A 52,475-nucleotide genomic window follows, 5' to 3' on the forward strand; every position below is an offset into this window, starting at 1 on the left:
ACCACCGTCGAATGGAGCCGGCCCCTGCACGAGTAGTACACACGGGTACGGACGCGGCTGTCGCAGCATGTGGACGGGCCGATCGGCCGCCCGGCCACGTCACGGCGCGACTGACCCCGCGGCCGCGGCGTCGACCCATGGTCACGCGCGCCCGGCACGAAGGTCCGCCCGCTTCGGGTCCGAGGGCACTGTACGCGAGACCCGGCGGCTAGGAGGGTTGATGGTAGGGAACCGGACGGATGGAGTCGCTCATGACGGAGCAGGACACAGCGACGGCACTGGTGACGGGAGGCGCGCGCGGCATCGGCGCGGCGGTGGCGCGGACTTTTGCGAGGTGGGTATGTCCGTGGTCGTCGCCGATGTCCTCGACACGGAGGGCGAGCAGCTCGCGAAGGAGCTGGCCCAGCAGGCGAGATTCGTCCACCTGGACGTGCGGAGCGCCGAAGATTGGGCGAACGCGGTGGCCGCGGCCGGACCGCTGACGGCACTGGTGAACAACGCGGGCGTCCTCACCGTCGGATCGATCGAGACGCAGTCCGCGCAGGACTTCCACCGGGTTCTCGATGCGAACCTGTTCGGCACCTGGCTGGGCATGCGCGCCGCGCTCCCTGCGCTGCGCCGCTCAGGGGCGGGCAGCGCCGTCAAGATGTCCTCGACCGCGGGCATGCAGGGCTATGCCGACATCGGCGCCTATGTCGCCAGAAAGTGGGCCGTCCGGGGGCTGACCAAGACGGCGGCGCTCGAGTTCGCCGCGGACGGTATCCGCGTGTGCTCGGTCCGCCCCGGGCCGATCCGCACGCCCATGACCGCCGAGATGGACGACTCCGCCACGGCCGGACAGCCCTTGCCGCGGTCCGGTACTCCCGAGGAGGTCGCCCGCATGGTCTACTTCCTCGTCACCCAGGCGACCTATTCGACGGGGTGCGAGTTCGTGATCGACGGCGGCGCCATCACGGGCAGCGTCGTCGACCTCCCCTCACAATGACCCGACGTCATACCGAAGCCATGACCGATCGCAAGGGGGAGCGCGATGCGCCAGATCGACAAATGGTACGGGCAGCCGGAGATCGCCGAGCTGGAGGACCGGGTGCGCCGCCTGGAGGCACAAGTGGTCACACTCTCCCGGAAGATCGAGGAGCTCAGAGCGAGGCTGGCGGAGGCCGGCATGCCGCCGACACTCGGCGAGCAGCCGCCGGACACCGCCACCACCGAGCCGGGAAGCGCACCATAGCGCCGCAGCCGTGCTCGCCGCACGGAGGCGACCCCGCTGCCGCCGCGGACACGGGGCCCGGCTCGGTGCCGTTCCGGGGCGGAATACATACAGGGGGAGGTATGCTGGAGGACACTGAGAGGCGGTGAGGTATGGAGATGACTCCGGCGCTCGTGGGCGATGCGCTCACCCGGCTGCGCCGCGCCCAGGGCCAACTGGCCGGCGTGGTGTCGATGATCGAGGAGGGCGAGGACTGCGCCGCGGTGCTCACCCAGCTCGCGGCGGTCTCGCGCGCGCTCGACCGTGCCGGTTTCAAGATCGTCGCCAGCGGGATGCGGCATTGCCAGGCCGCCCGTGAGCGCGGGGAGGAGCCCCCGATGACCGAGCAGGAACTGGAGAAGCTTTTCCTCTCCCTGAGCTGAAGGTCGCGCAGCACCGGACGCCTCTGTGCCGCGCATATTTTTTGTCTGCTATATACCCCCAGGGTCTCACACTGAAAGGAAGCGAAGAACGACCTTGAGTGACTCCCCGGTAGGGGACCAGCGGCCGGGCCGAGGCCCGCCGGTCAACGGAACGACCGAGAACACGGACACGACGGACCGAGGAGAACGATCGCGGTGACTTCCCACATCGGCGTGCACGTAATCGAGACCTCCTCGCTGGGCGACCGCAGCTATTTGGCCGCCGACGGCGAGGTCGCGGCGGTGGTCGACCCGCAGCGCGACGTCGACCGCGTCCTGGCCCTGGCGGGGCGGCTGGGCGTGCGCATCACCCACGTGCTGGAGACCCACGTCCACAACGACTACGTCTCCGGCGGGCTGGAACTGTCCCGGCTGACCGGGGCCGCCTACGGGGTGGCGGCCGCCGACGAGGTGCCCTTCAAGCGGGTGCCGCTGACTGACGGCGACCTCGTCGAGGTCTCGCCGCGGATGCGGCTGCGCGCCGTCGCCACCCCGGGCCACACCTTCCACCACCTCTGCTACGTCGTGGAAGGTCCCGAAGGCCCCGAAGGGGTGTTCACCGGGGGGTCGCTGCTGTTCGGCACCACCGGGCGCACCGACCTGCTCGGCCAGGAGCACGCCGAGGAGCTGGCCCGCGACCAGCATGCCTCCGCGCACAAGCTGGCCGACCTGCTGCCCGACGGTGTCCGGATATGGCCCACCCACGGCTTCGGCAGCTTCTGCTCGGCCTCCCCGGCCTCCGGCGACGCCTCCACTCTGGGCCGGGAGAAGGAGATCAACCCGGCGCTGCGGCTGGCCGCCGACGAGTTCGTCACCCAGACGCTGTCGGGCCTGGACACCTACCCCGCCTACTACGCCCACATGGGGGTGCGAAACCTCGCCGGACCCGAGCCGGTGGACCTGCGCCTCCCCGCCATAGCCAACCCCGATCAACTGCGCCGCCGGCTGGACGACGGCGAATGGGTCGTGGACCTGCGCACCCGCAAGGCCTACGTCGAGACGCACCTGGCGGGCACCGTGAGCCTGGGCCTGGACGGACCCATGGCGACCTGGCTGGGGTGGATGATCGATTGGGGCGCCCCCATCACGCTCCTCGGCGAGACCCGCGAACAGGTCGCCCAGGCCCAGCGGGAGCTGGTGCGCATCGGCATCGACCGCGTCGCCGCGGCGGCGGTCGGCGCCCCCGAGGAGCTCGCGGCCGCGGAGGGGCAGGTGCGCACCATGGCGACCGCCGACTTCGCCGATGTGGCCGCGGCCCTGGACGGGACCGCCCGCGGCGGTCTTCCCGCCCCCGATGTGCTGCTGGACGTGCGGTTGAACAACGAGTGGAACGACTCCCACATCGTTGGAGCGGTGCACATCCCGCTACCGGACCTGCCCCGCCGCCTCGGTGAGGTTCCCGAGGGGACCGTGTGGGTGCACTGCGGGAGCGGCTACCGCGCCGCCGCGGCGGCCTCGTTGCTGGCCGGTGCCGGCCGCAGCGTCGTACTCATCGACGACATCTTCGGCACCGCGGCCGACAAGGGCGTCACCATGGCGGCCACCGCATGACCGTTCCACGCCCCAAAGGCAGGAAGGACCGTTCCAACGCAATGAGGAAGCACGCAATGGACCATGCCGAAGCGGTCGGTATGGACGCCGCCCGCGTCCGCGCCCTCCAGGAGGCCGACCCCCGCGTCCGGTTGATCGACGTGCGCACCCCCCGCGAGTTCGCCGCCGCGCACATCCCCGGCTCCTCCAACGTACCTATCGAGCTGCTGCGCGAGCACCGGCGGGAGCTGAGCGCCGAACACGCCGATCCGGTAGTGCTGGTGTGCCGGTCGGGCACGCGCGCCGAACAGGCCCGGCAACTGCTCGCCGCCTCCGGACTGGGGCGGATCCATGTGCTGCAGGGCGGGATCTCGGACTGGGAGAGCGCGGGCGCACCGCTCAAGCGCGGTCGAGGCACTTGGGCGATGGAGCGCCAGGTCCGGTTGGCGGCCGGTGCGATCGTACTGCTCACCGTGGTGGCCAGCCTCGCCTTTGCGCCACTCAAGTGGATCGCCGCTTTTGTGGGCGCCGGCCTGATCTTCGCGGCCGTCACCGACACCTGCGCCATGGCCCGCGTGCTGTCGCTGCTGCCGTGGAACCGCGTCCGCCAGTGCGACGCACCGGCCACGCTCTCCGCGCTGACCGAACCCGCGCCCACGGCACGTACCTGAGCGGAACCGCCGGCCACGATGAGGGGAGTAGCTAGAGCATGGCGACGGCGATACTGTTCGGCCTGTTGATCGGTCTCCTGCTCGGTCTGCTCGGGGCGGGCGGAGCCATCCTCGCCGTCCCGGCCCTGGTCTTCGGCGTCGGGCTGCCGCTGCACGCCGCCATCCCCGCCTCCCTCGTCGTGGTGGGCGCGTCCGCCCTGGCGGGCCTGCTCCCCCGGCTGCGCCGGCACGTCGTCCGCTGGCCTGTCGCCCTGGTCTTCGGCGCCGCCGGCGTCCCCGCGGCCTTCGCCGGCACCGCGCTCGGTCGGCTGCTTCCCGAACGCTGGCTCATGCTCGGTTTCGCCGCGCTCATGGTCGCCGTCGCCCTCCGCATGCTGGGCGACCGGACCGATCACAGCGGCGCGTGCCGCACTCGAGCCGGCACGGTGAACTGGCGCAGATGCCTTCCCAAAGCGCTCGCCACCGGCGCGGCCGTCGGATTCCTCACCGGCATGTTCGGCGTCGGCGGCGGATTCGTCATCGTCCCCGCTCTCATCCTGCTGCTCGGTCTGACCACCACCGAGGCTGTCGCCACCTCCCTGGCCGTGGTGGTCATCAACGCCGCTTCCGGCCTGGCCGCCCACGCAGGCGCGGCCGCCGATCTCGACTACACCGTCATCGTGTTCTTCACCGCGGCGGCCATGGCCGCCTCACTGGTGGCCGGGCGCCTCGCCGAGAAGGTCCCCGCGAAACCGCTCCGCACCGGGTTCGCCGGCGTGGTGCTGGCCGCCGCCGCGGGCACCGCCGCGGCGGCGATCGCCGCCCCGCACCTGCTCGCCGCCGCATGAACCCCGGCGACCGCCAGCCGCGGGAAAGAGTGCGGCCGCATTGTGCGAGCCCACGGCCGTGTCCGGTCGCCCCCGGGAGCGCGCCCCGGCCGGCGTGAGGCCCGGTCGATCAGTGCGCGGACTCCCGTTGCGGAAGCGGGACTCAGCCGGCTGTTTCCCGGGCGTCCTCCGCGGCCCCGTAGCGGGTGCGCAGCAGCCCCCGGCACCAGCCGGCGTTGCCCTCGATGCTGATACGGGTCGTGCGGGCGAAACGCAGCCGCGCCGGCAGCTCCTCCAGGGTGAGGGGAGCGCCCTCGTCGTCGACCAGCAGCGGGGCCTCCTCCCTCGCGGGCAGGGCGAGGTCGCGGCGCCTGCGCCGCAGCCGCTCCAGCTCACCGCCGTCCACCCGGCCGGCCGCGTCTCCCAGCCGCAGCCGCAGCAGCTCCGCGTGGTCGGCGCCGGAGGCCAGCAGCGCGGTGGCGACCCGCTCCTGGCAGGCCGCGTGCGCCTTGCGCCGGAAGGCCAGGCGCAGCTCCGCCAGCTCGCCCTCCGCCAGATCGGGAAACGCCGCCCCGAATCCGCGGCCGGCCGCGACGCCCCCGTTGATCTCCTCGGACGCGAAGTGGTCGAGCAGCCGCACCCGGACATCCGAGACGCCGGGCAGGGCGCGCAGCGCGTCGTCGGCGTCGGCCACCATGAGGAAGGCGAAGTTCGGCGCGCAGAAGTAGGTCGGCAGCCGCAGGTCGGCGGTGGCCGTTCCGTCGTCGGCCACCCCGGCGTCGGCCACGAACCCGAGGTCGGTGATGGGCTCGTCGAGCTCGGGGTCGCGCACCGTGCCCAGTGCCCGCCACACAGCGGAGACCGGAACGGCCGGCCGCGGTCGTGTCCGCGTCATCCCAGCACCGCCTCGTTGCGGTCGGCGGCCACGACCGGTGAGGTGTCGCGCTGCTCCGGGACAGCGAGGCCGAGACCGGGCGGGACGTCGATGTCGTAGAGCCGGGCGAGGTTCAACCCGAGGATCTTGCGCTTGATGTCGGGGGTCAGCGCCCCGTACTCGCCCTGCATGTCCTCGGGGATCTGGAAGTCCGCGAACGCCTCCACCAGCCACTTCGGTGTCCAGATGGCGTAGTCGCTGGCGAAGGTGATCCGGTTCTCGTCCAGCCAGTACAGCAGTTCCCCGATGATCTGGGCGAAGTAGCGGGGCCGCGTGTGGATGAACGGCATCGCGACCGCCAGTCCCCCGTACACGTTGGGCTCCTGCGTGGCGATCCAGCAGAAGTCCTCCAGCCTCGGCAGGCCGACGTGCTCGACGATGAAGGTGAGCTCGGGGAAAGCCGATGCCGCGTCGTCGACGTCGGCCACGTCGAAGGCGTCGCGGTTGAGCGGGTAGATCGTCGGCCCCTTGTGCACGTGGATGTTGCGGATGCCCAGCTCCTGGCACTTCTCCAGGTAGCGGTAGGACCACGGGTCGGACAGCTTCCACCCCTTGGAGGTACCCTTCCACTCGGCCGTGTAGAGCTTGACTCCTTTGAGGCTCCACCGCTCGGCCAGCCGCTCCAGCTCGGCGAGCCCGCCCTCGCCGTCGCGGGGATCGAACGAACCGTTGACGATGAACCTGTCCGGATGCTTCTCGGCCAGCGCCCCGTCCTGCTCGGTCGTGTTGAAGCCGTTGATGAAGAAGTCGGTGAGGTAGGTGGGCTGGAAGATCGCCTTGTCCACGTAGCCGACCTCGAACAGGTCGTGGAGGAGGTCCTCCTCGCTCTGCCGCTGGAAGTGCTCCAGGTCCCACACGGCGTGGTCGGGGCTGAGGTTTCGGTGGTAGTCGTAGAAGCAGTTGAGGAAGCCCTCTCCGTAGCGGTTGGCCTGGTTGGCGGGCGTTCCGTCCCAGAAGTGGATGTGTCCGTCGACGACGAAGTAGCGTTCCCCGTCCTTCTCGTACATGTCGGCCTCCGTTGAAGCGTCATTGGTGTGCGGGTGGGGCGATGGGCCTCCCGGTTCAGCGCTTGACGGGTTCGAGGATGGCCCGTCCGCCCGGTATCCGCCCCTGGTCCAGGTCGTCCAGGGCGTCGAGCGCGGCGTCCAGGGGGTAGGTCGTCGTCCTCAGCCGCACTTTCCCCTGTGCGGCCAGCGCCATCAGCTCCTCCAGATCGGTGTAGGAACCGACGAGATTGCCGATGATGTTGATCTCGCGGGAGATGATGTCGATGGTGGGGATGTCGAGCGCGCCGCCGTAGCCGATGACGAAGTAGCTCCCCGCGTCGCGGGTCATCTCCACCCCGTCCTTCTCGGTACCGCCCTCACCGACGAAGTCGAGCACGACGTGCGCCCCCTTGCCGCCGGTGATGTCCTTGACCGCCTCCACCTGCGTACCGTCGGCGGCGATGGTGTTGTGGGCGCCCAGTTCGGTGGCGACCCGCAGCGCCTCCTCCGACCGGTCCACAACGGTGATCTCGGCGGGGGTCAGGGCGATGAGCGACTGCAGGCCGATGTGGCCAAGGCCTCCGGCGCCGATGAGAACCACGTGCGTGCCCGGATACAGCAGCGGGACGGCCTTGCGAACGGCGTGATAGGCGGTGAGCCCGGCGTCGGCCAGCGCCGCGACCTGTGCGGGCGCGAGTCCGGGGGCGAGTTTGACGCAGGCGCGGGCGTTGGTGCGCAGCAGCTCGGCCATTCCGCCGTCGGTGTCGATGCCGGGAAAGAGGGAGTTCACGCAGTGGACGTCGTCGCCGGCCCGGCAGGCCCGGCACAGGCCGCAGGTGACGAGCGGGTGCAGGATCACGGTGTCGCCCGCGTGGACGTGGCTCACCGCCGACCCGGTTTCGAGGACGGTCCCCGCGTTCTCGTGGCCGATGATGTACGGCAGCCGTACCCCGCTCTTGGCGGCCCACTGGCCTTCGATGATGTGGAGGTCGGTACGGCACACCCCGGCGGCGTTCATCTCGACCAGGACGTCCAGCGGCTCGGTGATCTCCGGATCGGGGACCTCGTCGATGGACGGCCGCCGATTGTACTCGTGGACCCGTACAGCGTGCATGTGTCCCCCCGAAGCACTTGCGTGAGCTGCGTCACCTCTATCTGAACACACGCCGCCCACCAGGCAAAGCACCGTTCCTCCGGGCGAACGAATCGAATCGGCCGGATACCGGCGGAAACGGCTCCATTCCGCCCGAACCGGCGGAGCCGGTCGTCGCACCCCCGCGGCGGCGAGCGACCGAAGCGCCGCGACAGAATGTCGGTTTCGTCACCTTTATCGCCGCGCACCGCCGCCCCGACCGGCTTGAGAAGCCCGCGATCGCTCCTGATCAGAAGGGAGAAACCGATCGACGCGCCCCCGCCGCCCCGGAGACGAGAGGCGGCCCGGAGCGTGTCGGCCGGAGGCTCCGCTTGGATACAGTCAGCCGGTCACATGCCGAGTAAGCGTTTTCCCTGGGGGTGGTCCATGAGCGGGGTCATCACCGGCTTCGGTGTGATCGCCAGCATCGTCGCGGTCGGGTACGTCCTGGGCTGGCGCGACTCCCTCGGGCACAACGGCCGAGAGGTCCTCACCAAGCTGGCCTTCTACGTCGCCACCCCCGCCCTGCTCTTCGAGATCCTCTCCGGCGCCGACCTCTCCGCCCTGCTGTCGATCCCACTCCTGGTCACCGGGATCGGCATGACCACGACAGCCCTGCTCTTCGTCGCCATCGGGGCCGCGCGCCGATGGGGGGTGGGGCCCACCACCATGGGCGCGCTGTGTTCCAGCTACGTCAACTCCGGCAACCTGGGCATCCCCATCGCCGTCTACGTGCTCGGCGACGCGTCCCTGATCGCACCCGTGCTGCTGCTCCAGCACCTGGTGTTCACGCCGATCGCCCTGGCGGTCCTCGACCTGGCCGGCCGCGGCCCGGATGATCGTTCCGGGGTACTGCGCATCGTGACCATGCCCTTCCGCAACCCCGTCGTCGTCGCGTCACTGGCCGGGATCGCGATCGCCGCGACCGGCTGGACACCGCCCGCCCCGCTCATGCAGCCCTTCGAGCTCGTCGGTCGATGTCCGTCCCGGCGGTGCTGCTGGCGTTCGGCATCTCTCTGAACGGCAGCGTGTTCCCCGGGCGCGGCCCCGAGCGGACCCTGGTCCTGCTGTCGGTGGCGCTGAAGTCGCTGGGCCAGCCGCTGGTCGCGTGGGCGGTCGGTGCCGGAGTCTTCGGCCTGCAGGGCGCGGCGCTCTTCTCGGTCGTGGTCATCGCCGCCCTGCCCGCCGCCCAGAACCTCTTCACGTACGCGTCGCGTTACCGGACGGCGATGCGGATGGTACGGGAGTCGATTCTCGTCTCCACCTTCCTCACCGTGCCGGTGCTCGTGTTCATCGCGATCCTCCTGGACTGAGGAGCGGACCGACCGGTCTGCGGCGACCGGGAAGCCCGTGGAAACCCCGCGGTTGTCCGATAGCGGTCGCGGAAAACCCGGCCGGCTCCACCGGCGGGGAACACGGCATTCTGAGAATATTGAACATAACCCGTGCCGCGCGGGCGGCGCACTCGGGCGGGCCGCCGGTTGCGCGCCAATCGCGGTGCTCGCGCGGGGAACGTTCGACCTGAGGAAGCGAGGAGACACGCAAAACATCTCAACGGAATCTCAATATGACAACAACGCAAGATTGTTGACAATCAGGGTCAACACCACTAACTTCCCGACTCATCTTGAGTTCCATGCTCGTTCCCGCAGATCCCGGCCGGACCGCCACCGCCGGCCCATCCCCTACAGAACCGTGGAGGCACCGGGGCTCCCAGGACACGTGGACGGATCGAGCGAAACACCGGCCCCGCCGGTCCTGATATCCGCTCAATGGGCAGGAGGGCCCACTTCGATCAGGGTGAGTTAAACGAATCGATCGCCACCGAAAAACGGGAGCCGCGATGCTAGACGACCTCGCCCGCAGGTTCGGCCTGCGCACCAATTCACAGATTTTTTTCAGTTCCGCTCTGCTAGCGATCGTATTCGTCGTTGGAACGATCCTCTTCACCGACCAGGTGAATGGGATCTTCAGCAGGATGACGGAGGTCATCCTCTCGACCCTCAGCTGGTTCTACATCCTCGGGGTCACCGTCTTCCTGGGCTTCCTCCTCTGGATCGCGATGAGCCGCTTCGGCAGTGTGCGTCTCGGCGGGCGCGACTCGCGTCCGGAGTACAGCAACTGGGCCTGGTTCGCGATGCTCTTCGCCGCGGGCATCGGCACCATCCTGATGTTCTGGGGCGTAGCGGAACCGATCAACCACTACGCCAACCCGCCGCGGACCCCGCTCGGAATGGGAGAGGAGGACTTCGCCCAGACCTCGGCGGCGGCCAAGCAGGCGATCACCTTCACCAACTACCACTTCGCCCTGCACACCTGGGCGATCTTCACCCTGCCCGCGCTCGCCTTCGCCTACTTCATCTTCAAGCGCGGGCTGCCGATGCGGGTCAGTTCGATCTTCCACCCCTTCCTCGGTGAGCGGATCCACGGCCCCATAGGCCGGATCATCGACGTCACCACGATCCTGGGCACCCTGTTCGGCCTGTCGGTGTCCATCGGTCTGGGCTCGGCGCAGATCAACAGCGGGCTGGCGAACCTGTTCGCCCTGCCGACCGATCCCGACAACCCACTCACCCTGGTCAACCAGCTCGCCATCATCGTCGTCATCACCGCGATCGCGATCATCTCTGTGGCACTCGGCCTGGACAAGGGCATCAAGCGGCTGTCCAACATCAACATCCTGATGGCGATCGCGCTGCTGGTCTTCGTGTTCGTCGCCGGGTCGACGCTGTTCCTCGCCAAGGGCGTGGTCGAGCAGACCGGGGACTACCTCGCCAACATCGTCGCGCTCGGGTTCTGGAACGACACCTACGCCGACACCGGGTGGCAGGACGGCTGGACGGTGTTCTACTGGGCCTGGACCATCACGTGGGCGCCGTTCATCGGGATCTTCATCGCCCGCATCTCCAAGGGGCGCACGATCCGGGAGTTCGTGGCCGGGGTGCTGGGCCTGCCCACTTTGTTCAGCGTGATCTGGTTCAGCATCTTCGGGCTGGCCGCCTTCGACATCGAGCGGGCCGATCCGGGAGTGCTGGTCACCCCGGTCGTTGAGGAGGGGGACATCCCCGGTGCGCTGTTCGTCTTCCTGCAGCACTTCCCGATCCCCGAGACCCTCGGGACCGTGATCGCGGCCGTCGCGGTGGTGATCGTCGCGATCTTCTTCATCACCTCCTCGGACTCGGCCTCCCTGGTCATCGACATGATGTGCACCGGAGACCAGCATGTGCTGCCGCCCACGCGCCAGCGCGTTTTCTGGGCGATCCTGGAGGGCCTGGTGGCGCTCGCCTTGGTCGGCGGTGCCGGGGCGGCCGCGCTGGACGCCCTGGCCGAGGTCATCACCGTGATGGGACTGCCGTTCTTCATCATGTCGTTCCTCATGATGGCCGCGCTGGTCAGCTCCCTGCGGAAGGACCCCGACGTTCCGGGCAACGAGGCGCTGCGGCCGGAGCGCGAGGCGGAGCCGGAGGCGGCACGTTCCGACCCCGACTGACACCGCTGGAACCCGCCGCCCCGTCTCCCGACTGGCTGGGAGGCGGGGCGGCGGCATGTCAGGGCGCCATTTAATCGCGGTCCGCGCGAATCAACACGGGGACGGTGGGTAGCCGGACGGCCATAGTGAGCAAAGCGCGTGAGGAGGTCCCGGTCGAGGGCTCGTGCCGTCACACACCAAGAGACCGCGGAACAGCCGGACACAGGCCTGGCGACCGCTGGGGTGCCGCGGGAGCGCCCGGATCGGAGATCCCGTCGCAGTGCTGCGAGGTGAAACAGGTGTCCACTCCACATCCCAGACCTCCGGAGAATGAGCGTCCGCCCCGTACCGAAGAACAGGACGATTCGCTCGGCGATCTCGTCACCGATGTGATCGAGGACGTGCAGAGACTGCTCCGCCAGGAAATGGCCCTGGCCAAGGCGGAGATCCGCGAGGAGGCCGCCAAGGCGGGCAAGGCGGCCGGCCTGCTGAGCGGTGCCGGGTTCGCCGGCTACATGGTCCTGGTGCTGCTGAGCCTGGCGGCTGTGTTCGGCCTGGCCGAGGTGATCGCCCTGGGCTGGTCGGCGCTGGTGGTCGCCGCCGTGTGGGCCGTAATCGGCGCGGTGCTGTTCCTCGTGGGACGCGGCCGGATGCGAAACGTATCGCCAACGCCCAAGCAGACCATTGAGACGCTGAAGGAAGACGCGCAATGGGCACGCCACCCGACGAGATAAGAAGCGACATCGACCGGACACGCGCCGAGCTGAGCCGCGACGTCGACCGGCTCGCGGACCGCACGAGCCCGCAGCGCACCGCGCGCCGGCGTGCCGAGCAGATGTGGAGCTCGGTACGCCGCCTGCGCGAGCGGATGATGGGCGGCGCCTTGGAGCCCGCTGTACCGGATCAGGAGAACACCGGGGAGACGGAGGACGCGGCGGCGTCCGGGCCGGAGGAAGCGGCGCACCGCACCGCCGGCACCCCGGTCACGGTCGGCCTCGCCGCCTTCGGCGCGGGTGCGCTGGCCGCCTTCGTGTTCCGCAGGACGCGGCGGAACAGGGCGCACGGCGGCTCGATGAGCAGGCCGGTGAGGCGGGCGGCCAGGTCCGGGGCCTCACGGCGGAGGCGGACGAGCCGGCGCAACTGGCTGCGGGACTGCTGAGAACCGGCGGTACCGCGTGGACCACCGGGTCGCGCATCCGGGAGACCGCCAGCGGGTAATCACGGCGGCGCCCCTGGTCATCAGAGCCCGCCCGAACGCGTGGCGGAGCGTGGGACGGCCCCTCGTTCGCACGGCGGAGGTGGGAACGGTGACACGACACGAGGACCAGCGGGAGGGCGGCCGGCACAGGAGCCGTCCCAGTGACAACGCCGCTCCCGACGAGCTGACCGACCTCGGCAGTCGGTCGTGGACCGGGGTACTCAAACGCACCGTCAAGGAGTTCAACGAGGACAATCTGACCGACTGGGCGGCGGCCCTGACGTACTACGGGGTGCTGTCGCTCTTCCCGGCACTGCTCGCGCTGGTGTCGCTGCTCGGCCTGTTCGGCGACGCGGCGATCCGGCCGCTGGTCGAGGGCCTCGGCCGGGTCGCTCCCGGGCCGGTGCAGGAGACCCTGACCGCGGCTCTGACCAATCTGCAGAACGGGCAGGGTGCCGGTATCGCCTTCGTTCTGGGGCTCGCGGTGGCCCTGTGGTCGGCCTCCGGCTACGTGGCCGTCTTCATGCGCGCCTCCAACGTCGTGTACGACATGCCGGAGGGACGCCCGTTCTGGATCACCCTGCCAGTGCGGCTGGGGACAACGGCCGCGGTGGTGATCCTGCTGGGGCTCAGCGCGGTCGCCGTCGTGTTCACCGGCGGACTGGCCGGGTGGGCGGCCGGGTTCATCGGTCTGGGCGACACCGCGGTACGGATCTGGGACATCGCCAAGTGGCCGGTGATCGTACTGGTCGTGATCCTGGTCCTCGCGCTGCTCTACTGGGCGGCGCCCAACGTCAAGCAGCCGGGCTTCCGCTGGCTCACTCCGGGCAGCGTGCTGGCGGTACTGCTGTGGCTGGCGGCGTCCGCGGCGTTCGCCTTCTACGTGGCCAACTTCGGCAACTACAACGAAACCTACGGGACCCTCGCCGGAGCGGTCATCTTCCTCGTCTGGCTGTGGATCTCCAACATCGCCGTACTGCTCGGCGTGGAGTTCGACGCCGAGTTGCAGCGGGGGCGCAACATCGCGGCCGGGCAGCCCTCCGACCAGGAGCCCTACGCCGCGCCCCGCAGCACCCGGAAGTTCGGGGGCGGCCCCCCGCCGCCGCGCACCGGGGAGGCCTCCCGCGACCGCCCATCAGGGCGGTGACCCGGAACGGCGCCTTTCCCGGGCGGTCCCGCCCACCGGCGGCGCGATCAGGTCCTTCAGGTCGTCGGGACCGGCCTGGGGATGCCGGCGCGGAACGGCCGGATCCCCGTGTCACCGCTCATGGCAAGGACACCGGGGACGACCACGGAAAGAACGGTTTCCGGCCGGGCAAAACGCGGAACGGGAGAAGATCCCGGTCCGCGGAGAGCGTCCTCACATCAGCGGCCGCAGTGGGGCCAGGAGGATCTCGCCGAACCGGACCCAGACGGGCCGCCCGCTCCACTCCTCCGCGGTCAGCGGCCGAGCGTTGCCCCGGTCGTTGGCGAAGACCTGTTCGAGATGGGCAGCGACACCGGAGTCGATGATCTCCACATTGATCTCGTAGTTGCCGGTGAGGCTCACCCGGTCGATGTTCGCGGTCCCCACTGTGCTCCACCGGCCGTCGATCGTGGCGGTCTTGGCGTGCACCATCGCGTCCTGGAACAGCCACAGCTGCACCCCGCCGCGCAGGAGGGCGGAGTAGCGGTTGCGCGCCAGCCAGTCCGCGATGACGTGGTTGGACCGCTCCGGCATCAGGACGTGCACCTCCACCCCCCGCTGGGCGGCCGCGACCAGGTTGTCGACGATCTCCTGGTCGGGGATGAAGTAGGCCTGCGTGATGTAGATGTGCTTGTCGGCCCGGTCGATCGCTTCGAGGTACATGCCCCGGATCGGGTAGATGAGCTGCTCCGGCACGTTGCGGTAGACGCGGATGTGCGCGTTCCACGGAGCGGCGCCGAGGTGGTCCAGGACGGGGTGCTCACTCTTGCGGTGGGCGTTCCAGAAGTCGATGAACGCGTTCTCCAGCTCCCACACCGATGGCCCGGCCATCCGCAGGTGCGTGTCCCGCCACCGATCCGCGTACAGCTCCCCCACGTTGAAGCCGCCGACGAACCCGGCCTCCCCGTCCACGGTCAGGATCTTGCGGTGGTCGCGCCCGGACTTGCGGATGTCCAGCAGCAGGATCCCGGGGCGGAACACCGGGTAGCGCAGGACGTGCACCAGCGGCGGGAACCGGAAGAACGAGCGCGGCACCACGAGGTTGGCGAAGCCGTCGTAGATGACGTAGACCTCGACCCCTCGCTCCGCCGCCTCGATCAGGGCGCTCTTGAACCGCTGGCCCACCGCATCGTCCTTGAGGATGAACGACTCGAACAGGATGCGGTGCCGCGCGCCCCGGATGGCCCGCAGCATGTCCTGGTAGAGGTCCTCCCCGTAGGTGTAGGTGGTGACGGCCGTCCCCTCGACGCCGATCTCCTTCGCCTCCGTCTTGGGGAATGTCACGCGGCGGGGGCGGAACCTCTTGCGCCAGGTATCGATGCCGATGAGAACAGCGATCACCGTGGCCTGCGCCGCGACCAGCGCGAGTAGTGCACGCTTGACCACGGTGACAATAGTGCGCCCGCGCAGCATGGTGTCGATCCCCCGTTCGCCGTTCCGGATCCGCGGGCGTGTGGAACTCGCCCCTTTCTTCGGCTTGGCTCAGCAACCAAGGTACCGCTTCGATCGGCGCGGGCCCGAAGCTACCCGCGCCTTCGGAACGGAACGGGCGAAAAGCGGTTCGCGGGCCGGCGCGGCCGGATCGTCCGCCTCACGGCGGGAACAACCGGAAGCCAAAACAGAACCAGGACCGAAGATTCCGTTCGAGGCGGATACCAAGCGAGAAGAAAAAGGCTTCTACCACGCAACAGGCCCGTACCCGCCCGGATGCCCGCAGCGTGTTTCATCTCAAACCGCGGACTCCGCAAAAGAAGCCCCGGCCGTGTTCCCCGGCGCGCCCGCACTTTCCGTGACAGCCGCCATGAGGCAGGACGGCGCCGCGCCGAACCCCTGAATCCGCCGTTGGCGGTTCAGCACACCGGTACTGCGTTCAACGGACGACCGGAAAAACCCGGCAACAGGAAATTTACCCGGTTTTCCGCACTCGGACACGCACCGGCCGCGCGACCCGAATAGCCGAACCCGTGGACGCACCGGACCCACGGCAGGGTATTCGGGGAAGTCAAGCGGACTCGCGGCCCCGCATCAACCGAACAACCGAACCGACAAATCGGGGGAAAATCGCAGCAAACAGCACAAGCAATCAGGTATACCCAAAGAAGGGGAAAGGGTATGGGTTTCACTATCCATTACCGCTCTTCGCGCCAATGGTGCGCGAAGACCATTTTTAGGGGGATTGATGGATAAAAGGACCGTTGCCGCAGCCGCCCTGGCCCTGCCCTTAGGCGTGCTGGCCGCCGGCCCCGTCCACGCCGATGACACGACGACTCTGCAGGCACAGCTCGCCCCTGTGAACGAACCGGACGCGAGCGGGACGGGGACGGTGCACCTGGACGGAACCCGCGTCACCGTCGACATCGAGGCCGGCGGTCTGGTCGGGAACCTCGCGCACGCCCAGCACTTCCACATCGGCGGCCAGAACACCTGCCCGCCGCACGACGCGAACGAGGACGGCGACGGATTCATCTCCACCACCGAAGCCCAGCCGTACGCCGGTGGGATCAAGACCTCTCTGACCACCGAAGGCGACACCAGTCCGGCCAGCGGTCTGGAGGTGGGCCGGATGCCTCTGGCCGACGGGGAGGGCCATGTCAGCTACCAACGGAGCTTCGAGGTTCCCGAGGATGTCGCGGCATCGCTCGAAGCGGGCGAGGCCGTCATCGAAATCCACGGCATCGACGCCAACGGCAACGGCCGGTACGACTTCGAGGCGGCCGGCGAGAGCGACCTCGACCCCGCCCTTCCGGCAGAGGCCACACACCCCGCGCTCTGCGGTGAGGTCCGGACCGCTCCTGATGGCGGCATGGCCGCCGGCCACGGCGGCAGCGCGGGAACGGGTGCCAACGCCGGTCTGATCGGGCTCGGTGCGGCCCTGGTCCTCGCCGCGGGCGCGGGTGCGCTCAGAGCCCGGAGGCCGCGCCCTGAGCGGTAGCCATCCGGTGGACCACGTCCCGCGCTGGGAGCGTGCGAGGAGAGGGCAATCCCGATCGTCGCACCGCGGTCGCCGCGCGATCCGCACGGCGACCGCGGCCCTCGCCTGTGCCGCCGGGGTACTGCTCATAGCGGTGGGGCTCGGCGGAGGACCGGGCGACCAGCGACCGCCCACGCCGGAGCCCGCCGCCTCCCCGACGGGCGGGGAAGGCGGCGGTTCGCGCGGGACGCCAGAGGGCGAGGCCCCTCGCCCTCTGGCCCGCTCGGAACCGGCCGGCCTCGCGATCCCCGCGCTCGGCCTGGAGGCGGACGAGTTCGTCGCGCTGGGGCTGCGGTCCGATGGAGAGATCGAGGTCCCCGCCGATACCGACACGGTCGGCTGGCACGAGAACGGCCCGTGGCCGGGGCAGGGGGGACCGGCCGTGCTGGCCGCCCACGTGGACTCCGCCACCGGACCGGCGGTCTTCCACCGGATCGGGGAACTGCGCCCCGGCGACGAGGTCGCGGTGACCCGAGCCGACCGCACCACGGCGGTGTTCACCGTGGACCGCGTGGAGCAGTACGCGAAAGAGGACTTCCCCACCCGGAAGGTGTACGGCCCTACCGGCGGCCGAGCGGAGCTGCGCCTGGTGACGTGCGGCGGCGACTTCAGCGCCGCGGACCGCGAGTACCGCGACAACATCGTCGTCTACGCCGCCCTGGCCGCCGCATCCCCCGCGGACTGAACAGCGGCGGGTGGCCCCCGGGAGGCGCAGCACACCGTCTGCGGCCACCGCCGGCCGCACGCCGGCGGGCGTGAATGGCGTGCGCGCGTCGGGGCGGTGGCCGGAGAACGGATGGCCGTGCTTCGAGGAGGCACGAATGCATGCACCGGTGCGTCCCGCGGGACGCGGGACGGCCTCCGGCGTCCTCACCTGGGCGGCGGGACGGTGCTCGCGCCCGCTGCGGGCGCGATGTTCGCGTTCAGGTGGAACAGGTTGGTCGGATCGTAGACGTCCTTGATGCGGGCCAGCCGATCGTACTTGCCGGGGCCGTAGGCCGCCCGCACCCGGCCCTCCTCGTACTCGGCCATGAAGTTGACGTAACTGCCGGCGCTGACCGTGTACGGCTGCAGGGCCTCCCAGAACGAGCGCACCCAACGCCGATCCGTCTCGACCGGCCCCGGTTCGGGCGCTATCGCATCAATGGAGAGCGCGAAACGCGCCCGCCGGCTGCCGCCGAAGGCGGTGTCGGCCTCGCCCGTGTCGCGGTAGGCCCCGCCGAGCGGAAATATCGGGGAGAACGACATCGGCGACGTCTTGCGCGGCAGGTACTCGGCGATGACGCCGATCGCCCCGTCGGTCAGCTCGTCCAGGTAGAGCGCCTTGCTGTAGCTGAAGATGCCCCATGTGGCACTCGCGTCGAGCTCCCGCTGCAGCTGTGTGTACGGCAGCGGGGTGCTGAACTCGAACAGCGGCGGCAGCGCGCCGCGGACGGGCCGCAGCAGCCGCTCGTGCTCCTGCTCTGTGGAGAAACCCGCGATGATCATGGCGCACCCCGGGACGTGGTGGTACCGCTCGGGCACGAACGGCGCCGGCGGCGCGCTGAGCCCGGCCGCGATGAGCGCGTTGGCGTCGCGCGGCAGGGGTTCGATGACGTCGCGGGCCAACCGCAGCACTTCGGTGCTCTGGTCGAGTCCCCAGAAGAGCAGCCCCATGTACACCTCCGGCCCCACCGGATGCAGCTGGAACTCGAAGGCGATGACGACGCCGAAGTTCCCGCCACCGCCGCGCAGCGCCCAGAAGAGGTCCGGGCGCTCCTTCCGGGAGGCGCGCACGATGCGGCCGTCGGCGAGCACCACCTGGGCCGAGACGAGGTTGTCGATCGTGAGACCGTGCCTGCGGGTCAGCCAGCCCATGCCTCCACCGAGGGTGAGCCCCCCGACGCCGGTGTGGCTGATGATCCCGCCGGTCACCGCCAGCCCGTGCTCCTGGGTCGCGGCGTCCAGGTCGGCCAGGGTGGCGCCGCCGCCGCACACCGCCCGCCGCGCGGCGGGATCGACCGACACCCCGTTCATCCTGCTGAGGTCGATCATCAGCCCGCCATCGGCCACGGAGGCCCCCGTGAGACTGTGCCCTCCCCCGCGCACGGAGACCTCCAGTCCTTCGTTCCTGCCGAAGGCGACGGCGGACGAGACGTCGGCGGCCGAGCCGCAGCGCGCGATCACCCTGGGGTGCCGGTCGAACGCCCCGTTCCACAGGGAGCGGGCGCTGTCGTAGCCGGTATCGGTCCGGGTGAGTACATCGCCACTGAAACGGGTGCGGAACGTGTCGGTGTTGGTACCGCTGATGCCGGTCATGGGTTCCCCTACCGTGTGCGCGATAGACATGGGGGCGTACCCGAAACAGGTCTGTGCTGGAGTTCGCGGTGCGGACGGCGACCATGTCTTCCCAGTTCACAGTGGCCTACACCGCCATGTTCGCTGTGCGCGCCCGCGGCGGGGTAGAGCCGAACGTGCACGGACGTCTAGGGGCGAAGGTCCCGCCGCGCTGGACCAGGTGGAGTAGGGGTGCCCAGCCGTCTCGCGGCCACGCAGGGGCGACCGTACCCGTTCAGGTGCCGGGGGCGGTGAAATCCGGTTCCCGGCCGGTTTTGGTGAAGTTGTCGACCCTGGTTCGCTGATTCTCGCCTTCCCAGATGATGAAGAGACGCCTTCTGTCAGGCATCTCTATTCTCCCGCGCTCGCGGAACTCGTTCTCAGCGGCGCATTCGAGCGTGATGGAGGAAACCCCGTTCCTGGTGTTCAGCGAGCCCGGACAGGAGAGCGGGCCGCTGGTGACCACTTCGTTCCCGGAGATGGTGAGGGTCTGCACCTCGTTCCCATCGGCGACCGACTCCCAGACCCCCGTCATGCCCCCGTCCACCTCCTCGTCCGCACCGTCCTCCTCGGGGACCTCGGGAACCTCGGGTTGGCCGTCCGGCACGGCCTCGGCCCGTTCACCGCCGCCCCCGGCACCTTCACCGGTGCCGCAGCCGGCCACCAGAACGGCGGCGGCGAACCCCGCCCCCGCGATTCGCACCCCTTTGCACGCGAACATCTCCTTCACCACGGATAGATGGTAAAGGATGGGTTACTGGGAACGGCCCGCGCGGAATCGCCGGCGCCGCGGGGCCACCGACGCCGCGGGGCCGGGCGCGAGCCCCGGCGCGGCGAGCGCCATGGAGAACGGCACCACGAACAAGCGTGAAGTCATGACTTAACATTCTGTTAAGTTTTTCCTTCAGATGACGGTTGTATTGACTGATCGCGATGTAAGCTGGGCGCAGCTATGAGTTCCTCCTTGGATTCCCCGGACCCCGCCCCCGCGCCTCCTCCCGCCGTTCCTCCGTTCGACGAGCACGAGTTCGGCACCCGCATCCGCGAGCTGCGGACGGAGCGGGGACTGTCGCTGCGCAAGGTCGCCGAACTGCTCGGCATCAGCTAGTGCGCTCTCCCAGATCGAGCGGGGCAAGATGCGCCCGTCGGTGACCCGGCTATACCAGATCATGTCGGTGCTGGACGTACCGATGGCGGCGGTCTTCGGCTCGGAGCAGCCGGAACCGGCCCCGCCGCTCCCTCCCGAGGCGGCCGGTGACGAGGTCATCGTCGTCCGCGATGAGGACGCGGCCAGGCTCGCTCTCAGCCGCGGTGTGCGCTACCGCAGGCTCACCCCGGTCGCCGTCCCGGGGATGAACATCTTCGAGTCCACCTATCCGCCGGGGTCGGGCTCCAGCCAGGACGGGGAGTACGTCAGGCACAACGGCCGCGAGATCGGCAATGTGCTCAGCGGAAGGCTCGTCGTCGACGTGGGCTTCGAGAGCTACGAACTCGGTCCCGGGGACTCGATCATGTACCCCTCGACCACACCGCATCGCATCTCCAACCGCGGCGACGCCGACGCCGTCGCGGTGTGGATCAACCTGTCGTGAGGCCTGAGGACCGCCCGGCCGAGTCCGGCACCGCCCGCGCTCCCGGTCGGGGCTAGTACGCGCCTTCCTCTGCCACCGGCCCGCTGCGGGGGTCGTCCATCAGTGCCCGGGCGAGACCGACGGCCTCGTGGACCCTGTCGAGCCACTTGCGCTGGTCGGCGTGGTCGTCGGCGCCGGGCCGCAGTTCGACCTGCGCACCGGGTGCCAGAGTGAGGACGATCCCGCGGGGACGCTGGTCGCTGACCCGGACTTCCTCGGGGCGGAGGCGGGCCACGGCGGGGGTGGGGCTGTTCATCGGCGGCTCCGGCGGACGTGCGCCCCAGGCGGACGGGAAGAACAGGGAGAAGAACGTGCCCGAGGTGGCTTCCAGCGGCCCCCAGTCATCGGCGAGGGTGTCGACGAGCAGCAGTCCCCGGCCGCGTTCGGCGGCGGGGTCGGGGGCCTCCGGCTGGGGGGCCGTGCTGGCGCCGTCGTCCTCGACGGTGACGTGGAGGACGCCGTTGCGGCGGCGCAGTCCGGTGCCGAGGATGAGCTTGCCGCCCTGGCCGGTGGCGGTGTGGGTAATCGCGTTGGTCACCAGTTCGGAGGTCAGTAGTACGGCGGTGGCGATGGTCTCCTCTGGCGCCGCGGGCCCCGAGCGGGTCAGCGACAGTACCTCGCGGAGCCAGTGCCGGGCCTCCGCCACGCTTTCAGGTTGGCCGGGGAGAGTGTAGGTGTGGCTCTCCAGCATGCTCACCTCCACCGTTCCGGCTTGCGGGCGGCCGGCTCCGTACGTCGGCGCCCCACACCCCAGGGTGTCTCCCGCGGTCTCAGCACGCATGGGCTGCCGTGCCGATCGGGGTGGGCGCTGGTTCATCGTGCTTCCTTCGCGGGCGGCGGTTTCGGAGTCCTGCGTCCCCGCTGGGCGCTGTCCCAAAGTGGTCTGGGTGTACAGCAGATAGCCGGATGTTAGAACGGCGCGAGCGCCGGCACTTCCACGAAGGCGCACAAGAGTTGCGCCGGGGCGCACGACCGGTTACTCAGTGTCCTCACCGCCCGCGCCACGCGGGGCCGACCGCAGGCGCCGGGTGGCGGGCGGCACCGCGGCCCGACCTCGAAAGCGATCGCCCGGACGCACGACCTTCCCGAGGAATCTCAGTCCGCCACCTGGACTGATGATCAATTCAACTGAATCCGGAAAATGGCTGTATTACACTTGTGGATTCGCGGTTCGCCACCAGAGCCCAGCGGTGGAGGCCTGTTTCGATGATGTCCGGAATCTGCGGTAGAGGATGTTCCCAATGGCCGGGGGAAGCTATCTCGTAGAAACGACAAAGACCGAGCTCATGGCGCCGCACGAGCGCACCGAATTCTGGAGTGAGCACGTCAACGCCTATCATTGCCGACTGGACTACGATTATCCGCTGACCAGCGGTTTCAATGGCGGAACGGTTCGCCAGCGCACCGATACCTACCAGAACGTCCTGTTCTGGTCCGGGGAAATCGGATACATCAGAACTCCGAAACAGGTGCGCCAGGCCCCGGACGAGGACTACCGGTTCGTGCTACCGCTCACCGGGGAACTGGTAATACGGCAGGACGAGCGGGAATCGCGGTTGCCTCCCGGGGCCGGGAGTCTGTTCACACTGGGCGCGCCGTTCGACCTCGTACAGGAGTCGGACGCGTGTGCGTTCATCCTGACCATCCCCGCCGGCGAGGTGGACGGTCCGCTGAACCGGTCATCGCCGCTGGCCGCAGGACTGGACCTGAGCTCCGGCCTGGGCCGCGTCGTGAACGATATGATGACCGGCCTGTTCGAGGAGCGCGACTCCCTCACCAGCGGCCAGTTCGACGCGGTGTGCGACCGGATGGTCGAGCTGCTGTGCATGCTCGTCGTGGGCGACGACCGCCCGGACGCACCGGGACACCTGGCCGAGGTGGAGGCCATGGTCCGCCGGTACGTACGCGAGCACGCCGCCGACGGGGAACTGACCTGCGCGGCACTGGCCCAGGAACTGGGATGGTCGCTGCGGCAGATCCAACTGGCCCTGCAGCGCGTCGGCACCACTCCCAGCGAGCTGATCCGCGAGGAACGCCTGCGGTCGGCGCGGGAACGGCTGCGGAGCCCCGCCTACCAGCACATGTCCATCACGGATCTGGCATACGCGTCGGGGTTCTCCTCCGCGAGCGCACTCAGCACCGCGTTCCGGAGGCGGTTCGGGATGACCCCCCGCGAGGCGCGCAACGAGCGGGACGCCGACTGAGCAGGCACTGCGCCGGGGAACAACTTCCCTACGCACGAGCGCAATTCCCGGCGAGCGTTCCATTGTAGCGTCGCGGTGGCATGCCGGGCGGCTCGCACAGCCGCGCCGGACCAGAGCGAGCCGCCGGGAGGCCCAATGGCCCTGAGAACGTCGTGCGCGTTCAATACGTCGCTGGAAAGCCACGAGCACGCCCGGATCGCCGAGCAGCTCGGGTATCAGCGCGCGTGGTTCTTCGACTCGCCGGCGCTCTATCCCGACGTCTGGGTGCAGCTGTGCCGCGCGGCGGAACGGACCGAACGCATCGGACTGGGCCCTGGGGTCATGGTGCCGGCCCTGCGCCATCCGATGACCAACGCGGCCGGTATCGCCACCCTGGTCTCGCTGGCCGGCGAGGACCGGGTCGCCGTCGGGGTGGGGTCGGGCTTCACCGGCCGACTGACCCTGGGCAAGCGGCCGGTCCCGTGGAGCGAGGTGGCCGAGTACATCCGGGTCGTCAGGGCGCTGCTGCGGGGCGAGCGGGCGCACTGGGACGGCGCCGTGATCGAGATGCTGCATCGCCCCGGCTTCGCACCGCCCCGCCCCATCGACGTGCCCTTCCTGGTCGGCGCCCAAGGCGACAAAGGGGCCACGGTGGCCCGCGAGCTCGGTGACGGGGTCTTCGGCGCCCCCCAGCCCGTTCCCGGTTTCGACTGGAGCGCGGTCCTGACGTTCGGCACCGTGCTCGCCGACGGCGAGGATCCGGGTTCGCCGCGGGCGGTGGAAGCTGCTGGACACGCGGCCGGCGTGATATTCCACTTCGCCCTGGAGTTCGACCGGCTTGAGATGATCCCCGACGGCCGGCGGTGGGCCGCCGCCTACGAGGAGGTTCCCGCGGAGATCCGCCATCTCGCCGTGCACGACGGGCACCTGTCCGACATCAACGAGTACGACCGGCCGTTCATCACCGGTGAGCTGCTGACCGGCCTCGGCCTGGCGCTGGGCCCTGACGGCTGGCGCGAGAAGCTCGCCCAGTTCGAGGAGGCCGGCGCGACCGAAGTGGTCTACCAGCCGGCCGGTCCGGACATCGCGCGAGAACTGGAGACGTTCGCCGAGGCGGCCCGGGGTTGACACCCCGCGCCGGTGCGATGCCGCCGGCGGGGCGCGACCAAGCGCCGGCCACCGACCGGTTTCGTCTCGATCGCCCTTCGGGGGAGAAGGGGACCCGGGCCCGGGAGTGCACGCGGACGCCTCCCGGGCCCCGGGTTTTTTCGCGCCGGTCGTGAGCGGATCAGCGACGGCCCGGCGGTGGTGGAGCACCGTCGGGCCGCTCGGCGTTTCAGGGGCGCCGATCATGGTGGTGGCGCCGAATTTAAGCGCCGGCTCTGGAGCCAGCGCCGTCTTAGGCGGTTTGCCAGGCGGTGGCGAAATACCGCTGATAGCGGCGCGGCATCACAGGAAAACAATTCGGTCTTGGACATTTTCCGCGCCGCGGAGTTAGGAAAGAAATGGAGGGCGCGACGCGCGGCCCGGCCACGCCCCGTTCCCGGTTCCCGTCCGGGAGTCGACCGCCTGCACGGAGAGCACACCATGAACGACCGCACCTCCGACCGGCTGACGATCGGGGATCCGCCGGGCGAGAACGGCAGGAGACCCTTTGTCCTCGGACTCGGCGGCACCGTCCGCGAGGGCTCGTCCTCGGAACGGGTGCTCCGGTTCGCGCTGCGCTGCGCCGAGCAGGAGGGGGCCCACACCGGGATACTCTCCGCGGCCGAGCTGGACATCCCGATGTACGCGCCCGGGCGTTCCGAGCGCGACCTGCGCGCCCACCGACTGGTGCGGGCGGTCGCCGCCGCGGACGGGATCATCATCGCCTCCCCCGGTTACCACGGGGGGATCTCCGGGCTCATCAAGAACGCCCTGGACTACATCGAGGACCTGCGCGAGAACCCGCGCCCCTACCTCGACGGCCGCGCCGTGGGGTGCGTCGTCTGCGCTTCGGGCCCGCAGGCGGCCGCCACGACGCTGGTGTCGCTGCGCTCCGTCGTGCACGCGCTGCGCGGTTGGCCGACGCCGCTCGGCGTGGCGATCAACTCCGCCGAGACCAGTATCGACGACCCGGACAACGACCGGCATCCGCACGCCGACCTGCGCGTCCTGGCCCGGCAGGTCGTGGACTTCGCCGCCTCGCGGCCCGGGATACCGCTCCGGAGGCCCCAGCGCGACAGGGCCGCCGAGGGCTGAACCGGACCCCCGATCGCCGATAGCGACGGTGACAATTTCCGTTCTACCGAAAATCCGACTGATTGATAGCGGTAAGGCATCACAGGACCGTAATCCGGTCTTGGACATTTTCCGCGCCGCCGCGTTAAGACAGGGGGGACAGCCCGCCGGTGCGCTCCATTCTGCCAAGTTGCTCAAGGTGGCGAAACGATGCGACGAAACGACGCCCGGCCTCAAGGCCGCCCCAATTGGCTGTATTGGGTCGCCATGGCGGCACTCGCTGTCATGGTCGCCCTGAACTTCCCGTTCTGGCTCGACGGTTCGGTGGAACCGACAATCCTCGGCCTCCCGATCGTCTTCACCTATCATCTCGCTTCGCACTGCTCTCGGCCGCGGTGCTGTGGCTGCTGTTCACCGCGATCTGGCCTTCCGGTGACGAGGAGAGCGACGCCGGGCAGGGAGGTCGACCGCGATGACCATCCCCCTCCTCGTCGTGCTGCTCACGGCCGGCCTGTACTTCCTGGCCATCCTCTTCCTGGGCCGGATCAGCGCCCGCGGCGCCGGACGGGGGAAAGAGGAGTACTTCGTCGCCGGCCGGTCGCTGCGCGGCTTCGTCCTGTTCGCGAGCATGTTCGGCACCAACATGACCGCCTTCGTGATGCTCGGCCTGGCCGGGCAGAGCTACCGCGGCGGCCTGGGTACGTGGGCCATGCTCCTCGGGGCGTCCGTGCTGGTGCTGCCCATCCACTTCTACCTCGGCTACCGGTGCTGGCTGGTGGCGCGCCGCGAGGGCATCACCACGCCGTCGGAGTTCTACCGGGAGCGGTTCGGCAGCGAAACGCTCGGCGTAGTCGCCTTCTTCTTCCTCTGCCTGTGGACCCTGCCGGTGGTCCTGACGGGCGTCATCGGCGGCGCGCGCGTCTTCGAGTCCCTCACCGACGGGGGCGTCCCCTACTGGCTCGGCGCGTTCATCATCACCGCGGTCGTCGCCTACTACACCACAGCGGGCGGCATGCGGGCCACGGCCTGGACGAACACGCTGCAGACCACCGTGTTCCTGGGATTCCTGCTCCTCGCCGTCGTCTACGTCCCCATACACGCCGGCGGACCGGGCGCGCTCCTCAGCCAGGTCCAGGTGGCCGGCCCGCACCTGGCGACACGCGTGTGGGAGGAGCCGACAGGGCTCGGTCCCACGCTGAGCTTCTTCGTCCTCTTCAGCTCGGCGAACTTCGCGACCCCCTACCTCTGGGTCCGGATGATCTCCGCGCGCAGCGGGCGGAGCCTGCGCCAGATGGCGACGCTGTACCCGATCGCGATCGCGCTGGCCTGGGCACCGGCCGTCCTGCTCGGGGTGTGGGCGACGGCGATCGTCCCGGGGCTGGAGGGCCCCGCGGCCGACTCGGTCGTCTTCGCGCTGAGCGGTGCGATCTTCCCGACGTGGCTGGTCGCGCTCGGCCTGATCAGCCTGTTCGCCATCGTCATGTCGTCGATGGACGCGCAGGCGCTGACGATCAGCAACCTCTTCACGGTCGACGTCGTCCAGCGCTTCACCGGGCTGACCGACTCCGAGAAGGACCGCGCCAGGGTCGTCTGGTACGCCCGCTGCTTCGTCCTCGTCCTGCTGGCGATCCTCTACGGCGTCTCCCTGATGCCGCTGCCGACCGTCTTCGACCTGGCGACTTTCGCGTTCACCGGCTTCATGTGCTTCTTCCCGCTGATGGTGGGCGGGGTGCTCTGGCGCCGGGCGACCGCGGCCGGGGCCGTGGCGAGCGTCCTCGTCGGCCAGGCGGTGGCGATCACCGGGTTCCTGGAGCTGTACCCGTTCCCGTACGGCCTGCAGCCGCCCGTCTGGGTGGCCCTGAGCACGTGGGGGACGTTCGTGGTCGTGAGCCTGCTGACCCGGCCGCCGGACGCCGAGCGGATCGAGCGCTTCCACGGCGTGTGGGACCACGTGTGGCGCGCCAACCTCCCGCGCGGCCGGACGCCGGCGCCGTCGCCCCGCCGCGTCACCCCCGCTTCCTAACGCGCCACCCGAACGAAGGGACTAACGATGCCACAGGTAAGGGAGACGACGATCAGCGTGGGCGGGCACCCGGTCCGTTGTCTCCAGGGAGGCTCAGGGCCGATCCTGCTGTTCCTGCACGGTATGGCGGGGCTGCGGTCCGGAGCGCCGTTCCTGGACCGGCTCGCCGAGCGGTACCGGCTCATCGCCCCCGAGCATCCCGGTTTCGGGGAGACCGACGAGCTGGCCTGGATCGGCAGTGTCCGCGACGTCGCGACCCACTACACGCGGCTGCTCCGCGAGACGCTGCGGGGCGAACCGGTGTTCGTCGTCGGCCACTCCCTGGGCGGCTGGGTCGCGGTCGAGCTGGCCTTCGCCAACCCGGAGCCGGTCAGGAAACAGGTACTCGTCGCCCCCGCCGGCCTCCGCGGCGAGACCGAGGCGGTCGACCCCTTCATGGTCGACGACGAGCAACTGGCGGCGCTCGCGGTCGCCGAGAGCGCCGCAGCCCCGCCGGCCCCCGTCCCCTCCGACCGGTCCGCTATCCGCAACCGCCAGATGACGGCGCGGCTGGCGTGGAGCCCCCGGTTCGCCGACCCCACCCTCCCCTCGCGCCTGAACCAGGTGGCGGCGCCGACCCTGCTGCTGTGGGGGACCGAGGACCGGATCGTCCCGCCGGATCGGTGCCGGGGTTTCCAGGAACACCTGCCGGACGCCCGGGCCGCCACCATCGCCGGCGCCGGCCACCTGCCGATGATCGAGGCGGCGGACGCGTTCGTGGACGAAGTGGCCGCCTTCCTCACCGACTGAACGACCGGCGGTCGACCGCTGTAAGGAGTTCCCGTGAAGTTCCTCGCCTTCCACCTGATGCCCTACGCCGAGCCGGACGCCATGGCGGCGATCGAGCGCTCGGAACCGCGGCGCGCGTGGGTCACGTTCTCCAACACCCACTTCGACCCGAAGCGCGGAAGTGAGCTGTACCGGCGCTACCTCGACGAGCTGGTCCACGCCGTGGAGGTGGGGTTCGACGGTGTCGGCGTGAACGAGCACCACCAGAACGCGTACGGCACCATGCCGTCGCCGAACGTGATGGCGGCCGCTCTCACCCAGCGCCTCGACCGCGGTCTGATCGCCGTGCTGGGCAACGCGCTCCCGCTGCACCGCCCGCAGCAGATCGCCGAGCAGATCGCGATGCTCGACCTGCTCTCGGAAGGGCGGATCATCTCGGGTTTCGTGCGCGGGATCGGTTTCGAGTACCTCTCGTTCAACGTCAACCCCACGGAGTCCCGGGAACGGTTCCTCGAAGCGCACGACCTCATCATCCGGTCGTGGACGGAGCCGGGCCCCTTCTCCTGGCACGGGCGCTTCTACGACTACGACTACGTCAACGTCTGGCCGCGGCCCCTGCAGAAGCCGCACCCGCCGGTGTGGATCCCCTCCCAGGGCAGCAACGAGACAGTCCAGTGGGTCGCCGAACGCGGCTACAGCTACCTGCAGACCTTCACCAAGCGGCCCCGGCTGGCGGCCATCATGCGCGAGTTCCGGGAGGCCGCGCGGGCGGCCGGCCACACAGCGACACCGGAGCAGCAGGGGTGGGCCGTGCCGACCTACGTGGGCGAGTCCGACGAGCAGGCGCGCAGGGAGCTGGCGCCGCACGTCGACGTCTTCTTCAACAAGCTGCTGACCGGGGACGTGCACAACTGGTTCCCGCCCGGCTACCTGTCCGAGGAGTCCCACGCGCGCGTCGTGAGCTCGAAGTCGGACCTGTTCGCGCACAACGCCCACACGCTGGAGCGCCTGGAGGAGGACGGGATGATCGTCGTGGGCAGCGCCGAGACGGTCACCGAACGGTTCCGCGAAATCATCGACGAGACCGGTGTCGGCGTGGTCCTGCCGATCGTGCAGATGGGCAGCATGCCCCATGAGCAGACCATGGCGAGCATCGAACGGCTCGGGCGCCGGGTGCTGCCGAAGCTTCGGAACCACGTCAGCGCCGTCTACCGGGAGGAGGCCGCGGCCGGTCCGGGCTGAGGGGCCGGCGCGGCGCCTCGCTCCGGGGCGGCCACCGGCCCGGACGCGGCCCCTCTGTTGCGCACATCACACGGGCCATGATGTATTCGACGTCGTGAACCGTGGCGCGGTGACGCGGGGCCCGAACGCCTCCGAGTACCCCCAGCCCCTCACCAGGACGCCCGGCGGCGCGGACGGCCGAGAGGAGGGCTCTCCCATGGAGCTGCGCCAACTGCGTTACTTCATATCCGTCGCCGATGAACTGCACTTCCGCAGGGCGGCCGACCGCCTGCACATCGCGCAGCCGGCCCTCAGCAAGCAGATCTCCTCGCTGGAAAGGGACCTCGGGGTGCGGCTGCTGGAGCGTACGAGGCGCGAGGTGCGCCTGACGGAGGCCGGGGAGATCTTCCTTGAGGAGGCGCGCCAGGTGCTGGCGCAGGCCGAGCAGGCGACCGAGCGGGTGCGCGGGGCGAGCCGCGGGGAGACCGGCGTCCTGGAGATCGGCTTCATCGCGCCCGCGATCTACGAGGTGCTTCCCCGCGTGTTCCGCAGGTACTGCGTGCGCTACCCCAACGTCCGCCTCGCGCTGCACGAGTTGAACAACCACGTCGCGATACAGGAGGTCCTCGCGGGGCGGCTGCACGCGGCGTTCGTGCGGCTGCCGATCGAGGACAAGGGCCTACGCTGCGACACCGTGCTCGACGAGCCCGTCGTGCTCGCGCTGCCCGACAACCACCGCCTCACCGAGTACCGCGAGGTCGCGCTCACCGACGTCGCGGACGAGGCCTTCGTGATGATCCCCCGATCGCAGGAGCCGGCGCTGTACGACTACTACATCGCGCTGTGCCTGAACGCGGGCTTCAGCCCGAAGGTCGTGCACGAGGTGGACCGCACCCAGGTCGCGATCGGGCTGGTGGCGGGCCGGGCGGGCCTGGCCTTCGTGCCCGCCTCCGCCACGCGGATGCCCTGCCCGGGCGTAGTGTACCGCCACTTGGCGGAGCCCGCGCCCCGTTTCCGCCTGGGGGCGGTGTGGAGCGGGGAGGACACCTCGCACGTACTGGCGAGCTTCATCGAGGCACGGCCCTGGCGTGATGGCGACCCGGACGGCGAGGAGCCCCTCTCCCCCGAACTGCTGGTGGCCGCCGCGCCGCCTGGAACGGAGGAATGCCGGTGCCGAACGGACCGAATATAGACCCCCTGTTCGATGTGCGGGGGTCGTGCGTCGTAGTGACCGGGGCCGCCAGTGGTCTCGGCCTCGCCGTCGCGACGGGCCTGGCCGAGCGGGGCGCCGCCGTGGCGATGGCCGACGTGGACGGGGAGGGGCTGGAGGAGGCGTGCGCGGCACTCCTCGCCCGGGACCTGGAGGTCTTCGCCGTCCGGACGGACATCGCCGACCCGGACCGCGTGGAGGACCTCTTCAACGAGGTCGTCGCCAGAACGGGGCGGGTCGACGTCGTGTTCGCCAACGCCGGGATCAGCGGCGGGCCGAGCTACCGCGAGCCCGGCGGCGAGGTCGACGGCGTGGACATGAAGGCGTGGGACCGGGTGCGCGAGGTGAACCTGGACGGGGTGTTCCACACCCTGCGGGCCGCCGCCCGCCGGATGAAGCCGCAGCGGAGCGGGAAGATCATCGTGACCGCCTCGATCGCCGGGCTGCGCGCCGACCCGATGGTCGGCTACTCCTACGCCGCGGCCAAGGCGGCCGTCGTCAACGTGGTGAAGCAGGCGTCCCTGGAACTGGCGCCCTACGGCGTGACGGTGAACGCGATCGCCCCGGGGTCGTTCCGGACGAACATCGCCGCCCAGCGGGAGAGGTCCCCGGCCTTCGAGGAGGGCTGGAGATCCGCGGTTCCGCTCGGGCGGTGGGGGGACCCGGCCGAACTGCAGGGCCTGGCGCTGCTGCTCGCCTCGCCCGCGTCCAGTTTCATGACCGGGGGCGTCTACCCGGTGGACGGGGGCGCGCTGGCGCGCTCCCACACGTTCTGAGACCACGGAACCGCCGACCGCGGCTGCCGGCGGCTTCCTGACGCGAACGGGGCCGGAGCCGCAGACGAGGCCCCGTCCGCGGGTCGACGCCGGCCGGCTCAGTACTCCTTGCGCAGCGATTCGGCGGCGGCGACCAGCGAACGGAGCTTACCCAGGGCGGAATCGCGCGGCAGGTATTTCATCCCGCAGTCGGGGGCGAGCACGAGGTTCTCCGGCGCGACGTGGGCCAGCGCCCGCTTCGCCCGGTCGACGACGGTCCGCGGCTCCTCCACGAACGGATCGGAGAGGTCCAGCACGCCGAGGATGATGGTCTTGCCGGGCAGGCGCTCCAGGATCGAGCAGTCGAGGCCGGACTGCGCGGTCTCGATGGAGATCTGGTCAACGGGGGAGTCCGCCAGCTCCGGAAGGAAGGAGTAGGCGTCCGGTCGGTCGTGGATGATCGCGGCGTAGCCGAAGCAGATGTGCACCGCGGTCGTCCCGGGGCCCCTTCGAGCGCGCGCGACAGCACCTCGACCCCGTACTCCTGCGCCTTGGCCGCACGGGCCTGCATGTACGGCTCGTCCAGCTGGACGATGTCGGCCCCGGCGGCGAACGTCTCGTGCACCTCCTCGTTGACCGCAGCGGCGTAGGCCAGCGCCAGCGACCGCTCGTCGGAGTAGTGGTCGTTCTGGGCCTGCTGCGCCATCGTGAACGGCCCCGGGATGGTGACCTTGATGGGCTTGTCCGTGTGCCCGCGCAGGAAAGCGGCGTCGCGGGCCGCCACGGCGGCGCGGCGCCGGATGGGGCCGGCGACGCGCGGGACCGGGTTCGGCTCCCCGCTGCGGTCGAGCGCCACCCCGGGATTGTCGATGTCGACGCCCTCCAGCGCGGTGGCGAAGTGGTTGGAGTAGCTCTCCCGGCGCGCCTCGCCGTCGGTGAAGATGTCCAGCCCCGCGGAGAGCTGGGCCTGCACCGCGAGTGTGGTGGCGTCGTCGAGCGCCTCCTCCAGGAGGTCGTCGCCGATCCGCCACAGCTCGCGGGCGCGGACCCTGGGCGGGAAGCGGTCTTTGAGCCTGTCCCGGTCGATGAGCCAGTACGGCTGCGGGTAACTTCCGACGAGCGACGTGGGAAACAGCATCGGACCTTCCTCCGTGTCGGCGCGCCGGATGCGGTGCGGCTCTCCTCGCCCCGGCGCTGTGTGATCTCCGACCATCGCCGCCGCTCCGGCCGGACACGTCGAGGTTAAATATTTTTTCTGATGGTCACAACGCGTTCCACAATAAATTCTTCTCTACAGAATTTCATGGCTGAGCGGTGCCCCGGATCCGCCACCCCGCACGCGGTCCGCCCCACCGCGGCCGCCGCCGAGGACGCCGGCCGCGAGGCCGGCAGGGGAGCGCCGGCTCGGACCACTACATCGGCTGTGTCGAACCGGGCGGAGTCCCGCCGTCGACGGTGTCCAGCATCTCCCGCCCCTGAGCGTAGGCGTCCAGGAGCTTGGGCCGGTGTAGTGGGCGCGGGCGAGGCGGGTGAGTTCCCCGTCCGCGTTGACGGCCACGGTGTTGCCGAGGTGCTCGAAGAGGGGCGCGTCCGACATCGAATCGCCGTAGGCGATGCAGCGTTGCGGGGGAATCCCCTTCCGCTTCCTGCCGTCCTCGACGATATCGACCTTGTCCTGCGGGATCAGGATGTTCTCCGGGGTGATCGGAGAGGCGAACGGCAGAGCCGGGAAGCGGGACGCCACCACCTCGTCGAAGCCGAACCGGAGCAGGAGCCGCGCGAAGAAGTCCGGAGACATGCTTACTACCAGGGAGTGCTCGCCGCGGGAGCGGATGTCCGAGCACACGTCCGCGATCCCCTCAAGGAACGGGCTGCCCTCGAACGCTGAGGCGACGTCGTCCTCGGTGAGCTCGTCCCAGAGCCGGTGGATACGCTGCGCGAAGCCGCGTGTGTCGATCTCCCGGCGCCGGAAGCTGTCCTCCAGCTCGACGAGTTGCGCCTCGCAACGGAGGAAGCGTGCGATCTCCAGGCTGGCGGTGGTACCCGCGAGGAGGGTTCCGTCCATGTCGAAGACGTGCAGTGAAGTCATGTTCTCCTAATCGTTTCGGCAGGGCGTGGGTCCGGGGAAAGGAGGGACCGCGGAACGGAGGGGGCGTTCTCAGCGCGAACCGGTATCGCCCCCCTTCCCACCAGCGGCCTGCTCCCCCGGCCGGACCCGGCTCCACCACAGGAGAAGGAGCCCCACCAGGCAGTAGCACGCGCTGGCGGACAGTGCCCACGGTGTCATGTCGCCGGGCGCGCCCCATACCGTCCCGTAAAGGACGGTGGCGACCAGGGCCAGCCCTATCGCGCCTCCCGCCTGCTGGCCGGTGGCCAGCAGGCTGGCCGTCACCCCGTGCCGTCCTCCGGCCACCGCGTTGACCGCCATGATGTTCGCTGCGGGGAAGATGAACGCCACTCCGATACCGATGAGGGTCGACGCCGGAAAGACGGACAGCCAGTAGCTGCGCCCGGCGGTCATGAGGAGGAGGAGAAGGGTCCCCGAACCGAGCAGCGCGAACCCCAGCGCCAGTGTCCTGACGGGGCCGATTCTCCCGGTCAGCGTCGCCCCGAGCGAGGACAGCAGCAGGACCATGGCCCCCTGCGGGAGAAGCGCGACCCCGGCGAGGAAAGCGCCGTAGCCAGATCCTCCTGCAGTCCCGTACCTGCGAGGAAGAGGGACGACGTCACCGTGCCGAACCCCAGGGCCAGACTTCCGACGCCGATCAGGACCGGACGGGCGGAGACGACGTCGCGCGGGAGCGGCGGGGACGCCCCCCTCCGCTGCAGCGTGAGGAACCATGCGGCCGGTACCAGCGCCGTGGCGGCCGTGGCGAGGCTCAGCCCCCATAGCCGGTTCTGCGCCATCGCCGCCGCGGCGATCACGGCCACCAGGGTCCAGGCGATGAGAAGGGAACTGCCCCAGGGAGGCGATGTCCGCGATTCGGGCCTGTGCGCGGGCACGCTCGTCACGGCCCCGATGACCGCGGCGAGGGCGCAGGGCACGTAGACCCAGAATCCCCAGCGCCAGTCGAGCAGTTCCGTCGAGGCTCCGGCCGCGAGGAGGCCCAGCCCGAAGCCGGCGGCTCCGGTCGCGCTGTAGACGGCGAGGGCCTGGTCGCGGGGCCGGCCCTCCTCGAAGGTGTTGGTGATGATGGATACGGCGGCCGGGAGGGAGAGCGCCGCCCCCAGCCCCTGGAGGGCGCGTGCCGTGACCAGCTGCACCGCGCCATCGGCCGCTCCGGCGAGGATGGAGGCGGCGCCGAAGAGGCCGACCCCGGCGATGAAGACGCGCCGCCGTCCGAAGGCGTCCGCGCACTGACCACCCAGCATCAGCAGACCCGCGAAGGATGCGAGGAAGGCGGCGACCACGAGGGACAGCGAGGAGTCGGACAGGCCGAGGTCCCGCTGGATCGCGGGGAGCTGGATGTTCGTACTCGACAGGCTCATGCCCTCCAGCAGAAGGGCGGTGCACATCACGGCCAGCAGCGTCCGGCGACGTACTGGTGTGCGCGAGGTGGTGGAGGCGGTTGTTCGGGTCACGTGTGCTCCGGCACGGGGTGGGGGAAGCGTGAGCCGCCGGTGCTGGTCTGCGGGGACAGCGAATAGGCGATATCAGGTCGGGGCAGGCCCCTCGCCCCGAGGACGGCCAGCAAGTCCGCGGTCGGCGGGAAGAGCGGTCCGGGAAGACGGTCGAGGGGGAACCAGCTCCAGGAGGCGAAGTTCTCCGGCTCCGTGACGGCGGGGGCCGCCTCGGCCGGCACTTCGACCGAGACCCCGGCGGTCAGCCACGGGGAGGTTCCGCCAGTGCGGAGGCACAGGCAGAACGCCGAGGCGGTGTCTACCTGAACCCCGGTCTCCTCCCGGAGTTCGCGCAGCCCGGCGGCCTCGAAACTCTCGTCGGCCTCAAGGCGGCCGCCGGGGAGGCACCACAGGCGGGATTCCCCGGTATTGATCCGTTCCCCCAGGAGGACACGACCGTCCGGATTCCGGGCCACGACCCCGACGCCGATGGTGGGGGGCGGGGTTTCGTGTGTGCTCACGCGGGGTCTCCTTGTGACCGGGGCCGCGTCTTCTTCAGGGTGCGAGCCGCGTAGTACCCGCTGATCATCGCTGCGACGATGCCTCGGAAAAGCCCGCACGCGTCCCCCGCGACCCATAGCGGCGCGTCGGGGCTGCGCAGGTCGCCGTCGACCTGCGGATACCAGCCCACGCCTTCGAGCGTCGGGCCGATGAGGGCGGTCTCCTCGTCACGGATGGCGGGAAACCTTTCGCTGATCCTTACTAGACCGCTTCGGATGAGCTCGTAGACCTCCTCTCCGTAGGTCCTGCTCATCAGTTGCTCGGCGGTAGAGGTCCGAGCCAGGACGTCCGCCAGCGGAAGGGTGAACGCGCCATCGCTGCTCGAAGCCGCGCGCAGGAGCCGCTGCAGGCCGTCGCGGGCGATCTCCGGTACTTCGACCCGGGTGTTGAACCCGATGTTGGACTCGCTGGTGGGTGGTCCGTCGGCGCGCCCGGAGACGGTCCACAGCCCCTGGGTGCGCGTCAGTACCGCCTCTCCCCGCCGGCACGCGCAGAAGGTGCGCCATTCGGTGGTCTGCTCGGGGGTGAGAAAGCGCAGTTTGGGGTCGAGTTGGCCCAGGTCTGCGAAGAAGGCGCGGTCGGCGGGCTGGCGGATCCGCACACCGGCTTCGAGCCGTTTGAACGTCCAGGATCTGACCAGGCCGCTGAGGTGGAGGGGACCGAACCGGCCGGTCGCCACCAGAAGCCGCTTCGCCTCCAGGTCAAAGGGGTCTCCCCCCGGCCTCGAGCACCGCACGACATGGGCCTGCCGTTCCCCGTCATACGCAGCGGACTCGACGTGGGTCTGCGTCAACACGTCGCAGCCGAGCGTGGAGACGAGCTTGTCGGTCAGGGCCAGGCGGGTCGGCAGATCGAGGTAGCTCGAAGGGTATTCCTTCAGTACCCATTCCCCCTTTCCCGCGGAGTACTGGTCGGGACTCTCCGGGAACGGCGGGACGTCGAGACCGAGAGGGGTGAGGATCTCCGAGGTCCAGTCATAGGCTCGTCGAAGCGCCTCGCGGTCGGGAAGCCTCCACAAAGCGCTGGCGGAGGGAAAGAAGGAGAACTTCCCGTCCGAGAACAGCCCGGCCCCGCCGTGCCCGCAGGTCATGTCCTCAGGGTGGTGCCGGTCGCGTTCCTGGACAGACCTTCCCGAATCCAGAAGAGCGATACGTTGCCCTTCGTTGTCCAATTCCTGAGCAGCGGCGAGCCCCGCCGGGCCGGCGCCGATGACAAGGACGTCGTATTTCAGCATGTGAGATCCAAGCCTCAGATTCCCGTTTACTCGTGCGAGGACGCGGAGAAGCGAATTCGCTTCAGCCGGTTCTGACCTCTCGGATGTCGGGAAGATTTCGGTGTCGGTCCGCGTAGTCGATCCCGTTGCCCGCGACCCAGTGCACGTCGATATCGAACCCCACGTACTCGACCTGAACGGGATGCCTGAGCGATTTCGGCTTCCTGAGAAGCGAGCAGATCTCCACTGAATCGGCCCCCAGGCCCTTGAAGTGCGAGACGAGGTGATGGAGAGTCAGTCCGGAGTCGACGATGTCCTCGACCAGGATCACGTCCCGACCAGCAGGGTCCTGGGACACGTCGCCGAGGATGCGCACAGTCCCATCGGTGGTGTCCCCCATTCCGTAAGTCGAAGCGCGTATCCAGTCCACCCCTACCGGCAGGGACACGTGGCGAGCGAGGTCGGCCGCGAAGAAGGCCGCCCCTTTCAAGACTCCCACCAGCAGCGGAGAGCGGCCTTCGTAATCGCGGGATATCTCGTTACCGAGTTCGCCCACTCTCCGAATTATCCGCTCCTGGGACACAACGATTTCACCAAGTGTTTCCTGGTGGTTCTGCTCGACAAAAAAGTGGCTGTTCATCTCATTCGATCCGAGAGTTAAAGATTTCCGTGCAAATCCGCCCGTCATCCTAGGGGCGGATCAAGTGACATTCAACGAATTGACGCCATCCGGCCACGCGACAGAGAATGCCCCTTTTGACCTGCACGAAGACACCGGTGGCCCACACAACACCGAAGAATGTGTTTGCACTTCGTTCGCCCCGGGTAGGGCTGTCAAAATTTATTCTTCAGACAGGTTTGCGTTGCGCGGTCCTCCGCCACGAGGGTCGCGAAGGAATCACGATCTTCGCCGGGATCGCGTGCCCCGGATCGCCCCTCATAGCTGTTCAGGGCCGTTCCTGCCGGAACCGGATCCGACCAGACCAACCCCACTATGGGCGCCTTCGTGGCTCCAGGTGGACGGAGGGCTCGCCGGGCCTCCTCTCTGTGGCCACCTGCGGCCATATATTTTCTGTAAGCGTGGTGCGCTGCGGGTTCGCGCCGGCCGTTTATGATCCGCGGCATCCCTATTGCGGTCTGGGGCCGTTCTCGCCCTCTGCGCTTCGCCACCGGCCGATATTCTTCCCTCCCGCGCGGACCATGGGGAAATTCCCGACATCGGCATGTGCGCGCGATACCCGTAACTCGCGTTTTCCCACCTGAGCGGAGCGACGAATGAGGCACTACTGAACTGAGTCGCTTCCAGGAAGGGCTACGCGCCACCCACCAAGGCCAGCCATCGAACAACACGGCCATCGGGCGCAGCTACGGCTCCACGCTGGCCGACCACACCGCGATGGACGAGGAGATGGTGATCCCGATGTCGCTCATCCGCTCCCTGGAGGGCTACATCCCGACCGCGACCGAAGCCACAAGGAGTAGGTGGTGCTCCCGACGGAGCGTGGGTCCTCACGGCCGCATGCCGCTGGACCGGCGCGGCGAGCCGACTACGGCCGGAACGGGGTACCTCAGCTCCTGCGGGCGTTGAGGGTGTTGATGGTGATCCAGGCGCCGAGGCAGGCCGCGGTGGGGACGGCGACGATCAGGGCCAGGGCGAGGTGCCGGGTACGGCGGGCGTCGCACGCGTTGACCGCGTTCTGCTGGTCCGGGTGCCACAACTCGGCCTCCCGCCGCTGCCCGGACTCGTCCACGCTGTAGTCCCACCAGGTGTCCTCGAGATTGCCCGGGTACTTGTAGGACGGCCCGGCTCCGAGCACGGAGGCGCACTTCGTCGTGCGCCCCGTCGATCCGACGGTCTTTCCGTACGGCGGAACGACCAGCAGGGCAAGCACGATCACGCAGCCGGCTACCGCGACCAGACGCAGTTTCCGCGGCGTCTCACTCGGCACGAAACCGCCTTCGAACTCGGGTCCAGGGACGGACGGCGGCAATTCTCCCAAAAGTGGCGACGCCTGGCGGGTCGGCGATCGCGGCGCGATCTCCCCATGCCGTGTCGAGTTGTCAGCCCTGTTCCCGGCAGGTGAGCCGGTCCTGGAGTTCTTCCAGTGCGGCGATCATGCCTGCTGGCGCGGTACCGCGCACCCGCTGGGGCTCCCCTTATGGCCGGATCCGGTCGGTTCCCTTCAGAGCCGTGTCCTTACACCTTCGGAGTCGTCGTTTCCGCTCTTGAACGTCTCAATCGCCAAAGTAGGGCGGGGGAAGCACCGCTTTTAGGCCCCGGGCTAGGGCTCCTAGGCCCAAGACGCCCGGTCGCCCCGCTCGTTAGTCTGCGCATTCGGTCTCTTTTGGTTTCTTCGGTTCTGGGCTGTTCGGGGGTGTGGCGTGCCGAGGCCGGGGCCGGAAAGATCGAGTACGGCGCCCTGGTCATCTTCGTCGCCGCGGTGGTGGTGACGGTCGTGGCCTACGGCCTGCCCGGTGACGTCCGGGCGCTGCTGGAGCGCGGCGTGTGCCTGATCCCCGGCGACCAGGAATGCGAGGAGGTCGTCGCCGGCAGCGACGACGACAGCGCCGGACCCGGCGACGGCAGCGAGGACGGCAACGGCGCAGACGAGAGCGGGGAGCAGGGCGAGGAGAATGCTGCGGGGGGCGAGGAGTCCGGCGAGGGCGGGGACGCCGCCGAGTACGACCCCGCCCTGGCCCAGGACCTCGAAGAGGAGGAGGACGCCGAAGACATCGACCACAGCCAACCCTGGATCCGCGCCACCGAGAGAACCGACTCACCCGTCGTGGACGTCGCACGCTTCGAAAGCGTCTCCGAACTCGAAACCGGCCTACGAGAAGAAGCCTCCCGCACGGAAAACGCCTCTCTGTTCCACCACCCCGCCTCCGAGACACCCGACCAGCTCCAGGCGGTGGTCCCCGACCCCGACGGCACGATCGTCCAACGGTGGACCTCCCCACCGAACACCCACCCCGCCGACGACTGAGAAGACAAAGAGAACCCGCGACGGCGACCGCAACAAAGGACGGTTTCGTCACCGCGGCCCAGGCCCGCCGATCACACGGCGGCCAGGTCCCGCAGGCCGGGTTGCCCGTGGGGCCCACCCCTCCCCCGGAGCAACCCGCAGACGGACACGCGCAGGGTGGAACGAAGGACACCAGCACGAATTACCCGGGTATATTTACGAGCTCCCTGACGGAACAAAAATAAAGAAAAGATCGAAATCCAGCGGCGCAACGATAGACATATCCATTCCCGGAGAGAAGGACAAGAAGGTGCATCTCCCATGAACTTCGAAGGAAGCACAGGGCGGTGCCATGGCGTCGTAGCTGCATCCGAGGCCAGAACGTGTGCTGTGTGAAGAAGCGGCGGCCGTTAATACTCGCGGACCGGGAGGATACCGCGATCCGCCACGGGAGAGGTGAGGGCGTGCGCGAGGCCGCCGACCCCGCCGAACGCGCCGCGCAACTCTCCATCACCGCCGTATTGGAGGAACGTCCAGCCGACTGCATCGACCCTGGCAGCACCGTCCTGCCCTACCGGGCAGCATGTGCCTCGGCCCGGCGACGAACCGAAGCGGCCGTACTGAAGGGCCACACCGGCTGGGTGAACGCGATATGCGCCTACACCGGTCCCGACGGCCAGCCACGCCTCGCCACCGGGAGCCAGGACCGGACGGTGTGCATCTGGAACCCGCAGACCGGCACGCAGTTGCTCAGTATCCCCGTCCACCATCCGGCCCGGGCCCTCGCGCGCGTTGGCCGGCGCCTTTTCGTCGGGATGGATGCCGGGCTCCTGGCGATCGACCTGCACGTCTGATGGTTCTTCCCCGGTGCGCGGGATCGCGGAACGGTTCTGTCCGCGTTCCGCACTAACGTCGCCCTCGGGCCGGTACCCAGCACCGGAGCCCTCTTCCAGGCGTCTACGGCTAGGACACGCGATGACCGGCACCCCTGTCTTCTCCCAGCGGGTCCTCAACCGCACGCTGCTCCAGCGCCAGTTCCTTCTCGAACGCACCTCGCGCGGCGTCCCCGCGGTCATCGAACACCTGGTGGCGATGCAGGCACAGGAACCCAACTGGCCCTACGTCGGGCTGTGGACCCGGCTGGCGGGCTTTCGGCACGAGGCGCTGACCTATCTGCTGCACGACGGAACCGTGGTGCGCTCCACCATGCTCCGCGTGACCCAGCACCTGGCCGGCGCCGCCGACTACGCCTGGCTGCGGCCCGCCCTGCAGCCGCTGATGGACCGGCACGTGCGCGCGTCCTACTACACCGAGCAGACGAACGGGCTGGACCTCGCCGAGGTCACCGCCACCGCCGTGGAGTTTCTCGGTGACCGGACGGTGCCTCGGCGGGAGCTGAACCGGATGCTCGCCGAGCGCTATCCAAGGCGGAAGGGGGCGCAATTGGCCGGGGCGGTGGAAACCCGGTGGGGCTGGTGCACCCCCCGCCGGGCTGCACGTGGGGCTCGTGGAGCAGCCGCGCCGTGATGCCGGTGGCGGTGGCGCGGGCGTGGACCGGGCTGCCCATGGACCCCGCTCCAGGTGTGGAACGGATGGTTGCGCGCTACCTGGCCGCGTTCGGCCCGGCCGGCATCCGCGACCTGTCCACGTGGAGCGGGCTCCCGCAGCGCTTGCTCCGCCCGGCGGTCGAGAGGCTGGGCGGCCGGCTGCGCACCTACCGCGATGAGCAGGGCAGGCAACTGTTCGACGTGCCCGACGCGCCGCTGGCCGATCCCGAACTCCCCGCCCCGGCGCGGTTCCTGCCCGGCTACGACAACCTCATCCTCTCGCACGCCGACCGGTCCCGGGTGATCAGCGACGCCGAACGCCCCAGGGTGAGCAGCGGCGCCGTCGTGCAGCCGACCTTCCTCGTCGACGGGTTCGTCCGCGGCGTCTGGTCACTGGAGGGGCCGGTCCTGCGCATCCATCCTTTCCGGCCGCTGCCGGAGGCGGACACCGCGGCGCTGCTGGCCGAGGCCGATCACCTGGCCGCTTTCGTCGCCGACGAGGGGACCGAGCCGAGGGTCGAGTTCTCGGTGTGACCCGTCGGCGCCGCCGCCCGCCGCACTTGACCTCAACAAAACTTGAGGTCCTACGGTCGGTCGCATCGCCATGGGGCGGACCGCTTCGGCGCGAGCCCCGCCGTCCCGTCCGCAGAGGGGAACACATGACGACCGACACCGCGCAGCGCGCCACGGGGCGGGCGTGGCTGGGGCTGGCCGTCCTGACGCTGCCGCTGATCATGGCGGCAACCGACATGACCGTGCTCTTTCTCGCGCCGCCGACCTCGCTCCGGGCAGCACGCAACTGCTGTGGATTCTGCATGCCGGGGAGTTCCTTGCCGTGGGGTTCGCGCTGACGATGGGCCGGCTGGCCAGGCGCCTCGGCCCGCGCCGCCTGCTGGTCATCGGGGGCGGCGCCTACGGTCTGGCCTCGTTCGCGGCGGCCTACTCCGTCAGCCCGGAGATGCTGATCGGCATGCGGGGGCTGCTCGGTGTGGCGGCGGCGACGCTGCTCCCGAGCGTCATGGCGCTGCTGCGCGGCATGTTCCACGACTCCCGCCAGTTCTCGGTGGCGGTCGCGGTGGTCATGACGTCCTTCTCCGCCGGTATGGCCCTCGGCCCGCCGCTGGGCGGGATGCTGCTGGAGCACTTCTGGTGGGGGGCGGTGTTCCTGGTCAACGTGCCGGTCGCCGTACTGCTTCTGGCCGGCGTCCCGATGCTGCCCGCCCTCCGGGGTGAAGAGGCCGGGAGGGTGGACATGGCCAGCGTGGCGCTGTCGCTGGGTGCCATCGTCGCTGTGGTCTTCGGCCTGCAGGAGATCGCCGACAAGCTGGCCGGAGCCGCCGGGGCACCGCTGTGGCCCTATGTCGGCTCGGTGGTGGCGGGCCTGGTGCTGCTGGGGGTGTTCGTCCGGCGGCAGCTGCGGCTGGCCGACCCGCTGTTGGACCTGCGGGTCTTCGCCGCCCCGACCTTCACCGTCTCCCTGGTGGCCCTGCTGCTGATGCTGCTGGCTATCGGGGGGACCGACATGCTGTTCGTCCAGTACCTGCAGACGGTGCTCGGCCTCTCCCCCGGCCACGCGGGACTGCTGCTGCTCGCCCCTGCCCTGGCCTCCGCCGTGGGGGCGATGCTGGCTCCGGCACTGACCCGCTGGGTGCGCCCGGCCTTCGCCATGGCGGGCGGGCTGCTCGTCGCGGCCGGCGGCGCGGTGGCGATTGTGCTGCTGGAGGGGCATACCGGCGCGGTGGCCCTCGTCGCCGTGGTGACTCTTATCGCGCTGGCGCTGGGGCCGCTCTTCACCCTGGCCGCGAACCTGATCGTGGGCATCGCTCCGGCGCGGCACGCCGGGTCGGCCGCGGCCATGACCGATGTGGGCGGCGGGTTCGGCAACGCCTGAGCCTGGCCTTCCTGGGCAGCCTCTCCGCCGTGGTCTACCGGTCGGCGCTGGGCGGGGCCGTCCCCGAGGAGGTCCCCGAGCAGGCGGCGGAGGCGGCCCGGGAGAGCATCGGCGGGGCCGCCGCCGTGGCGGAGGGCCTGTCCGGCGCCGAGGGGCGGGCGCTGCTTGAGGCCGCGCAGTCTGCCTTCGGGCTGGGCCTGCAGAGCGCCTACGGGTTCGGCGCGGTTCTGCTGACCCTGGTGGCGGTCCTCGTCGCCTGGTGGTTGCGCCACGCCGGCATCGCCACGGCGGAAACCGAGGACGGCCCCGGAGACCCCGCGGCGCAGGCGGCCGAGCGGCCGGTTCCGGAGCGCTCCGAGGCACCGGCCGGGGAGCCGACGGCGCAGAGCCCAGAGGAGGAGCTGGTTGAGGCCGGGTGCTGACCAAGGCCGTCCCCGGCCGGTCCGGCCGGGGACGGCCTTCCGCCGTTCACGGGGAACCGTTCCCTCCCTTGAGAGGAACGGTGCGCTCAGGGACGGCGGGCGGTGTGGGGCCAGATGGCGAGGAGGAGGGTGTCGGTGTCGGGGGCTTGGGTGAGACCTGTGGGGGTGGCGGCCCAGTAGGACTGGGTGGTTTCGCCGAACCAGACCACCAGGTGCGGGTGGTGGGCCTGGATCGCGGCGGCCCGGCGGTGCTCGGTGGCGAACTCGGCGCGGTGGCCGCGCAGGCGGGGATGGCGCGCTGCGCCCGGCAGGCGGGGTGGGCGCACCGGTCGCAGGCGACGTCCACAGGTGCGCGTGTGGGCGGAACGGTCCGCGCCGGTCTTGAGGCGGGAGTCCCCTTGATCCGTGCGGGCGGGGGCGCCGGGTGCGAGGGCGGCGGGAGCCGGGCCAGGGGCGGAAGCGGGGGTGGGCCGGGGGCTGGCGATAGTCTCGGGCATTGGTTCCATTCCGTTTCGTTGCAAGGGGTCTGGGATCAGGGCCCGGGAGGTGTGGTAGCACCTTCCCGGGCCCCTCGGCGTCGTGAGGGCGCCGATCATGGAACTGAGGCCGGATCCGACCGCCGATCCTGGAGGCAGCGCCAGATCAGGCGGCCTGCCAGGCGCTGTCGGCCAGGTCGTAGGCCAGGTGGAACCACACGTGGCGGTGCGAGGGGCGCCCGCAATCGCCCCAAGCCGTAGCGAAGGCATCCACCAACGCCAACCCGCGCCCCTGCTCCTCAAAAGGGTCGGCGCCCCGCCGGGGCTTGGGCAGGTGGTGGCGCTCCCGGTAAAGGAGCGCGGCTGGTGGGCGAAGTACCGCGACGTCTTCCGTAACGAAGCCCTGCCGGACTTCGAGGCCGAGGCAACCGACATCCGGACCTGCGAGTCACAAGTCATCCCCGGATTGCTGCAGACTCCGGAGTACGCGGAAGCGATCTTTCTCGGCGGCAGGTACGAGGGAGCAGAGGCGATCCAGCGCCGGGTGGAGGCCCGGATGGCACGACGTGAGATCCTCACCAAGTTCAACCCCGTGCACCTTCGTGCCGTCATCGATGAGTCAGTGCTCCAGCGAGCCATCGGCGGTAAAGAGGTGATGGCGGGCCAGCTCAAGCACCTCTTGTACATGGCGAAGATGCCCAACGTAGACGTTCAGATCCTCCCCTTGGAGGTAGGCGCGCACGCCGCTCTGACGGCCCCGTTCATGATCCTGGACTTCCCCAACCCTCTTGATCCCTCAATCGTCTGCGTCGAGACGCTGACCGATGCCCTGTACCTCGAACTACCAGAGGACGTACAGCGGTATAGCGTGACGTTTGGTGACGTACAGGGCTCAGCCGTGAGCACGGCCCGCTCTGCCGCGATCGTGTCCGATGCGCTGGAATCTTTAAGAGAGTGACCAATGACTGACGAGCTGGCGTTCCGGAGAAGCAGCTACAGCGGCCAAGGAGTGAACTGCGTCGAAGTGGCCGATCTCCCTCCGGGGCCGTCCTGCGCGACTCGAAGCACCCTGAAGCTGGGCACCTCACCTTCCCCGCCGCCGAGTGGGACGCCTTCCTCACCGCCGCCCGCAACGACAAGCTGTAATCTCGCCCCACCTGCGCCGATCTTGACAAGGCCGGGCCTCTTCCGCTGAGGAGGCCCCACTACGGTCAAGATCGGCGGGTTTAGGCGCAGACGCTCAGAGAAGACCGTGTGCGCCTGGCGGTACTCCGCCTCACCGGACGCCGCCCCTGAGGACCCTCCGGCCGCCGAAAGCGAACCCTCCCGGCGTTCACCCCTCCTCCCCGTCCTCGCCGAGCCCCCATCGGACCGCGTCGAGGATCTCCCGGGTGAAGGCGTGCCGGTGCTCATCGCCGACCTCGGCGAACAACACCACCGCGCGCTCCAGGGCGGCGACCGCGTCGCGGGCCCGGTGGTCTCTGAGCAGCGCCAGCCCGAGATTGGTCCGCGCCATCGCCTCGCCGTGGCGATCCCCGACCTTCCGGCAGAGGTCACGGGCACATTGATGGGGCCCGATGGCCTCCTCGAACCGGCGCGCCCCCTGCAGGGCGAGACCGAAGTTGTTGGCCGCCATCGCCTCGCCGTGGCGATCCCCCACCCCCCGGCAGAGGTCACCGGCACATTGATGGGCCTCGATCGCCTCCCCGAACCGGCGCGCCCCCTGCAGAGCGGTACCCAGATTGGTCCGCGCCATCGCCTCGCCGTGGCGATCTCTGGTCTTCCTGCAGTAAGCGAGATCGTGCCGGTGGGCGTCGATGGCCTCCTCGAACCGGCGCACCTCCTGCAGAGCGGTGCCGAGGTTGTTCCACGCCATCGCTTCGCGGTGACGGTCCCCCACCTCCTGGAAAAGGTCACGGGCACGCTGGTGAGCCTCGATCGCCTCCCCGAACCGACACGCCCCCTGAAAGGCAAGACCGAGGTTGTTGGCCACCATCGCTTCGCCGTGGCAGAACTCGACCTTCCGGCAGTAGGCGAGGGCGTGCCGGTGTGCGTCGATGGCCTCCTCGAACCGGCGCACCTCCTGCAGAGCGGCGCCGAGGTTGTTCCACGCCATCGTCTCGCGGTGACGGTCCCCCACCTCCTGGAAAAGGTCACGGGCACGCTGGTGAGCCTCGATCGCCTCCCCGAACCGGCGCACCTGGCGCAGGGCGGTGCCGATGTTGTTCCACGCCCTTCCTTCGCAATGGCGGTTCTCGACCTCCTGGCAGTAGGCGAGGGCGTGCCGGTGTGCGTCGATGGCCTCCTCGAACCGGCGCGCCCCCTGCAGGGCGAGACCGAAGTTGTTGGCCGCCTGGGCCTCGCGGTAGCGGTTCTCGACCTCCTGGTGCAGGGTGCGGGCACGGGTATGGGCCTCGATGGCCTCCTCGAACCGGCGCGCCCCCTGAAAGGCGAGACCGAGGTTGTTCCACGCCTGGGCCTCGCGGTGACGGTTGCCGACCTCCTGGTGCAGGGTGCGGGCACGGGTATGGGCCTCGATGGCCTCCTCGAACCGGCGCGCCTCTTGCAGGGCGAGGCCGATGTTGTTCCACGCCTGGGCTTCGCGGTGCTGGTCGCCTTCGCGGTGGGCGGTGGTCTGGGCGACACGGGAGACGTCCTGCCAGTCCTCGAAGTAGCGCCGCCAGTCCAGGTAGGTAGCCAGGGCCAGAGGCAGGCGGACAGCGGTAGGGGCGTGGCCGATGCGCAGGGCGGTGTGCACGGCGTCGATCAGGGTGGCGCGTTCGGCGTCCATCCAGGCCAGGGCCTGGGCCTGGCTGGTGAAGGTAGGGGGAACGGTGCGACCGGGCAGAGCCCGCAGGTGGACGTCGGCCGCGGCGGCGATGGTGGTGTAGTAATCCAGCAGCCGCACCAGCGCCGCACGGTGGCCTCCGGGCTCGGCTCCCCCTGCCACGTGGTCGGGGGCGGCGAGGTGGCGGATGTAGTCGGTGAGCAGGTCGTGCATGCCCCATCGGCCGTCCGGGTGGTCGGTGAGCAGGTGGGCCGCGGCCAGGTCCTCCAGCACCTCCAGGAGGGCCTCGGTGTCCAGGCCGGTGAGAACCGAGGCGGCGCCGGTGGAGACGGTGGAGCCCGGCGCCAGTCCGATCAGGGTGAACACCTCGGCTTGGACCGGGGTGAGTTCCTGGAAGGACAGGTCGAACACGGTGTGCAGGGCCTGCTCACCGTCATCGAGTCCCGCCACCCGGGAGGCGTTCTCAAGCCGGGCGGCCACCCGGGCGGGGGTGTGGCGGACCGATCGGGCCATGAGCGCCCCGGCGATCTGCAGGGCCAGCGGCAGCCCGGCGCACAACCGGGCCAGGTGCTCCAACCCGGCGAGGTCGTCCAGCCGCTCGTCCTGGGGATCGGCGGCGTCCAGCAGGGCGCGCAGCAACTCCGTTGAGGCGGTGGGGGTGAGGGTGTCCAGGCGCAACTGGCGGGCCCCGGTCAGGGTGGGCATGTGGTGGCGGGAGGTGACCAGCAGCCGGTGGCCGCCGGGCCCGGGCAGCAGCGGACGCACCTGGGCGATGGCCGCGGCATTGTCGGCCACCACCAGCACCGGGCCACCCTTCTGTCCGGCGACATGGGTGAGCTGGGAACGGTACAGCCCCGCCTTCTCCTCCCGGGTGGGCGGAAGGTCGTTGTCGGTCACGCCCAGGGCACGCAGCAGCTGGTCGAGGGCCTGCTCAGCGGTCAGCGGCGTGGCGTCGGAGGTGTAGCCGTGCAGGTTCACCCACACCACCCCGGCGAAGCGGCCTCCCTGCAGTGCGTAGTGGGCGGCGACCGTGGCCAGGGCGGTCTTGCCGATCCCGCCCATGCCCGACACCACCGCGGCCGCGGCAGAGGGGAACCCCACGACGCTGCCGGGTCCTGTGGCGCAGGGCTTCAGGGCCCGGCACAGCGCCTCCAGGTCGTCCTCGCGGCCGGTGAAGGCCGCCGGGACCGGGAGTAGGGCGTGCAGGGCGGTGGGCGCGGCCCGGGGCTGGTACTCGTTCCTGACCGCGATGGCGTCGCCGGCGATCCCCGCGTCGCGGAAGTCGATGTGCTTCCCACCGTAGGTGGTGGCCACGCCGCTGTGGACGGTATGAGCCCGCACCGCGGTCCCCGGTTCCTGCCCGCCGATCCGGTCGGACACCTCGACCTTCCCGGAGGCGCTCTCCGCACCGGCCTCGGGCAGGAACCGGCCGGACGTTCGCGACGCCAGGATTATCGCAGCGGTCGCGGTGGCCAGAGAGCCCACACCAGCGAGTTGGGAAAGTTGCTCCAGGTCGAACAAGAAGCGCAGGCCGATCCAGGAGGCTGCGCCCACCGCGGCCAATGATCCGAGGATCCTCGTGTACGGACAGTGTGTCCCCCGATACTGCATCCCACGATTCTGTCCACCGAATCAGCCGGATGTCAGTGAAACCGGCCGTCCGCAACGCGCCCTGGCGAAGAGTAGGGAAGTGTAGGAAAGCCGGCCGGCTCCGCAGCGGTGATCGCGGTCACCCGCCGGAGAACTCGAACACGTGCCCGTTCGGGCGGCGATCGGTCCCCACTGCCGACCCGGTTGCGGTGCCTGCGCGGGATCTCGGTGCTGGGCGGTTTCGCGCCGGCGGTGAAGACCGATGGCGACACCGCCGAAGCGGTGCCGCCATCGGCGCCTATGCCGGGCTGGTGCCCAGCGAGCGCTCCTCCTGCGCTGCCTGGTACCAGGGCCCGGTCCCACCGAGCGACCTGACCCACCACCGCGCCGCCGCCGCTTGCCCAACGGGGCAACCTCGGCGACGGCGGCGGGGGAGGGGTCACGGTAGTGACTCGGTAGCGGTCCCCGATGGGACGCTTGTGGTGCTCCGGTAGGGGGAGGTCAGATGATGATCTCGCATCCGGTGCGCGTCTCGATGCTGGAGGAGCAGCGGTCGGCCCCGCCCGGACCGCCGTGGCCCTCATCGACGCCCGCCTGGTCGGTGAGCGTGTCGTTGCCGCCGTTGCCGTAGAGTCTGTCGTTACCCGGACCGCCCTCCAGCCTGTCCGGGCCGTTGCCGCCGTACAGACGATCGGCACCATTGTTGCCGTTCAAGCGATCGGCACCATTGTTGCCGTACAGGATATCGGCACCATTGTTACCGTTCAGGCGATCAGCACCGTTACCGCCGTACAGGGTGTCCACCCCGGCTCCGCCGTTGAGGGTGTCGGCACCATTGTTGCCGTACAGGCGATCGGCACCATTTCCGCCATTCAGGGTGTCGGCACCATTGTTGCCGTACAGGCGATCGGCACCATTGTTGCCGTTCAGGTTGTCCACACCCGCTCCGCCGTACAGGGTGTCCACCCCGGCTCCGCCGTTGAGGGTGTCGGGGCCCGCCTGCCCGTTCGCCCAGTCGTTGCCGGCGCCGCCCCGGAAGATGTCCCTGCCGGCGCCGAGGCACACCGTGTCGTTGCCGCCCCCGGCGAACACCAGGTCGTTGCCCCCTAGGGCGACGATGACGTCCGCGCCCGAGGTGCCGTAGATGGTGTCGTTGCCCCCGGTTCCGACGATCGTGGCGGTCTTGCCGTTACATTGCGGCTGAGCGTTGGCGGGCGCTGCCGGCAGCATGGCGAATGCGGCGCCGAGCAGCACCCCCGGGACAGCGTAGGCCAGGGTTCGAGAAATTCGGGACCGTTGCAGAATCATGATTTTCAGACTCCAATTTCGCTGTTAGGCAGCACCGACGCGAAAATGATCTTTGTTTCGCGATGCCGACCTTTATGCGGATTCCGCCCGCACTGATTAACACATTTTTAACGCACACCAAGGATGTGTCAATAAGGACTTCCAGTACCGCTTCCGGGCCACCGCCGGTACTTTTGTATTTCGCTTGAGAAAATCTTTCCCGCCGGATTGAAGAGGGATCGAACCGAGGGTCTCCCGCATTTTCCGACCAGTTGCGCACTGTGTGATTCCAGGTCACAGGATTGCGAAAGATCTCGTTGAGCGACTGATCGCGGCCGCCGGAAACAACTGCGGAGCCGCCCGAGGTTGGGGCTCAACGGCCGAATAGAAGCGGCGGCGGGGTCGACTCCTTTGGCGCGCGTTCGCCCTACGCCTGGGGCCGGGGGCGGCTCGGCGATGTGTCCGGGCCGGGCTCACCCTCCGCTTCGACGACGCGGACCAGGGCGGAAAGCCCGGTGACCAGGGCTTCGACCTCTTCGGGGGCCAGAGCCGCGGCCCACCGGACGTAGTGGGCGTGGTAGGCCTCACTCATGCGCACGTGCTGGGCGCGGCCCTCATCGGTGAGCCGGAGCCGGTAGAGCCGCCGGTTGTCCGGGTCCCGCTCGCGCACCAGCACTCCCTTGCGCTCCAGCTCCGCGGCCATGCGGCTGACGCTGCTCTTGTCCAGGGACAGCCGCTCGGCCAGGTCGCGCTGGGAGAGCGGCCCGTCCTCGTCCAGTTCGTGGATCGCGAAGGCCTGGGACAGCGACACCGACTCCCCCGGCATCACCCGGTCCGGTTGCAGCAGCCCGGACGTGCGCACGAATTCCATCACCAGCTCGTGCAGCCGCTCGGCCGGCGGGGTGGCCACCTGGGCCTCCTCTCATTCAGCACCCGGCAGAACAGTTGCGTTATACAACTCTTCGCCGTAGAGTGCCAATAGGTTGCATTCTACAACTGTTGCGAGGTGTGCGATGCATACGAGAGGTACGGCCACTCGACACAACGAACCGGAACGAGTATTCCAAGGACGGAGCAGCCGGATCTACGACCGGCTGACCGGGCTGCTCCTGCGGGGCGTCTACCGACGCATCGCCGAGGACATCGCCGACGCGGCGCCGGACGGGGCAGCCGTGCTCGACGTGGGGACCGGGCCGGGACGGCTCCTGGCCGAGATCGCCCGCCGCCGGACCGACCTCCAGTTGACCGGCGTGGACCTGTCCCCCGACATGATCACGCTGGCCGAACGGAACCTGCGGCCCTACGGGGCCAGGGTGTCGGCCCGGACCGGCGACGTGACCGACCTGCCGTTCCCCGACGCCTCCTTCGAGCTGATCGTCTCCTCGTTCAGCCTGCACCACTGGACGGAGCCGGAGTCCGCGGTCCCGGAGTTGGCGCGGGTACTGACCCCGGGCGGCCGGCTCTACCTCTACGACCTGCGGTTCGCCCCGTTCACCAACGTCGTCACCGCCGCCCGCGAGCGCTCGCTGCTCACCGGGCGACCGCACCGCAGCACCCTGATCCGCACCGGATCGCCGCTGCTGCCCTCGTGCGTGCGGCACGTGATGTCCAACCCCGCCCGATGACGGGAGACCCCGCCGGTTCCGGCCGGACCGCCCCTCGACGGCTCACGGAGGGAACGCTCCGCTCGGGACCGGCGGAGCGGGGGACGCGCTCAGCGGATGAGGCGGATCTCGCAGTGGACCCCCGGAGCGGTCGCCAATCGGGCGTCCCCGGTCACCAGGGCACAGTTCAAGGTTTCGGCGACCGCGACGTAGGCGGCGTCGTAGGACGTGATGTTGTGCCGCAACTCCCAGACACGGTCCGCGACAGCGCCCTCCACCGCCACCGCGGCGATGGCCTGGCATCCGTAGAGCTTGCGTGCCGCCTCCGCCTGGTCCGGGGTGATCTTCCTGCCGAGCAGCAGCCCGCGAAGTGACTGCAGGAACTCCACGTGCTGGTGTACCGGCGCGTACCAGGCGGTATCGGTGCCGAGAATACGCCGGGCGCTGCGCGCCGAATGGCCCGCACCGAGATAGAGATCGATCAGGGTCGAGGTATCGACGACGATCATGCGACCCCTTCGGCATGACCGGGGTCGCTCCCGTCCCGGGCCTGACGCACCGCGGCCACGATCTCCGCCATGCTGAGCTCGGCTCCGGGGAGCGGGCACTGGTCGACGATCTCGCTGTTGCGGACGAAGCGGGCCTCACGCTCCAGGATCGACAGCACGTAGCTCTGCAGCGACTGCCCGGTGCGCCTGGCGGCCGCGGTCAGCGCTTCCCGTACCTCGTCCGGAACGTCCTTGACCTGGATGGCTCCCATAGCGCCATAATAGCGCCAAAAGAGAGCCATCACCAGGCGACTTCGGCGCCGATCGGGTCAATGGCCGTCCCGCGTCGGCCGCGCGCTCGTGCTCCGGCTCCACCCTCAGGAGCCGATGGGTTTGCGCTCGGCGTTGCTCTCGATCGCGTAGCGCTCCAGCCGGTCCAGCCAGGAGCCGTCCGCGGGCACCGCCCGGGCGGCGATGGCCTTTCCGTAGCGGATCCGGGTGAAGGTCTCCGGCAGCCGCCGCTCCAGCCTGCGGTGGGCGATCCGCCCCAGCCCCCAGGCGGCCAGCAGCCCGTTGGCCAGCCCCACGGGAACGGCCAGCCACGGCACGCCCGCCTGCCAGGTCCAGGTCGCCGCGGCGATCGCCGGGCCCGCGAGCACCGGTGTCACGAACAGGGCGGTCCAGACCTGGAACTGCACGTCCCCGGCGTCGTTCGGGTCGACCCGCTGGTGCGGGTCCACCCCCGGCGACACCGCCACCACCGACAGCAGGACGGCGACTCCGCTGCCCACCCCGAACAGCGCGGCGAGGCCGGTGAGGACCATCGGCCAGGTCCAGTGCTGGCCGGTGGCCAGGATGAAAGCGGCGCTGACGGCCGTCGCGGGCGGGGCGATCAGCAGCAGGATCGCCAACTGCCGGCCGCGGACATCGGCGCGCGGTGTGCCGGCCCCGCACCCGACCACGGTCTGCCACAGGGCCGTACCGTCCTGGCCGTACAGATTGGCCGCGGCCATGCCCATGGTGAACGCGGCCACGACGCCCGCGAACGGCGCGAGCGGCTGGGCCCCGGCCACGAGCGCGAACAGACCGGCGAACACCCCCGCCCACAGCGAAGTGCGCACCTCCAGGCCGCGCCACGGGTCCCGCCACCGCTGCCGGAGCTCCTTGCCGGCCACGGCGCCCAGCGGGGTGGCGGGCAGG

49 protein-coding genes and 7 pseudogenes are annotated in these 52,475 nt (G+C 69.7%); 31 read left to right on the forward strand and 25 right to left on the reverse strand.

Annotated elements, in window-relative coordinates:
* The first annotated feature begins 340 nt into the window (after window positions 1-340).
* The 6 genes from VS93_RS14605 (at window position 341) to VS93_RS14630 (ending at window position 4,699) form a co-directional block, all read left to right on the forward strand.
* Window positions 341-985, forward strand: coding sequence for an SDR family oxidoreductase (locus VS93_RS14605; RefSeq protein ID WP_236700552.1), 645 nt, complete (start codon window positions 341-343; stop codon window positions 983-985).
* Between the two features lie 45 nt (window positions 986-1,030).
* Window positions 1,031-1,231, forward strand: coding sequence for a hypothetical protein (locus VS93_RS14610; protein WP_046470487.1), 201 nt, complete (start codon window positions 1,031-1,033; stop codon window positions 1,229-1,231).
* A gap of 131 nt (window positions 1,232-1,362) precedes the next feature.
* Complete coding sequence (locus tag VS93_RS14615; RefSeq protein ID WP_046470488.1) at window positions 1,363-1,632, forward strand: metal-sensitive transcriptional regulator; 270 nt, start codon at window positions 1,363-1,365, stop codon at window positions 1,630-1,632.
* Between the two features lie 195 nt (window positions 1,633-1,827).
* Entirely contained in the window at window positions 1,828-3,222 is a 1,395-nt protein-coding gene (locus VS93_RS14620; protein WP_046470489.1) for an MBL fold metallo-hydrolase, read from the forward strand.
* 56 nt (window positions 3,223-3,278) lie between these two features.
* Window positions 3,279-3,872: a rhodanese-like domain-containing protein gene (locus VS93_RS14625; RefSeq protein ID WP_046470490.1), complete on the forward strand. Its 594-nt coding sequence runs from the start codon at window positions 3,279-3,281 to the stop codon at window positions 3,870-3,872.
* 38 nt (window positions 3,873-3,910) lie between these two features.
* Window positions 3,911-4,699, forward strand: a complete 789-nt coding sequence (locus VS93_RS14630) for a sulfite exporter TauE/SafE family protein (protein ID WP_046470491.1) — start codon at window positions 3,911-3,913, stop codon at window positions 4,697-4,699.
* 142 nt (window positions 4,700-4,841) lie between these two features.
* Here VS93_RS14630 and VS93_RS14635 read toward each other — a convergent pair whose 3' ends face one another.
* The 3 genes from VS93_RS14635 to VS93_RS14645 are packed head-to-tail and all read right to left on the reverse strand — an operon-like array spanning window position 4,842 to window position 7,712.
* Window positions 4,842-5,573, reverse strand: a complete 732-nt coding sequence (locus tag VS93_RS14635) for a metal-sulfur cluster assembly factor (RefSeq protein ID WP_046470492.1) — start codon at window positions 5,571-5,573, stop codon at window positions 4,842-4,844.
* Complete coding sequence (locus VS93_RS14640) at window positions 5,570-6,619, reverse strand: amidohydrolase family protein (protein ID WP_046470493.1); 1,050 nt, start codon at window positions 6,617-6,619, stop codon at window positions 5,570-5,572. The genes VS93_RS14635 and VS93_RS14640 overlap by 4 nt, the downstream gene beginning before the upstream one ends.
* Before the next feature lie 55 nt (window positions 6,620-6,674).
* Window positions 6,675-7,712 carry an NAD(P)-dependent alcohol dehydrogenase gene (locus VS93_RS14645; RefSeq protein WP_046470494.1) on the reverse strand — a complete coding sequence of 346 codons (1,038 nt, stop codon included), beginning with the start codon at window positions 7,710-7,712 and terminating at the stop codon, window positions 6,675-6,677.
* A 405-nt stretch (window positions 7,713-8,117) separates the two neighbouring features.
* On the opposite strand from VS93_RS14645, the pseudogene VS93_RS14650 reads away from it, so the two are divergent.
* From VS93_RS14650 to VS93_RS14670, 5 genes and pseudogenes are all read left to right on the forward strand, one after another.
* Window positions 8,118-9,043, forward strand: a pseudogene (locus VS93_RS14650) (AEC family transporter).
* A gap of 530 nt (window positions 9,044-9,573) precedes the next feature.
* On the forward strand, window positions 9,574-11,220 hold the full coding sequence (locus VS93_RS14655; protein ID WP_046470495.1) for a BCCT family transporter: 1,647 nt from the start codon (window positions 9,574-9,576) through the stop codon (window positions 11,218-11,220).
* A gap of 278 nt (window positions 11,221-11,498) precedes the next feature.
* Window positions 11,499-11,933: a phage holin family protein gene (locus VS93_RS14660; RefSeq protein WP_046470514.1), complete on the forward strand. Its 435-nt coding sequence runs from the start codon at window positions 11,499-11,501 to the stop codon at window positions 11,931-11,933.
* Window positions 11,909-12,358 (forward strand): DUF3618 domain-containing protein, encoded by a 450-nt coding sequence (locus VS93_RS14665; RefSeq protein WP_052745764.1) that lies wholly within the window; start codon window positions 11,909-11,911, stop codon window positions 12,356-12,358. Before VS93_RS14660 ends, VS93_RS14665 begins: the two co-directional genes overlap by 25 nt.
* Window positions 12,359-12,506: 148 nt before the next feature.
* Complete coding sequence (locus VS93_RS14670; protein WP_201776648.1) at window positions 12,507-13,544, forward strand: YihY/virulence factor BrkB family protein; 1,038 nt, start codon at window positions 12,507-12,509, stop codon at window positions 13,542-13,544.
* A 213-nt stretch (window positions 13,545-13,757) separates the two neighbouring features.
* Here VS93_RS14670 and VS93_RS14675 read toward each other — a convergent pair whose 3' ends face one another.
* Entirely contained in the window at window positions 13,758-14,996 is a 1,239-nt protein-coding gene (locus tag VS93_RS14675) for a phospholipase D-like domain-containing protein (protein ID WP_046470496.1), read from the reverse strand.
* A 766-nt stretch (window positions 14,997-15,762) separates the two neighbouring features.
* Here VS93_RS14675 and VS93_RS14680 point away from each other — a divergent pair.
* Both VS93_RS14680 and VS93_RS14685 read left to right on the forward strand, forming a co-directional pair.
* Window positions 15,763-16,515: a hypothetical protein gene (locus VS93_RS14680; RefSeq protein ID WP_046470497.1), complete on the forward strand. Its 753-nt coding sequence runs from the start codon at window positions 15,763-15,765 to the stop codon at window positions 16,513-16,515.
* 7 nt (window positions 16,516-16,522) lie between these two features.
* Window positions 16,523-17,239 carry a class F sortase gene (locus VS93_RS14685; RefSeq protein ID WP_236700553.1) on the forward strand — a complete coding sequence of 239 codons (717 nt, stop codon included), beginning with the start codon at window positions 16,523-16,525 and terminating at the stop codon, window positions 17,237-17,239.
* 185 nt (window positions 17,240-17,424) lie between these two features.
* Here the strand turns inward: VS93_RS14685 and VS93_RS14690 are convergent, their stop codons facing one another.
* From VS93_RS14690 to VS93_RS32550, 3 genes are all read right to left on the reverse strand, one after another.
* Window positions 17,425-18,852 carry an FAD-binding oxidoreductase gene (locus VS93_RS14690; RefSeq protein WP_046470498.1) on the reverse strand — a complete coding sequence of 476 codons (1,428 nt, stop codon included), beginning with the start codon at window positions 18,850-18,852 and terminating at the stop codon, window positions 17,425-17,427.
* Between the two features lie 253 nt (window positions 18,853-19,105).
* Entirely contained in the window at window positions 19,106-19,591 is a 486-nt protein-coding gene (locus tag VS93_RS14695) for a hypothetical protein (RefSeq protein WP_046470499.1), read from the reverse strand.
* Between the two features lie 33 nt (window positions 19,592-19,624).
* Window positions 19,625-19,747 carry a hypothetical protein gene (locus tag VS93_RS32550; protein ID WP_269082860.1) on the reverse strand — a complete coding sequence of 41 codons (123 nt, stop codon included), beginning with the start codon at window positions 19,745-19,747 and terminating at the stop codon, window positions 19,625-19,627.
* Between the two features lie 75 nt (window positions 19,748-19,822).
* Here VS93_RS32550 and VS93_RS14700 point away from each other — a divergent pair.
* Window positions 19,823-20,462: pseudogene (locus tag VS93_RS14700) on the forward strand (cupin domain-containing protein).
* A 52-nt stretch (window positions 20,463-20,514) separates the two neighbouring features.
* On the opposite strand, the gene VS93_RS27030 reads toward VS93_RS14700, so the two are convergent.
* Complete coding sequence (locus VS93_RS27030; protein ID WP_082126895.1) at window positions 20,515-21,318, reverse strand: ATP-binding protein; 804 nt, start codon at window positions 21,316-21,318, stop codon at window positions 20,515-20,517.
* A gap of 424 nt (window positions 21,319-21,742) precedes the next feature.
* Here VS93_RS27030 and VS93_RS14710 point away from each other — a divergent pair, with 424 nt between their 5' ends.
* The 8 genes from VS93_RS14710 (at window position 21,743) to VS93_RS14745 (ending at window position 30,902) form a co-directional block, all read left to right on the forward strand.
* Entirely contained in the window at window positions 21,743-22,705 is a 963-nt protein-coding gene (locus tag VS93_RS14710) for an AraC family transcriptional regulator (RefSeq protein WP_046470500.1), read from the forward strand.
* A 135-nt stretch (window positions 22,706-22,840) separates the two neighbouring features.
* On the forward strand, window positions 22,841-23,812 hold the full coding sequence (locus VS93_RS14715; RefSeq protein ID WP_201776649.1) for an LLM class flavin-dependent oxidoreductase: 972 nt from the start codon (window positions 22,841-22,843) through the stop codon (window positions 23,810-23,812).
* Window positions 23,813-24,271: 459 nt separating this feature from the next.
* Window positions 24,272-24,925, forward strand: coding sequence for an NADPH-dependent FMN reductase (locus tag VS93_RS14720; protein ID WP_052745767.1), 654 nt, complete (start codon window positions 24,272-24,274; stop codon window positions 24,923-24,925).
* 451 nt (window positions 24,926-25,376) lie between these two features.
* On the forward strand, window positions 25,377-26,927 hold the full coding sequence (locus VS93_RS14725) for a sodium:solute symporter family protein (RefSeq protein WP_046470501.1): 1,551 nt from the start codon (window positions 25,377-25,379) through the stop codon (window positions 26,925-26,927).
* A 27-nt stretch (window positions 26,928-26,954) separates the two neighbouring features.
* Window positions 26,955-27,716, forward strand: coding sequence for an alpha/beta fold hydrolase (locus VS93_RS14730; RefSeq protein ID WP_082126896.1), 762 nt, complete (start codon window positions 26,955-26,957; stop codon window positions 27,714-27,716).
* A 33-nt stretch (window positions 27,717-27,749) separates the two neighbouring features.
* Entirely contained in the window at window positions 27,750-28,937 is a 1,188-nt protein-coding gene (locus VS93_RS14735) for an LLM class flavin-dependent oxidoreductase (RefSeq protein ID WP_046470502.1), read from the forward strand.
* Between the two features lie 196 nt (window positions 28,938-29,133).
* Window positions 29,134-30,108 carry a LysR substrate-binding domain-containing protein gene (locus VS93_RS14740; RefSeq protein ID WP_052745769.1) on the forward strand — a complete coding sequence of 325 codons (975 nt, stop codon included), beginning with the start codon at window positions 29,134-29,136 and terminating at the stop codon, window positions 30,106-30,108.
* Window positions 30,087-30,902 carry an SDR family NAD(P)-dependent oxidoreductase gene (locus VS93_RS14745; RefSeq protein WP_201776650.1) on the forward strand — a complete coding sequence of 272 codons (816 nt, stop codon included), beginning with the start codon at window positions 30,087-30,089 and terminating at the stop codon, window positions 30,900-30,902. Before VS93_RS14740 ends, VS93_RS14745 begins: the two co-directional genes overlap by 22 nt.
* A 98-nt stretch (window positions 30,903-31,000) precedes the next feature.
* Here the strand turns inward: VS93_RS14745 and VS93_RS33430 are convergent, their stop codons facing one another.
* The 9 genes and pseudogenes from VS93_RS33430 to VS93_RS14795 all read right to left on the reverse strand — a co-directional run bounded on the left by VS93_RS33430 (window position 31,001) and on the right by VS93_RS14795 (window position 38,165).
* Window positions 31,001-31,369 carry a hypothetical protein gene (locus VS93_RS33430; RefSeq protein ID WP_394298823.1) on the reverse strand — a complete coding sequence of 123 codons (369 nt, stop codon included), beginning with the start codon at window positions 31,367-31,369 and terminating at the stop codon, window positions 31,001-31,003.
* Between the two features lie 38 nt (window positions 31,370-31,407).
* A pseudogene (locus tag VS93_RS14750) lies at window positions 31,408-32,094 on the reverse strand (hypothetical protein); the annotation flags it as partial.
* Window positions 32,095-32,172: 78 nt separating this feature from the next.
* Window positions 32,173-32,970 (reverse strand): HAD family hydrolase, encoded by a 798-nt coding sequence (locus tag VS93_RS14755; RefSeq protein WP_156184846.1) that lies wholly within the window; start codon window positions 32,968-32,970, stop codon window positions 32,173-32,175.
* Between the two features lie 69 nt (window positions 32,971-33,039).
* Window positions 33,040-33,516 (reverse strand): MFS transporter, encoded by a 477-nt coding sequence (locus VS93_RS14760; protein ID WP_046470504.1) that lies wholly within the window; start codon window positions 33,514-33,516, stop codon window positions 33,040-33,042.
* Entirely contained in the window at window positions 33,480-34,463 is a 984-nt protein-coding gene (locus tag VS93_RS14765) for an MFS transporter (RefSeq protein WP_052745770.1), read from the reverse strand. Before VS93_RS14765 ends, VS93_RS14760 begins: the two co-directional genes overlap by 37 nt.
* On the reverse strand, window positions 34,460-34,963 hold the full coding sequence (locus VS93_RS14770; protein ID WP_052745771.1) for a nucleotide triphosphate diphosphatase NUDT15: 504 nt from the start codon (window positions 34,961-34,963) through the stop codon (window positions 34,460-34,462). Before VS93_RS14770 ends, VS93_RS14765 begins: the two co-directional genes overlap by 4 nt.
* Window positions 34,960-36,237, reverse strand: coding sequence for an FAD-dependent oxidoreductase (locus tag VS93_RS14775; RefSeq protein ID WP_082126899.1), 1,278 nt, complete (start codon window positions 36,235-36,237; stop codon window positions 34,960-34,962). The genes VS93_RS14770 and VS93_RS14775 overlap by 4 nt, the downstream gene beginning before the upstream one ends.
* A gap of 61 nt (window positions 36,238-36,298) precedes the next feature.
* Window positions 36,299-36,856 carry a hypoxanthine phosphoribosyltransferase gene (hpt, locus tag VS93_RS14785; RefSeq protein ID WP_046470507.1) on the reverse strand — a complete coding sequence of 186 codons (558 nt, stop codon included), beginning with the start codon at window positions 36,854-36,856 and terminating at the stop codon, window positions 36,299-36,301.
* Between the two features lie 928 nt (window positions 36,857-37,784).
* Window positions 37,785-38,165, reverse strand: a complete 381-nt coding sequence (locus tag VS93_RS14795; RefSeq protein ID WP_156184848.1) for a hypothetical protein — start codon at window positions 38,163-38,165, stop codon at window positions 37,785-37,787.
* 426 nt (window positions 38,166-38,591) lie between these two features.
* On the opposite strand from VS93_RS14795, the gene VS93_RS14800 reads away from it, so the two are divergent.
* The 6 genes and pseudogenes from VS93_RS14800 (at window position 38,592) to VS93_RS33010 (ending at window position 43,042) form a co-directional block, all read left to right on the forward strand.
* Entirely contained in the window at window positions 38,592-39,203 is a 612-nt protein-coding gene (locus VS93_RS14800) for a hypothetical protein (RefSeq protein WP_046470510.1), read from the forward strand.
* Between the two features lie 443 nt (window positions 39,204-39,646).
* Window positions 39,647-40,036 (forward strand): WD40 repeat domain-containing protein, encoded by a 390-nt coding sequence (locus VS93_RS14805; protein WP_046470511.1) that lies wholly within the window; start codon window positions 39,647-39,649, stop codon window positions 40,034-40,036.
* A gap of 238 nt (window positions 40,037-40,274) precedes the next feature.
* A pseudogene (locus VS93_RS33435) lies at window positions 40,275-41,263 on the forward strand (winged helix DNA-binding domain-containing protein).
* Between the two features lie 125 nt (window positions 41,264-41,388).
* Window positions 41,389-41,580: a hypothetical protein gene (locus VS93_RS33005; RefSeq protein ID WP_338022746.1), complete on the forward strand. Its 192-nt coding sequence runs from the start codon at window positions 41,389-41,391 to the stop codon at window positions 41,578-41,580.
* The gene (locus VS93_RS14815) at window positions 41,541-42,620 is read left to right on the forward strand and encodes an MFS transporter (RefSeq protein WP_338022745.1); all 1,080 of its coding nucleotides are present in this window, start codon (window positions 41,541-41,543) and stop codon (window positions 42,618-42,620) included. The genes VS93_RS33005 and VS93_RS14815 overlap by 40 nt, the downstream gene beginning before the upstream one ends.
* Before the next feature lie 29 nt (window positions 42,621-42,649).
* Entirely contained in the window at window positions 42,650-43,042 is a 393-nt protein-coding gene (locus tag VS93_RS33010; protein WP_338022744.1) for a hypothetical protein, read from the forward strand.
* Between the two features lie 86 nt (window positions 43,043-43,128).
* Here the strand turns inward: VS93_RS33010 and VS93_RS31725 are convergent, their stop codons facing one another.
* Both VS93_RS31725 and VS93_RS28190 read right to left on the reverse strand, forming a co-directional pair.
* Window positions 43,129-43,539, reverse strand: a complete 411-nt coding sequence (locus VS93_RS31725) for a hypothetical protein (RefSeq protein WP_236700554.1) — start codon at window positions 43,537-43,539, stop codon at window positions 43,129-43,131.
* Between the two features lie 145 nt (window positions 43,540-43,684).
* Window positions 43,685-43,819 (reverse strand): annotated as a pseudogene (locus VS93_RS28190) (ATP-binding protein); the annotation flags it as partial.
* A gap of 36 nt (window positions 43,820-43,855) precedes the next feature.
* Between VS93_RS28190 and VS93_RS14830 the strand changes: the two are divergent.
* The gene (locus VS93_RS14830; RefSeq protein ID WP_162231687.1) at window positions 43,856-44,476 is read left to right on the forward strand and encodes a DUF5753 domain-containing protein; all 621 of its coding nucleotides are present in this window, start codon (window positions 43,856-43,858) and stop codon (window positions 44,474-44,476) included.
* Window positions 44,477-44,497: 21 nt separating this feature from the next.
* A pseudogene (locus tag VS93_RS28195) lies at window positions 44,498-44,664 on the forward strand (DUF397 domain-containing protein); the annotation flags it as partial.
* 187 nt (window positions 44,665-44,851) lie between these two features.
* On the opposite strand, the gene VS93_RS14835 reads toward VS93_RS28195, so the two are convergent.
* The 3 genes from VS93_RS14835 to VS93_RS27035 all read right to left on the reverse strand — a co-directional run bounded on the left by VS93_RS14835 (window position 44,852) and on the right by VS93_RS27035 (window position 50,093).
* Window positions 44,852-47,860 carry a tetratricopeptide repeat protein gene (locus tag VS93_RS14835; RefSeq protein WP_236700555.1) on the reverse strand — a complete coding sequence of 1,003 codons (3,009 nt, stop codon included), beginning with the start codon at window positions 47,858-47,860 and terminating at the stop codon, window positions 44,852-44,854.
* A 537-nt stretch (window positions 47,861-48,397) separates the two neighbouring features.
* Window positions 48,398-49,204: a calcium-binding protein gene (locus VS93_RS14840; RefSeq protein WP_082126900.1), complete on the reverse strand. Its 807-nt coding sequence runs from the start codon at window positions 49,202-49,204 to the stop codon at window positions 48,398-48,400.
* Window positions 49,205-49,610: 406 nt separating this feature from the next.
* Window positions 49,611-50,093, reverse strand: a complete 483-nt coding sequence (locus VS93_RS27035) for a MarR family winged helix-turn-helix transcriptional regulator (RefSeq protein ID WP_052745774.1) — start codon at window positions 50,091-50,093, stop codon at window positions 49,611-49,613.
* Between the two features lie 103 nt (window positions 50,094-50,196).
* Here VS93_RS27035 and VS93_RS27040 point away from each other — a divergent pair, with 103 nt between their 5' ends.
* The gene (locus VS93_RS27040) at window positions 50,197-50,808 is read left to right on the forward strand and encodes a class I SAM-dependent methyltransferase (protein ID WP_052745775.1); all 612 of its coding nucleotides are present in this window, start codon (window positions 50,197-50,199) and stop codon (window positions 50,806-50,808) included.
* 89 nt (window positions 50,809-50,897) lie between these two features.
* Here the strand turns inward: VS93_RS27040 and VS93_RS14855 are convergent, their stop codons facing one another.
* The 3 genes and pseudogenes from VS93_RS14855 to VS93_RS29780 all read right to left on the reverse strand — a co-directional run.
* Complete coding sequence (locus VS93_RS14855) at window positions 50,898-51,296, reverse strand: type II toxin-antitoxin system VapC family toxin (protein ID WP_046470512.1); 399 nt, start codon at window positions 51,294-51,296, stop codon at window positions 50,898-50,900.
* Entirely contained in the window at window positions 51,293-51,547 is a 255-nt protein-coding gene (locus VS93_RS14860; protein ID WP_046470513.1) for a FitA-like ribbon-helix-helix domain-containing protein, read from the reverse strand. The genes VS93_RS14855 and VS93_RS14860 overlap by 4 nt, the downstream gene beginning before the upstream one ends.
* Window positions 51,548-51,652: 105 nt before the next feature.
* A pseudogene (locus tag VS93_RS29780) lies at window positions 51,653-52,475 on the reverse strand (hypothetical protein); the annotation flags it as partial.

The organism is Allosalinactinospora lopnorensis (assembly GCF_000981225.1).
Classification (GTDB): Bacteria; Actinomycetota; Actinomycetes; order Streptosporangiales; family Streptosporangiaceae; genus Allosalinactinospora; species Allosalinactinospora lopnorensis.

Bases quoted from the DNA above. Each gene is read 5' to 3' on its own strand.
- VS93_RS14605 (WP_236700552.1), top strand. From the start codon at position 341: ATGTCCGTGGTCGTCGCCGATGTCCTCGACACGGAGGGCGAGCAGCTC.
- VS93_RS14610 (WP_046470487.1), top strand. From the start codon at position 1,031: ATGCGCCAGATCGACAAATGGTACGGGCAGCCGGAGATCGCCGAGCTG.
- VS93_RS14615 (WP_046470488.1), top strand. From the start codon at position 1,363: ATGGAGATGACTCCGGCGCTCGTGGGCGATGCGCTCACCCGGCTGCGC.
- VS93_RS14625 (WP_046470490.1), top strand. From the start codon at position 3,279: ATGGACCATGCCGAAGCGGTCGGTATGGACGCCGCCCGCGTCCGCGCC.
- VS93_RS14630 (WP_046470491.1), top strand. From the start codon at position 3,911: ATGGCGACGGCGATACTGTTCGGCCTGTTGATCGGTCTCCTGCTCGGT.
- VS93_RS14635 (WP_046470492.1), bottom strand. From the start codon at position 5,573: ATGACGCGGACACGACCGCGGCCGGCCGTTCCGGTCTCCGCTGTGTGG.
- VS93_RS14640 (WP_046470493.1), bottom strand. From the start codon at position 6,619: ATGTACGAGAAGGACGGGGAACGCTACTTCGTCGTCGACGGACACATC.
- VS93_RS14645 (WP_046470494.1), bottom strand. From the start codon at position 7,712: ATGCACGCTGTACGGGTCCACGAGTACAATCGGCGGCCGTCCATCGAC.
- VS93_RS14655 (WP_046470495.1), top strand. From the start codon at position 9,574: ATGCTAGACGACCTCGCCCGCAGGTTCGGCCTGCGCACCAATTCACAG.
- VS93_RS14665 (WP_052745764.1), top strand. From the start codon at position 11,909: ATGGGCACGCCACCCGACGAGATAAGAAGCGACATCGACCGGACACGC.
- VS93_RS14675 (WP_046470496.1), bottom strand. From the start codon at position 14,996: ATGCTGCGCGGGCGCACTATTGTCACCGTGGTCAAGCGTGCACTACTC.
- VS93_RS14680 (WP_046470497.1), top strand. From the start codon at position 15,763: ATGGATAAAAGGACCGTTGCCGCAGCCGCCCTGGCCCTGCCCTTAGGC.
- VS93_RS14690 (WP_046470498.1), bottom strand. From the start codon at position 18,852: ATGACCGGCATCAGCGGTACCAACACCGACACGTTCCGCACCCGTTTC.
- VS93_RS14695 (WP_046470499.1), bottom strand. From the start codon at position 19,591: ATGTTCGCGTGCAAAGGGGTGCGAATCGCGGGGGCGGGGTTCGCCGCC.
- VS93_RS32550 (WP_269082860.1), bottom strand. From the start codon at position 19,747: ATGACTTCACGCTTGTTCGTGGTGCCGTTCTCCATGGCGCTCGCCGCG.
- VS93_RS27030 (WP_082126895.1), bottom strand. From the start codon at position 21,318: ATGAACCAGCGCCCACCCCGATCGGCACGGCAGCCCATGCGTGCTGAG.
- VS93_RS14710 (WP_046470500.1), top strand. From the start codon at position 21,743: ATGGCCGGGGGAAGCTATCTCGTAGAAACGACAAAGACCGAGCTCATG.
- VS93_RS14715 (WP_201776649.1), top strand. From the start codon at position 22,841: ATGGCCCTGAGAACGTCGTGCGCGTTCAATACGTCGCTGGAAAGCCAC.
- VS93_RS14720 (WP_052745767.1), top strand. From the start codon at position 24,272: ATGAACGACCGCACCTCCGACCGGCTGACGATCGGGGATCCGCCGGGC.
- VS93_RS14725 (WP_046470501.1), top strand. From the start codon at position 25,377: ATGACCATCCCCCTCCTCGTCGTGCTGCTCACGGCCGGCCTGTACTTC.
- VS93_RS14730 (WP_082126896.1), top strand. From the start codon at position 26,955: ATGCCACAGGTAAGGGAGACGACGATCAGCGTGGGCGGGCACCCGGTC.
- VS93_RS14740 (WP_052745769.1), top strand. From the start codon at position 29,134: ATGGAGCTGCGCCAACTGCGTTACTTCATATCCGTCGCCGATGAACTG.
- VS93_RS14755 (WP_156184846.1), bottom strand. From the start codon at position 32,970: ATGACTTCACTGCACGTCTTCGACATGGACGGAACCCTCCTCGCGGGT.
- VS93_RS14760 (WP_046470504.1), bottom strand. From the start codon at position 33,516: ATGGTCCTGCTGCTGTCCTCGCTCGGGGCGACGCTGACCGGGAGAATC.
- VS93_RS14775 (WP_082126899.1), bottom strand. From the start codon at position 36,237: ATGCTGAAATACGACGTCCTTGTCATCGGCGCCGGCCCGGCGGGGCTC.
- hpt (WP_046470507.1), bottom strand. From the start codon at position 36,856: ATGAACAGCCACTTTTTTGTCGAGCAGAACCACCAGGAAACACTTGGT.
- VS93_RS33005 (WP_338022746.1), top strand. From the start codon at position 41,389: ATGACGACCGACACCGCGCAGCGCGCCACGGGGCGGGCGTGGCTGGGG.
- VS93_RS31725 (WP_236700554.1), bottom strand. From the start codon at position 43,539: ATGCCCGAGACTATCGCCAGCCCCCGGCCCACCCCCGCTTCCGCCCCT.
- VS93_RS14840 (WP_082126900.1), bottom strand. From the start codon at position 49,204: ATGATTCTGCAACGGTCCCGAATTTCTCGAACCCTGGCCTACGCTGTC.
- VS93_RS27040 (WP_052745775.1), top strand. From the start codon at position 50,197: ATGCATACGAGAGGTACGGCCACTCGACACAACGAACCGGAACGAGTA.
- VS93_RS14855 (WP_046470512.1), bottom strand. From the start codon at position 51,296: ATGATCGTCGTCGATACCTCGACCCTGATCGATCTCTATCTCGGTGCG.
- VS93_RS14860 (WP_046470513.1), bottom strand. From the start codon at position 51,547: ATGGGAGCCATCCAGGTCAAGGACGTTCCGGACGAGGTACGGGAAGCG.